Annotated in this window: 44 protein-coding genes, 1 pseudogene and 1 riboswitch; of the genes and pseudogenes, 21 read left to right on the forward strand and 24 right to left on the reverse strand. The window is 70.5% G+C overall.

Annotated elements, in window-relative coordinates:
- Window positions 1-21 precede the first annotated feature (21 nt).
- The 3 genes from A5704_RS23350 to A5704_RS23360 all read right to left on the reverse strand — a co-directional run bounded on the left by A5704_RS23350 (window position 22) and on the right by A5704_RS23360 (window position 3,304).
- On the reverse strand, window positions 22-753 hold the full coding sequence (locus A5704_RS23350) for an SDR family oxidoreductase (protein ID WP_231969241.1): 732 nt from the start codon (window positions 751-753) through the stop codon (window positions 22-24).
- 139 nt (window positions 754-892) lie between these two features.
- Window positions 893-2,518: a chaperonin GroEL gene (gene groL / locus A5704_RS23355; protein ID WP_055400660.1), complete on the reverse strand. Its 1,626-nt coding sequence runs from the start codon at window positions 2,516-2,518 to the stop codon at window positions 893-895.
- Window positions 2,519-2,722: 204 nt separating this feature from the next.
- The gene (locus tag A5704_RS23360) at window positions 2,723-3,304 is read right to left on the reverse strand and encodes a TetR/AcrR family transcriptional regulator (protein WP_067756430.1); all 582 of its coding nucleotides are present in this window, start codon (window positions 3,302-3,304) and stop codon (window positions 2,723-2,725) included.
- 87 nt (window positions 3,305-3,391) lie between these two features.
- On the opposite strand from A5704_RS23360, the gene A5704_RS23365 reads away from it, so the two are divergent.
- Window positions 3,392-4,306, forward strand: coding sequence for an SDR family NAD(P)-dependent oxidoreductase (locus tag A5704_RS23365; protein WP_067756433.1), 915 nt, complete (start codon window positions 3,392-3,394; stop codon window positions 4,304-4,306).
- On the opposite strand, the gene A5704_RS23370 is transcribed toward A5704_RS23365, so the two are convergent.
- A complete protein-coding gene (locus A5704_RS23370; protein ID WP_067756436.1) occupies window positions 4,287-4,991 on the reverse strand; it encodes a M24 family metallopeptidase in 705 nt (234 codons plus the stop codon). The two genes, A5704_RS23365 and A5704_RS23370, sit on opposite strands and share 20 nt — an antisense overlap.
- A 31-nt stretch (window positions 4,992-5,022) precedes the next feature.
- Between A5704_RS23370 and A5704_RS23375 the strand changes: the two genes are divergently transcribed.
- Entirely contained in the window at window positions 5,023-5,517 is a 495-nt protein-coding gene (locus tag A5704_RS23375; protein WP_067756440.1) for a cupin domain-containing protein, read from the forward strand.
- A gap of 244 nt (window positions 5,518-5,761) precedes the next feature.
- Here the strand turns inward: A5704_RS23375 and A5704_RS23380 are convergent, their stop codons facing one another.
- Both A5704_RS23380 and A5704_RS23385 read right to left on the reverse strand, forming a co-directional pair.
- Window positions 5,762-7,204: an NAD(P)/FAD-dependent oxidoreductase gene (locus A5704_RS23380; RefSeq protein WP_067891308.1), complete on the reverse strand. Its 1,443-nt coding sequence runs from the start codon at window positions 7,202-7,204 to the stop codon at window positions 5,762-5,764.
- A complete protein-coding gene (locus tag A5704_RS23385) occupies window positions 7,195-7,674 on the reverse strand; it encodes a VOC family protein (RefSeq protein ID WP_067784173.1) in 480 nt (159 codons plus the stop codon). The genes A5704_RS23380 and A5704_RS23385 overlap by 10 nt, the downstream gene beginning before the upstream one ends.
- 73 nt (window positions 7,675-7,747) lie before the next feature.
- Here A5704_RS23385 and glp point away from each other — a divergent pair, with 73 nt between their 5' ends.
- Window positions 7,748-8,953, forward strand: a complete 1,206-nt coding sequence (gene glp, locus A5704_RS23390; protein ID WP_067784175.1) for a gephyrin-like molybdotransferase Glp — start codon at window positions 7,748-7,750, stop codon at window positions 8,951-8,953.
- On the opposite strand, the gene A5704_RS23395 is transcribed toward glp, so the two are convergent.
- Window positions 8,950-10,137 (reverse strand): MFS transporter, encoded by a 1,188-nt coding sequence (locus tag A5704_RS23395; protein ID WP_067784177.1) that lies wholly within the window; start codon window positions 10,135-10,137, stop codon window positions 8,950-8,952. The genes glp and A5704_RS23395 overlap by 4 nt on opposite strands.
- 65 nt (window positions 10,138-10,202) lie before the next feature.
- Between A5704_RS23395 and A5704_RS23400 the strand changes: the two genes are divergently transcribed.
- The 3 genes from A5704_RS23400 to A5704_RS23410 are packed head-to-tail and all read left to right on the forward strand — an operon-like array spanning window position 10,203 to window position 13,962.
- Entirely contained in the window at window positions 10,203-10,925 is a 723-nt protein-coding gene (locus A5704_RS23400; protein WP_067754958.1) for a phosphatidylserine decarboxylase, read from the forward strand.
- Window positions 10,922-11,785, forward strand: coding sequence for a CDP-diacylglycerol--serine O-phosphatidyltransferase (pssA, locus tag A5704_RS23405; protein WP_067754961.1), 864 nt, complete (start codon window positions 10,922-10,924; stop codon window positions 11,783-11,785). The genes A5704_RS23400 and pssA overlap by 4 nt, the downstream gene beginning before the upstream one ends.
- Complete coding sequence (locus tag A5704_RS23410) at window positions 11,782-13,962, forward strand: AAA family ATPase (RefSeq protein ID WP_067891311.1); 2,181 nt, start codon at window positions 11,782-11,784, stop codon at window positions 13,960-13,962. Before pssA ends, A5704_RS23410 begins: the two co-directional genes overlap by 4 nt.
- Here the strand turns inward: A5704_RS23410 and A5704_RS23415 are convergent.
- On the reverse strand, window positions 13,936-14,532 hold the full coding sequence (locus A5704_RS23415; RefSeq protein WP_067891314.1) for a TetR/AcrR family transcriptional regulator: 597 nt from the start codon (window positions 14,530-14,532) through the stop codon (window positions 13,936-13,938). The two genes, A5704_RS23410 and A5704_RS23415, sit on opposite strands and share 27 nt — an antisense overlap.
- Window positions 14,533-14,553: 21 nt before the next feature.
- Between A5704_RS23415 and A5704_RS23420 the strand changes: the two genes are divergently transcribed.
- The 3 genes from A5704_RS23420 (at window position 14,554) to A5704_RS23430 (ending at window position 17,912) form a co-directional block, all read left to right on the forward strand.
- Window positions 14,554-15,378, forward strand: a complete 825-nt coding sequence (locus A5704_RS23420) for a hypothetical protein (protein WP_067891317.1) — start codon at window positions 14,554-14,556, stop codon at window positions 15,376-15,378.
- Window positions 15,379-15,601: 223 nt separating this feature from the next.
- Window positions 15,602-16,963 (forward strand): MFS transporter, encoded by a 1,362-nt coding sequence (locus tag A5704_RS23425; protein ID WP_067755381.1) that lies wholly within the window; start codon window positions 15,602-15,604, stop codon window positions 16,961-16,963.
- A gap of 19 nt (window positions 16,964-16,982) precedes the next feature.
- Window positions 16,983-17,912 carry an SDR family NAD(P)-dependent oxidoreductase gene (locus A5704_RS23430; RefSeq protein WP_067755384.1) on the forward strand — a complete coding sequence of 310 codons (930 nt, stop codon included), beginning with the start codon at window positions 16,983-16,985 and terminating at the stop codon, window positions 17,910-17,912.
- 23 nt (window positions 17,913-17,935) lie between these two features.
- Here A5704_RS23430 and A5704_RS23435 read toward each other — a convergent pair whose 3' ends face one another.
- From A5704_RS23435 to A5704_RS23465, 7 genes are read right to left on the reverse strand one after another with little or no spacing between them, the layout of a single operon-like run.
- On the reverse strand, window positions 17,936-18,751 hold the full coding sequence (locus A5704_RS23435; RefSeq protein WP_067783609.1) for an enoyl-CoA hydratase/isomerase family protein: 816 nt from the start codon (window positions 18,749-18,751) through the stop codon (window positions 17,936-17,938).
- Window positions 18,748-19,770: a TIGR03617 family F420-dependent LLM class oxidoreductase gene (locus A5704_RS23440; protein ID WP_067783612.1), complete on the reverse strand. Its 1,023-nt coding sequence runs from the start codon at window positions 19,768-19,770 to the stop codon at window positions 18,748-18,750. Before A5704_RS23440 ends, A5704_RS23435 begins: the two co-directional genes overlap by 4 nt.
- A gap of 16 nt (window positions 19,771-19,786) precedes the next feature.
- Entirely contained in the window at window positions 19,787-20,413 is a 627-nt protein-coding gene (locus A5704_RS23445; protein ID WP_067783615.1) for an LON peptidase substrate-binding domain-containing protein, read from the reverse strand.
- A complete protein-coding gene (locus tag A5704_RS23450; RefSeq protein ID WP_067755396.1) occupies window positions 20,413-21,543 on the reverse strand; it encodes a glutamate--cysteine ligase in 1,131 nt (376 codons plus the stop codon). Before A5704_RS23450 ends, A5704_RS23445 begins: the two co-directional genes overlap by 1 nt.
- A complete protein-coding gene (locus tag A5704_RS23455; protein WP_067783618.1) occupies window positions 21,533-22,252 on the reverse strand; it encodes a superoxide dismutase family protein in 720 nt (239 codons plus the stop codon). Before A5704_RS23455 ends, A5704_RS23450 begins: the two co-directional genes overlap by 11 nt.
- Before the next feature lie 24 nt (window positions 22,253-22,276).
- Window positions 22,277-22,753 carry a LytR C-terminal domain-containing protein gene (locus A5704_RS23460; protein WP_067755403.1) on the reverse strand — a complete coding sequence of 159 codons (477 nt, stop codon included), beginning with the start codon at window positions 22,751-22,753 and terminating at the stop codon, window positions 22,277-22,279.
- 18 nt (window positions 22,754-22,771) lie between these two features.
- Window positions 22,772-23,080, reverse strand: a complete 309-nt coding sequence (locus tag A5704_RS23465) for a DUF3263 domain-containing protein (protein WP_007167558.1) — start codon at window positions 23,078-23,080, stop codon at window positions 22,772-22,774.
- 201 nt (window positions 23,081-23,281) lie between these two features.
- Here A5704_RS23465 and A5704_RS23470 point away from each other — a divergent pair, with 201 nt between their 5' ends.
- From A5704_RS23470 to A5704_RS23490, 5 genes are all read left to right on the forward strand, one after another.
- Window positions 23,282-23,875 (forward strand): peptide deformylase, encoded by a 594-nt coding sequence (locus A5704_RS23470; protein ID WP_067755406.1) that lies wholly within the window; start codon window positions 23,282-23,284, stop codon window positions 23,873-23,875.
- Window positions 23,875-24,585: a GCN5 family acetyltransferase gene (locus A5704_RS23475; RefSeq protein ID WP_067891320.1), complete on the forward strand. Its 711-nt coding sequence runs from the start codon at window positions 23,875-23,877 to the stop codon at window positions 24,583-24,585. The genes A5704_RS23470 and A5704_RS23475 overlap by 1 nt, the downstream gene beginning before the upstream one ends.
- 164 nt (window positions 24,586-24,749) lie before the next feature.
- Window positions 24,750-25,556: an exodeoxyribonuclease III gene (locus A5704_RS23480; RefSeq protein WP_067783627.1), complete on the forward strand. Its 807-nt coding sequence runs from the start codon at window positions 24,750-24,752 to the stop codon at window positions 25,554-25,556.
- Window positions 25,557-25,770: 214 nt separating this feature from the next.
- Window positions 25,771-26,232: a hypothetical protein gene (locus tag A5704_RS23485; protein ID WP_067891340.1), complete on the forward strand. Its 462-nt coding sequence runs from the start codon at window positions 25,771-25,773 to the stop codon at window positions 26,230-26,232.
- Between the two features lie 50 nt (window positions 26,233-26,282).
- Window positions 26,283-30,668, forward strand: coding sequence for a cation-translocating P-type ATPase (locus tag A5704_RS23490; RefSeq protein ID WP_156675731.1), 4,386 nt, complete (start codon window positions 26,283-26,285; stop codon window positions 30,666-30,668).
- On the opposite strand, the pseudogene A5704_RS29885 reads toward A5704_RS23490, so the two are convergent.
- Window positions 30,634-30,711 (reverse strand): annotated as a pseudogene (locus tag A5704_RS29885) (hypothetical protein); the annotation flags it as partial. The gene A5704_RS23490 and the pseudogene A5704_RS29885 overlap by 35 nt on opposite strands.
- Before the next feature lie 63 nt (window positions 30,712-30,774).
- On the opposite strand from A5704_RS29885, the gene A5704_RS23495 reads away from it, so the two are divergent.
- Window positions 30,775-31,050, forward strand: a complete 276-nt coding sequence (locus A5704_RS23495) for a hypothetical protein (protein WP_139273001.1) — start codon at window positions 30,775-30,777, stop codon at window positions 31,048-31,050.
- Between the two features lie 6 nt (window positions 31,051-31,056).
- On the opposite strand, the gene A5704_RS23500 is transcribed toward A5704_RS23495, so the two are convergent.
- The 3 genes from A5704_RS23500 to A5704_RS23510 all read right to left on the reverse strand — a co-directional run bounded on the left by A5704_RS23500 (window position 31,057) and on the right by A5704_RS23510 (window position 36,009).
- Window positions 31,057-34,905 carry a SpoIIE family protein phosphatase gene (locus A5704_RS23500; RefSeq protein ID WP_067891325.1) on the reverse strand — a complete coding sequence of 1,283 codons (3,849 nt, stop codon included), beginning with the start codon at window positions 34,903-34,905 and terminating at the stop codon, window positions 31,057-31,059.
- On the reverse strand, window positions 34,902-35,258 hold the full coding sequence (locus A5704_RS23505) for an STAS domain-containing protein (RefSeq protein WP_067780681.1): 357 nt from the start codon (window positions 35,256-35,258) through the stop codon (window positions 34,902-34,904). Before A5704_RS23505 ends, A5704_RS23500 begins: the two co-directional genes overlap by 4 nt.
- A gap of 100 nt (window positions 35,259-35,358) precedes the next feature.
- Window positions 35,359-36,009 carry a PAS and ANTAR domain-containing protein gene (locus A5704_RS23510; RefSeq protein WP_067755429.1) on the reverse strand — a complete coding sequence of 217 codons (651 nt, stop codon included), beginning with the start codon at window positions 36,007-36,009 and terminating at the stop codon, window positions 35,359-35,361.
- A gap of 160 nt (window positions 36,010-36,169) precedes the next feature.
- Window positions 36,170-36,280: riboswitch (TPP riboswitch) on the forward strand.
- Here A5704_RS23510 and thiC point away from each other — a divergent pair.
- The 5 genes from thiC to A5704_RS23535 all read left to right on the forward strand — a co-directional run bounded on the left by thiC (window position 36,273) and on the right by A5704_RS23535 (window position 40,728).
- The gene (thiC, locus tag A5704_RS23515; protein WP_067891328.1) at window positions 36,273-37,916 is read left to right on the forward strand and encodes a phosphomethylpyrimidine synthase ThiC; all 1,644 of its coding nucleotides are present in this window, start codon (window positions 36,273-36,275) and stop codon (window positions 37,914-37,916) included. (Overlaps the previous riboswitch by 8 nt.)
- Window positions 37,916-38,752: a bifunctional hydroxymethylpyrimidine kinase/phosphomethylpyrimidine kinase gene (gene thiD, locus A5704_RS23520; RefSeq protein ID WP_067891342.1), complete on the forward strand. Its 837-nt coding sequence runs from the start codon at window positions 37,916-37,918 to the stop codon at window positions 38,750-38,752. Before thiC ends, thiD begins: the two co-directional genes overlap by 1 nt.
- Entirely contained in the window at window positions 38,749-39,372 is a 624-nt protein-coding gene (locus A5704_RS23525; protein WP_067891331.1) for an alpha/beta family hydrolase, read from the forward strand. The genes thiD and A5704_RS23525 overlap by 4 nt, the downstream gene beginning before the upstream one ends.
- Before the next feature lie 32 nt (window positions 39,373-39,404).
- Window positions 39,405-39,839, forward strand: a complete 435-nt coding sequence (locus A5704_RS23530; protein ID WP_067747883.1) for a MarR family winged helix-turn-helix transcriptional regulator — start codon at window positions 39,405-39,407, stop codon at window positions 39,837-39,839.
- A gap of 19 nt (window positions 39,840-39,858) precedes the next feature.
- Window positions 39,859-40,728, forward strand: a complete 870-nt coding sequence (locus tag A5704_RS23535) for an LLM class F420-dependent oxidoreductase (RefSeq protein ID WP_067747881.1) — start codon at window positions 39,859-39,861, stop codon at window positions 40,726-40,728.
- Window positions 40,729-40,745: 17 nt separating this feature from the next.
- Here A5704_RS23535 and A5704_RS23540 read toward each other — a convergent pair whose 3' ends face one another.
- On the reverse strand, window positions 40,746-42,245 hold the full coding sequence (locus A5704_RS23540; RefSeq protein ID WP_156669866.1) for a peptidase: 1,500 nt from the start codon (window positions 42,243-42,245) through the stop codon (window positions 40,746-40,748).
- 219 nt (window positions 42,246-42,464) lie between these two features.
- On the reverse strand, window positions 42,465-42,839 hold the full coding sequence (locus tag A5704_RS23545) for a hypothetical protein (RefSeq protein ID WP_156669865.1): 375 nt from the start codon (window positions 42,837-42,839) through the stop codon (window positions 42,465-42,467).
- A gap of 123 nt (window positions 42,840-42,962) precedes the next feature.
- Between A5704_RS23545 and A5704_RS23550 the strand changes: the two genes are divergently transcribed.
- Complete coding sequence (locus tag A5704_RS23550) at window positions 42,963-43,535, forward strand: hypothetical protein (RefSeq protein ID WP_067747898.1); 573 nt, start codon at window positions 42,963-42,965, stop codon at window positions 43,533-43,535.
- A gap of 11 nt (window positions 43,536-43,546) precedes the next feature.
- Here the strand turns inward: A5704_RS23550 and A5704_RS23555 are convergent, their stop codons facing one another.
- From A5704_RS23555 to A5704_RS23565, 3 genes are read right to left on the reverse strand one after another with little or no spacing between them, the layout of a single operon-like run.
- Window positions 43,547-45,010 carry an HNH endonuclease signature motif containing protein gene (locus A5704_RS23555; RefSeq protein WP_067891334.1) on the reverse strand — a complete coding sequence of 488 codons (1,464 nt, stop codon included), beginning with the start codon at window positions 45,008-45,010 and terminating at the stop codon, window positions 43,547-43,549.
- Window positions 45,011-45,055: 45 nt separating this feature from the next.
- On the reverse strand, window positions 45,056-46,528 hold the full coding sequence (locus A5704_RS23560; protein ID WP_067781150.1) for a M28 family peptidase: 1,473 nt from the start codon (window positions 46,526-46,528) through the stop codon (window positions 45,056-45,058).
- Window positions 46,525-48,027: a M28 family metallopeptidase gene (locus A5704_RS23565; RefSeq protein WP_067891337.1), complete on the reverse strand. Its 1,503-nt coding sequence runs from the start codon at window positions 48,025-48,027 to the stop codon at window positions 46,525-46,527. The genes A5704_RS23560 and A5704_RS23565 overlap by 4 nt, the downstream gene beginning before the upstream one ends.
- Window positions 48,028-48,148 lie beyond the last annotated feature (121 nt).

Raw genomic sequence — 48,148 nt, forward strand, 5'->3', positions numbered from 1 at the left:
CCCGGCCTCAAACGCGACCTCTCAGCCGGCTGAAGGCCAGGGCCGCATCCAGCCCTCGACCGGGAGCGCGAGCGCGTCGACCCCGATGCGCGCGACGTCGCGCGACGGCATCCACATGAACTTCGGGAACGCGTCGGCGAATTTGCGCTCGTCCATGCCCGCGTTCTTCAGGAACTCGGTGCGCACCGGGCCCGGGCACAGCAGCGCGACGGTGACACCGGTGCCGGCGAGCTCGCCGCGCACCCCCTCGGTGTAGGTCTTCACGAACGCCTTGGTGGCCGCGTAACCGGCCTGCCCCGGGAAGGGGTGGTAGCCGGCGGTGGACCCGACGTTGAGGATCGCCCCGCGCCCGCGCGGCACCATCTGCTGGACCGCGCGCGTGGTCAGGTCGATGACCGCCTCGCAGTTGACCCGCACCTGGGCGATCTCGTCGTCGGCGCGCGCCGCGGTCACCGATCCGATGGTGCCGACGCCGGCGTTGTTGACCAGGATGTCGGCGGCCAGGCCGCGGCGGCCGACCTCGTCGAGCAGGCCGGCGCGGGCGGCCGCGTCGGCGACGTCGCAGGCGATCACCTCGACGCGCACGCTTTTCGAGAGTTCGTCGGCCAGCTCGCGCAGCCGGTCCTCCCGGCGGGCGACGAGCGTCACGCCGTGACCGCGGTCGGCCAGTTCCCGCGCGATGTCGGCGCCGATGCCCGACGATGCGCCGGTCACCACGGCGGTGCTGGTGGGTGAGGGAGTCGGAAGGGCCACGCGTCGAACCCTACAAGGGGCCGTCGAGCGTGAGCCCGATGCACGAGAAGGGCTGGGAAATCGTCCATATCCCGAGAAGCTCGGCGCACGAAAAAACCCGGCTCCCAAGGGGAGCCGGGTTTTCCCGTAGCTGTCGGACTTAGAAGTCCATACCGCCCATGCCGCCGGTCGGGTCGCCCGCGGGAGCGGCCGCCTTCTCCGGCTTGTCGGCGACGACGGCCTCGGTCGTCAGGAACAGCCCGGCAATGGACGCCGCGTTCTGCAGCGCCGAGCGGGTGACCTTGACCGGGTCGGCAACGCCGGCCTTGAGCAGGTCCTCGTACTCGCCGGTGGCCGCGTTCAGGCCGGTGCCGGCCTTCGCGTTGCGGACCTTCTCGGCGACAACGCCGGGCTCCAGCCCGGAGTTGAAGGCGATCTGCTTGAGCGGGGCCTCGAGCGCGACGCGCACGATGTTGGCGCCGGTGGCCTCGTCACCGGTGAGCTTGAGCTCCTCCAGGGACGGCGCCGACTGCAGCAGGGCCACGCCACCACCGGCGACGATGCCCTCCTCGACGGCGGCCTTGGCGTTGCGGACCGCGTCCTCGATGCGGTGCTTGCGCTCCTTGAGCTCCACCTCGGTGGCGGCGCCGGCCTTGATCACCGCAACACCGCCGGCCAGCTTGGCCAGGCGCTCCTGCAGCTTCTCGCGGTCGTAGTCGGAGTCGCTGTTCTCGATCTCCTGGCGGATCTGGGCCACGCGCCCGGCGATGGCGTCGGTGTCACCGGCACCCTCGACGATGGTGGTCTCGTCCTTGGTGACGACGACCTTGCGGGCCTTACCGAGCAGGGCGACGTCGGCGCTCTCCAGCGACAGGCCGACCTCTTCGCTGATCACCTGACCACCGGTGAGGATCGCCATGTCCTGCAGCATCGCCTTGCGGCGGTCGCCGAAGCCGGGGGCCTTGACGGCCACCGACTTGAAGGTGCCGCGGATCTTGTTGACCACCAGGGTGCTCAGGGCCTCGCCCTCGACGTCCTCGGCGATGATCAGCAGCGGCTTGCCGGCCTGGATGACCTTCTCCAGCAGCGGCAGCAGGTCCTTGACGGTGGACACCTTGGAGCTGACCAGCAGGATGAACGGGTCCTCGAGGACGGCTTCCTGACGCTCGGCGTCGGTGACGAAGTAGCCCGAGATGTAGCCCTTGTCGAACCGCATGCCCTCGGTGAGCTCGAGCTGCAGGCCGAAGGTGTTGGACTCCTCGACGGTGATGACGCCCTCGTTGCCGACCTTGTCCATCGCCTCGGCGATCAGGTCGCCGATGGACTGGTCGCCCGCGGAAATCGCCGCGGTGGCCGCGATCTGCTCCTTGGTCTCGACGTCCTTGGCGGACTTGAGCAGGACCTCGGTGACCTTCTCGACGGCCTTCTCGATGCCGCGCTTGAGGCCCAGCGGGTTGGCACCCGCGGCGACGTTGCGCAGGCCCTCCTTGACGAGCGCCTGGGCCAGCACCGTGGCCGTCGTAGTGCCGTCACCGGCGACGTCGTCGGTCTTCTTGGCGACTTCCTTGACCAGCTCGGCGCCGATCTTCTCGTACGGGTCCTCCAGCTCGATCTCCTTGGCGATGGACACACCATCGTTGGTGATCGTGGGGGCGCCCCACTTCTTCTCCAGGACGACGTTGCGGCCCTTGGGACCCAACGTCACCTTTACCGCGTCGGCGAGGGCGTTCAGCCCCCGCTCGAGGCCGCGACGGGCCTCTTCGTCGTACGCAATTGTCTTGGCCATTGCGAAGTGATTCCTCCGGATCGGGAATGACACCGGGTGGCCACGGGTGGCCACCCCATTACTTACGCTGGCCGGGTGCAGTGCCCGCGACGGACGACCCCAGGTGTCTGCTGGTCTCACCGTCCCGACCTAGCACTCACCTGTCGCGAGTGCCAAGGTCATTCTTAGCACTCGCCTATGCCGAGTGCAAGAACGGGTCAGGCCTTATCGCTGCACGCGTAAACCGTCGATGACGACGTCGGTCGCCCGCTCGGCCAGCGCCGAGTCGTAGGCCTGCATCGCCTGGCAGCCGACCAGGATCGCCTTCAGATCCCGCATGTCGACGTCGCGCCGCGCGGTGCCGGCCTCCTGGGCGGCACGAAGCAGCTCGCCCAGCATGGCCCTGAACGCTTCCTCGGCCTCGGGGGCGGCGCAGGCGATGTCGATTCCGTACCCCGCCAGCGCGTCGACCAGGCCGCGGTCCGCGGCACCCCACTGCAGGACCATCGAGCGCAGGAAGGCGAACAGCGCCTCCCCCGGGCCCTCCGACTTCAGCAGGGCGTGCCCGTCGTCGACGAGGCGGCGCATCCGGTCCTCGATCACGGCGGTGAACAGCGCTTCCTTCGTCGGGAAGTGCCGGTAGACGGTGCCGGCCCCCACCCCGGCGCGGCGGGCGACGTCGTCGATGGGCACCGACAGGCCTTCGGCGGCGAAGGTCTCGTAGGCGACGTCCAGCACGCGCGCGCGGTTGCGCGCCGCGTCGGCGCGCAACGGCCGTGCGGGTTCGGCCAACAATTCACCACCCATCGGTTGACAAAGCGGGGCGTGCGTTCCGTATAGTCGAGTCAACCGGAGCGCTCGCCCCGTTTACCTTACTACTTTGAGGAGCTTCCGATGGCCAAGTGGACCGCGCGAGACATTCCCGACCAGGCCGGACGGGTCGCCGTCATCACCGGGGCCAACACCGGCCTCGGCTACGAGACCGCCGCCGCGCTGGCCGACCACGGCGCACGCGTCGTGCTCGCGGTGCGCAACCTCGATAAGGGCAAGGACGCCGCCGCGCGCATCGCCGCCGCGAGCCCGCACGCCGACGTGGCGCTGCAGGAGCTCGACCTGACGTCGCTGGACTCCATCCGCGCGGCGGCCGAACAACTCAAGTCCGACTACGAGCAGATCGACCTGCTGATCAACAACGCCGGCGTCATGTACACACCGAAGGAAACCACCAAAGACGGCTTCGAGATGCAGTTCGGCACCAACCACCTGGGCCACTTCGCCCTCACCGGCCTGCTGCTGGAGCGGCTGCTGCCGGTGCCCGGATCGCGGGTCGTGACGGTGAGCAGCGTGGGCCACCGCATCCTGGCCGACATCCATTTCGACGACCTGCAGTGGGAACGCTCCTACAACCGGGTCGCGGCCTACGGGCAAGCCAAGCTGGCCAACCTGCTGTTCACTTACGAGCTGCAGCGGCGGCTGGCCCCCCGCGGGACGACGATCGCCACCGCCGCCCACCCCGGCGGCTCGAACACCGAACTGGGCCGCTACACGCCCACGGCGTTCCGGCCGCTCGTCAACGTGTTCTTCTCGGTGATCGCGCAGGACGCCGCCATGGGCGCGCTCCCGACGCTGCGCGCCGCCACCGACCCGGCCGTTCTCGGCGGCCAGTACTACGGCCCCGACGGGTTCGCCGAGACCCGCGGCTATCCGAAGTTGGTGTCGTCGAGCGCGAAATCCCACGACGCCGAGCGGCAGCGGCGGTTGTGGGCGGTGTCGGAGGAGCTGACCGGCGTCACGTATCCCCTGGATTGACATCGAGCAGCTGCTCGTAGAAACCGCCGAAGCCGCGGGCCCGGTCGGCCAGATGGATCTCCAGGATCCAATGGCACAGGCGGCCGGCCGGGTCTGTGCGCCGCATCGGCTTGTTCGATCCTGGCGCGATGTACCACTGGACGCCGGGGCCGGCGATCTTCTTGTGCGGGAACTCTCCGACCAGGTGACCGGCGATCGAACTGGCGAACTCGAAACCCTCGGCGTGGGCCAGGCCGACGACGAAGTCGAAGAGCTCGGCCCCGGTGACGTCCGGGCGCCGGTCGAAGTACTCGCGGCCTGCCCGCCACACCCGGGGTAGCGCGTCCCGGAGGGCCGCCTTGGCCGGGTCGTCGCCGAGCACGAAGGTGCGGCCGAAGTCGGCCTCCCACTCCGCGAAGATCGGCCCGAAATCGAGGAAGACGATGTCGCCGTCGGCGACCAGCCGGTCCGGCGGGCGCTCGCTGAAGGGTTGCAGCGTGTTCTCGCCGGCCCGCACGATGCGCCGATGCCAGTGCCGGGTCACGCCGAACAGGTCCGCGGCGAGGCGGTTGATCTCATCGGACAGCTGCCGCTCGGAAACGCCCGGCCGGATGATGCCGCGCCGCTCGACCTCGTCGAACAACTGCGACGCCTTCTCCTGGGCTTCGAGCAGCCGCTGCGCGCGCACGTCCTCCGGGGCCTCCACTCTCGCGATGCTAACTGGCAGGCTGGAAACCATGTCGCTCGTCGTGCCGCCCTATCCGCCGCCCCGGTACACCAAGGACGAGCCGGGGATCAGCGCCTGGCTCAAGCGTGCCGACGAGCCGCCCGACTACGAGACCGGTGGCGTCAAGTACCACTACCTGGCCAACGACCAGGCCACCGGCGGCGACTACGGGCTGTACCGGGTCGACATCCCCGCGGGCGGCGGCGGCCCCGGACCGCACTTCCACCGGGCGATGTCCGAGGCCTTCTTCGTGCTTTCCGGCACGATGAAGCTCTACGACGGCACGCAGTGGGCCGACGGCCGGCAGGGCGACTTCCTCTACGTGCCGCCGGGCGGCGTGCACGGCTTCCGCAACGGGGCCGACGAGCCGGCGTCGATCCTGATGCTGTTCGCGCCGGGTGCCCCACGCGAGACGTACTTCGAGGGCTTCGCGGCGCTGGCCGACATGACCGACGACGAACGCCGGGAGTGGTTCGTTCTGCACGACAACTATTGGGTGCAGTAACCGGTTAACGGTGAGCGAACTCTAGGTGCCGCGCACTGATACGCGGCGCGCGCGCGACGTAGGGTTTGGCCGTGCAGGTGAGGACGAAGCGCGCCGCGGCGTGGTTGCGGATGAAGGTCGAGACGGCGTACAGCGCCCCGGTGCGGACCGCCGAGCGGGTCAAACGGCCCAGGCGCCCGGGCCTGCGGCGCGTGCCGACCGCGTCCGCCCGGGTCCGCGGGCGCCGGTTCAGGCGTCCGACCGGTCACCGGCCGAAGCGGTAGTCGGCGTCGACCAGCTCGCGGGTGCGCTCGAAGAAAGTGCGTCCGCTGTAAGGCAATTGGGTGACCACCTTCCCGCTCGGATGCCGGAAGTAGTTGTCGCATGCGAGCCAGACCTTGCCCACCATGGCCGCCTGGATCTCGTCGTTGTAGCGGCGCTGCGCGTCGGGTGTCACTTGGACGGTGCGCGCCCCCCGGGCGTTCATCACGTCGAGGATGTGGCGGACGAACGTGGTCTGCGCCTCGTGGATGTAGATGATCGAATTGACGCCGTTGGTGTTGGGCCCGTAAAGCGTGAAGAAATTCGGATAGCCGGCCACCAGGGTGCCCAGGTACGCCTCGGCGCCGTCGCGCCAGTCGTCCGCGAGGCGGCGCCCGCCCGACCCGTGGACGTCGATGCTGGCCAGGTAGTCGGCGGCGGTGAACCCGGTGCCGTAGATGACGGTGTCGACGCGGTGTTCGACGCCGTCGACGGTGCGCACGCCCCGCTCGGTCAGCTCGGTGATGGCGGCCGTTTCCAGTGTGACGTTGGGCAACGCGAACGTCGGATACCACTCGCGCGACATCAGCGGCCGTTTGCAGCCGGCGGGATAGTCCGGCGTCAGCTTCGCGCGCAGCTCGGGGTCGGCCACCTTGCGCATCAGGTAGCTGCGGGCCAGCTCGGTCGCTTCCCGCGTCTGCGCGGCGTCGACGTCGAAGCTGGACGACTCGTAGGCGTCGAAGGCCTCGTCGCGCAGCTTGAGCGCCATCTCGGGGTGGCGTTCGAACAGCTCGTGCTGTTCGGGCGTGAACGGGAAGTCGAAGCGGGGCGCGATCCAGATCGGGGTCCGCTGAAACACGGTCAGGTGCGCGGTTTCTCGCGCGATCGCGGGCACGTACTGGATGGCGCTGGCGCCAGTGCCGATGGACGCCACCCGCTCGCCGGCCGTCGACTTGCTGTGATCCCAACGCGACGAATGGAATTGGCGGCCGCGGAACCGCCGCGCGCCGGGGATGTCCGGGACGTGGGGCACGTCGAGCATCCCGACGGCGCTGACGACCGCGTCGAACTCGTGCTCGCGACCGGCGTCGTCGGTCAGGGTCCAGCGGCCCCGGGTGTCCGACCAGCGCGCGGCGGCCACCGCGGTGTTCGCCCGCAGGCGCGCGCCCAGCCCGTGACCGTCGGCGACCCTTTCCAGGTACGCCAGGATCTCGGGCTGGTTGGCGTACGTCTTGCTCCAACGCGGGTTTGGCGCAAAGGAATACGAGTACAGGTGCGACGGGACGTCGCACGCCGCGCCCGGGAAGGTGTTGTGGCGCCAGGTCCCGCCGAATCCGTCCGCCCGGTCGTAGATGGTGAAGTCGTAGCCGCCCTCGGCCAGCTGGATGCCCATGGCGATGCCGCCGGCACCGGCGCCGATGATCGCGACTCGCGGCTTCAGTCCCATTGCGCGAAGTAGGGTCGCTGCGGCCGGGTCTTCTCCACCAGGATGAACACCACACCCCACGGGTCGACGAACCAGGTGGTGCGGACCCGCGCGACCTCCGCGATCCCGCTGACCAGAAAGCGCACGCCCCTGCTTTCCAGCTCCGCCCGGGTGGCGTCGAGGTCCTCGCAGATCAGCCCGACGTGGGACAGCCCCGGGTCGGTGAGGCCGGCGCGACCGGGCCGATCCGAGCCCGCCGCGCCGAGGTATTCGATCACCTCGAGCACGCGATCGCCGTCGCCGTCGAACCCGACGATGGCCGCCTTCATGCTGGGGTCCGCCACCAGCTCGCCCATGTCGTCGCGAATGGCGTTACCGGTCATGACATACGGCGGCGAGAGCACACGCAGGCCCAACACGTCGCGGTAGAAGGCGACGGCCGCCTCGCAATCCGGAACACACACCCCGGTGTGGGCCATCCCGGTAATCACGTTCTCGACTCTACGTCGGTCCCACGGCCTCACCGGGAGCGGTTGGGAAATCTGACCGGCCGATAATGGCGGGGTGCGGTCGGTCCAAGAACATCAGCGCGTCGTAGCCGAACTGATCCGTCCCCGCCCGGCTGCCACCGCCGCACTGGCCGAGGCGCAAGGGCTGGTGCTGGCCGAGGACGTGGTCGCGCGCCTGGCGCTGCCGGTCTTCGACAACTCCGCGATGGACGGATACGCGGTGCGAGCCGAGGACACGTCCGGCGCCACCCCCGAGCACCCGGTGGCCCTCGAGGTCGTCGAGGACATTCCCGCCGGGCGCACCGACGAGTTGACGCTGCAACCCCACACCGCGCACCGCATCATGACCGGCGCGCCGCTGCCCGCCGGCGCGACGGCCGTCGTGCCGGTCGAAGACACCGACGGCGGCGTGGACGTCGTGTCGATCCGCGCGCCCCGTGAGGCCGGCAAGCACATCCGGCGCGCGGGCGAGGACGTGGCCCCCGGCACGACGGTGTTGCGGCGCGGCCAGGTGGTGACGCCGGCCGTGCTCGGCCTGGCCGCGGCGCTGGGCATGGCCGAGTTGCCGGTGCTGCCGCGCCAGCGGGTGCTGGTGCTGTCGACCGGGTCGGAGCTGGTGGCGCCCGGCAATCCGCTGCGGCCGGGGCAGATCTACGAGTCGAATTCGATCATGCTGGCCGGGGCCGTCCGCGACGCCGGCGCCGACGTGATCGCGGTGGCTACGGCGGAAGACGATGTCGCGCAGTTCAGTTCGATCCTCGATCGCTACGCGGCCGACTGCGACCTGATCATCACCAGCGGCGGGGTCAGCGCCGGCGCCTACGAGGTCGTCAAGGACGCGTTCGGCCGCGAGGGCGACCAGGGCGTGGAGTTCGTCAAGGTGGCGATGCAGCCCGGCATGCCACAGGGCATCGGCCGGGTGGCCGGCGCGACGATCGTCACCCTGCCCGGCAACCCGGTGAGCGCACTGGTGTCCTTCGAGGTCTTCATCCGGCCCGCGCTGCGCAGGGCCATGGGCCTACCCGACCCGGAGCGCCCGCACCGGGCGGCCGTGCTGACCGAATCGCTGACCTCGCCGCGCGGCAAGCGGCAGTTCCGCCGCGCGGTGCTGGACCGCGACACCGCGACCGTCACCAGTTATGGCCCGCCGGCCTCGCATCACCTGCGGTGGCTGGCGTCGGCGAACGCGCTGCTGGACATTCCCGAGGACGTGGCGGAGGTGCCCGAGGGGACCGAGCTGCAGGTCTGGGACCTGACCTAACCCGCCGGGGTGGCGACCTGCCGATGGAAATCGTCGGCCCGGTCGAACGCGGCGACGCAGCGGATGGCGACCGCGACGACCGACATCAGCGCCGGGATCGTGACCAGGGCCGCCGCCAGCCCGACGCGGTCGGCCAGGTGACCGATCAGCGGCGGCCCCAGCAGGTAACCCAGCCAGCCCGTCGCGGCGACGATCGCGATGGCCGAGCCCGCGCCGCCCGCGCCGTAGGCGGCGCTGAACGCGGTCGGCACCAGCAGCGCCACCCCGACGCCCAGGGCGGCGAAACCGGCCACGGCGACAACGGGATTGGCGGCCGCCAGCGCCACGCCCAGGCCCGCAGCGCCGAACAGCGCGAGCGCCGGCAGCAACCGGCGGGCCGAGAGCCGCGAGTGCAGGCGTATCGCGCCGAGCCGGGTCAGGACCATCGTCAGCGTGTAGGCCGCATAGCTCAGCGCGGCGACCCCCGGCCCGGCGCCGACGACGTTGCGCAGGTAGTTGGCCGACCAGTCGGTGGCGGCGCCCTCGCACAGGAAGGACACGAAGGCCACCGCCGCCAGGATGGCCACCGTCGGTGTCAGCCAGCCCCGCCCGGACCGCTCCCGCGACGCCGCCGCCGCGGGGTCCGGGATCAGCCCGCGCGCCAGCGCACCGACGACGATCAGGGCGACGAGCCCGACGGCGGCCAGCTGGGGCGTCAGCCCGACGCCGGCGCCGACGCACGCCGCGCCGATCAGGGCGCCCAGCAGCGCGCCGAGGCTCCACATGCCGTGGAAGCGCGCCATGATCGGTGCGCGCGCCAGGCGCTCGACCGTGCCGGCCTGGGTGTTCATCGCGACGTCCAGCCCGCCCTGGAACATCCCCCACAGCGCCAGCGCCGCAAACAGCGCCGGCCCGGAGCGGGCCAGCCCGACGGTCGTCCCCGCGAGGGCGTAGCCGGCGGCGGTCACGGGGATCAGCCGGTGGCTGCCCCACCGCGGCAGCGCCCAGTGGCTGGCCACGGTGGCCAGCACGGACCCCAGCGGTGCACCGAACAGCGCCGTCCCCAGCGCCGCGTCGGACAGGCCGAGCCCGGCCTTGACCGCCGGGATGTGGGCGGCCCACGACGAGAACCCCACGGCGTGGGCGATGAACACGGCGGTGACGGCGATCTTCGCCCGGCGCAGCCGCGGGTCATTCGGATGCATGTCGAAGGTGGGCGTTCCCCCTGCGGGCCCGAACCAACCGGCCGCGGCTTTCGTAAGATGGCCGCGTGGCACGACGCCCCCGCCCTGTCGGCCCTACGGCCGAGGATCCAACGTTCAGCCCGCAGCACGCGTTGGAGTTGGTGCGCTCGACCGTTCCGCCGGTCCACCCGGCGGGCCGGCCGTTCATCGCCGGCGGCCTGGCGCTGGCGCTGGCCGGCCGCAGGCACCGGTGGATCCGACGGGCCGGCCTGCTGGCGGCGGGCGCCTGCGCCGGATTCTTCCGCCACCCACCCCGGGTACCGCCGACCCGGCCGGGTGCGATCGTCGCACCCGCCGATGGGTTGGTGTGCGTGATCGACGCCGCCGCCCCGCCGGCCGAACTCGGCATGGGCGACGCGCCGCTGCCCCGGGTCAGCATCTTCCTGTCGCTGCTGGACGCCCACGTGCAGCGGGCGCCGGTGAGCGGTGAGGTGATCGCCATGCAGCACCGGCCCGGCCGGTTCGGGTCGGCCGATCTGGCCGCGGCCAGCACCGAGAACGAGCGCACCAGCCTGCGGATCCGGACGCCGACCGGCGCGGAGGTGGTGGCCGTGCAGGTCGCCGGGCTGCTGGCGCGGCGCATCATCTGCGACGCGCGCGTCGGCGACAAGCTGACGATCGGCGACACCTACGGCCTGATCCGGTTCGGCTCCCGGCTCGACACCTATCTGCCGGCGGGCGCCGAACCACTGGTCCGCGAGGGTCAGCGCGCGATCGCCGGCGAAACCGTGCTGGCCGAGCTGCCATGATCAGCAAGCCGCGCGGCAGGCCGTCGGTCAACCTGCAGATCCTGCCCAGCGCGATGACGGTGCTGTCGATCTGCGCGGGCCTGACCTCGATCCGGTTCGCCCTCGAGCACCAGCCCAAGGCCGCGATGGCGCTGATCGCCGCGGCGGCCATCCTGGACGGGCTCGACGGCCGGGTGGCCCGCATCCTGGACGCCCAGTCGCGCATGGGCGAGGAGATCGACTCGCTGGCCGACGCGGTGAACTTCGGTGTGACGCCGGCGATCGTGCTCTACGTGACGATGCTGACGAAGTCGCCGGCCGGCTGGGTGGTGATCCTGCTCTACGCCGTGTGCGTCGTGCTGCGGCTGGCGCGGTACAACGCGCTGCAGAGCGACGGGAGCCAGCCCGCCTACACCCACGAGTTCTTCGTCGGCATGCCCGCGCCGGCGGGCGCGGTGTCGATGATAGGGCTGATCGGGCTCAAGCTGCAGTTCGGCGAGGGCTGGTGGACCTCGACGGCGTTCCTGTGCATCTGGATCACCGGGACGTCGATGCTGATGATCAGCAAGATCCCGATGCGCAAGATGCACGCCGCGGCGGTGCCCCCCAGCTGGGCGGCGCCGCTGCTGGCGCTGCTGGCCATCTGCGCGGCCGCGGCGGTGCTGGCCCCCTACGTGCTGATCTGGGTCATCATCATCGCCTACCTCTGCCACGTCCCGTTCGCGATCCGCAACCAGCGTTGGCTGGCCGCGCACCCCGAGGCGTGGGCCGACGAGCCCAAGCAGCGCCGCGCCGCGCGGCGCGCGATCCGCCGGGCGCAGCCGCATCGCCGGTCGATGGCGCGGCTCGGGCTGCGCAAGCCGGGTGGGCGCCTGCCATGAGCCGGCCGGGCGAGGATGCGGCCCGTCAGCTCACGCTCACCGCGCGGTTGAACACCTCCGCCGTCGACTCGCGCCGCGGTGTCGTCCGGCTGCACCCGAGCGTGGTTGCCGCGCTTGGCATTCGGGAATGGGACGCGGTGGCGCTGACGGGCTCGCGGACCACGGCGGCGGTGGCGGGCCTGGCCGGGCCGGACACCCCGGTCGGCACCGCGCTGCTCGACGACGTGACGCTGTCCAACGCCGGGCTGCGTGAGGGCACCGCCGTGATCGTCGGCGCGGTCACCGTCTACGGCGCCCGGTCGGTGACGCTGTCCGGCTCGTCGCTGGCCAGCCAGTCCATTTCGCCGGTGACCCTGCGGCAGGCCCTGCTCGGCAAGGTGCTGACCGTCGGCGACGCCGTGTCGCTGCTGCCCCGCGATCTGGGCCCGGGCTTCTCGACGGCGGCCGCCACCCGCGCGCTGGCGGCCTCGGTGGGCATCAGTTGGACCTCGGAGCTGCTGACCGTCACCGGCGTGGACCCGCTCGGCCCGGTCAGCGTGCAGCCCAACTCGCTGGTCACCTGGGGCGTGGGCGTGCCGGCCGGCGGCCCGGCCGTGTCCACCGAGCTGGTCGACGTGGCCAGCCCCGAAACGGTCCTCGAGGAACTCAAGGGCTCACAGCCGCAGGCCGCCAAGCTCATCGAATGGCTCAAGCTCGCGCTCGACGAGCCGCACCTGCTCAAGACCCTGGGCGCCGGCGCCAACCTGGGCGTGCTGGTGTCCGGCCCGGCCGGGGTGGGCAAGGTGACGCTGGTGCGCGCGGTGTGCGACGGCCGCAGGCTGGTCAAGCTGGACGGCCCCGAGGTGGGCGCGCTGACGCCGGAGGACCGGCTCAAGACCGTGAGCTCGGCGGTGCAGGCCGTCCGCGACGGCGGCGGCGTCCTGCTGATCACCGACGTCGACGCCCTGCTGCCGGCCACCCCCGAGCCGGTGGCCGCCCTGATCCTGGGCGAGCTGCGCACCGCCGTGGCGACCGAGGGTGTCGCGTTGATCGCCACCTCCGCGCGGCCCGACCAGCTCGACGCGCGGCTGCGGGCGCCGGACCTGTGCGACCGGGAGCTCAGCCTCCCGCTGCCCGACGCCGGCACCCGCAAGGCGCTGCTGGAGTCGCTGCTGAAATCCGTGCCCGCGGGCACCCTCGACCTCGACGAGATCGCCGCGCGCACGCCGGGTTTCGTGGTCGCCGACCTGGCCGCGCTGCTGCGGGAGGCGGCGCTGCGGGCGGCCGCACGCGCCAGCACCGACGGGCGCCCGCCCGAGCTGAACCAGGAGGACCTGGTCGGCGCGCTGACCGTCATCCGGCCGCTGTCCCGGTCGGCCAGCGAGGAAGTGACCGTCGGCAACATCACCCTCAACGACGTCGGCGACATGACCGAGGCCCGGCAGGCCCTGACCGAGGCCGTGCTGTGGCCACTGCAGCACCCCGACACCTTCGCCCGCCTGGGCGTCGAACCGCCCCGCGGCGTGCTGCTGTACGGGCCACCCGGCTGCGGCAAGACCTTCGTCGTGCGCGCGCTCGCCAGCACCGGGCAGCTGTCCGTGCATTCCGTCAAGGGCTCCGAACTGATGGACAAGTGGGTGGGCAGCTCGGAAAAGGCCGTCCGCGAACTGTTTCGGCGCGCCCGCGACTCCGCCCCGTCGCTGGTGTTCCTCGACGAGATCGACGCGCTCGCGCCCCGGCGCGGGCAGAGCTTCGACTCGGGCGTGACCGACCGGGTGGTGGCCGCGCTGCTGACCGAGCTCGACGGCGTCAACCCGCTGCGCGACGTCGTCGTGCTGGGCGCCACCAACCGGCCGGACCTGATCGACCCGGCGCTGCTGCGCCCGGGCCGGCTGGAGCGGCACGTCTTCATCGAGCCGCCCGACGCCGCCGCCCGCCGCGAAATCCTGCGCACCGCGGGCAAATCCGTCCCGCTGAGCGACGACGTCGACCTCGACGAGGTGGCCGGCGGGCTCGACGGTTACAGCGCCGCCGACTGCGTGGCGCTGCTGCGCGAGGCGGCGCTGACCGCGATGCGGCGCTCGATCGACGCCACCGACGTGACGGCCGCCGACATCGCGGCGGCGCGCCAAATCGTGCGCCCCTCACTGGATCCCGCGCAGGTGCAGGCGTTACGGGCGTTCGCCGAAGCTCCGTAGCACCGCCAACGCCGACACCGCGACATCGTCCTCGAGCCAGCGCGGCATCGGATCGTCGTAGGCGTGGCGGCGGACCACGGCATAGGGCAGGTCCGCGACCGCCCGCGCGACGGCGTCGACGGACCGGGGCCTGTTGTTCCCGTACAGCTGCCGGGCCAACACCGCGATCCGCTCGGTCAGCGGCGCGTTCATCGCGGCCAACGTCTGCTGGAACGCCGCGTCGGGCTCGTCGTCGAGCAGGTCGCCGGGCCGGATCGTCAGCAGCAGCCGGGCGTCGTCGGGCAGCTCGCGCGCGAAGCCGACGGCGGACACGGCCATCGCGACGGCGGTGTCCGCCGGCGTCTCACCGTCCGCGGCCAGGGCGCGCGCCTGGAAGCGTTCCAGCGCGCGCAGCCACGCCGCGGTCAGGATGCCGTCGCGGTTGCCGAACCGGTGATACAGGGTGCCCGCGGGCGCTCCGCTGGCCTTGGCGATCGCGGCGACGCTGGCCGCCCGCGGCCCGCCGTCGAGCACCAGCGCCCGGGCGGCGTCGAGGATCACATCGGTTTCATGCTTCCGCGGAGGTGCCACGATCTAGTATGGTCCTTCTATATGGAACGATTACCCTATATCGATGAGCATGCCATAACCGTGGACGCGGGGCGCGCAGACACGTGGTCCGCGCTGCTGCGGGTGATGTGCCGGGATCCCGGCGACCCGTCAACCGTGCCAATCGGTTTCGTCCTCGACGAGACACGGCCGCCGGAGCGGTTCGCGCTGAAGGGCCGGCACCCGTTCGCGGTGTATCGGTGGGTGTTCGAGTTGGAGCCGCTGGCCGGCGACCGCACCCGGCTGCGCGCCACCACGTGGGCGGCCTTCCCCGGCCTGCACGGACGGATGTATCGCGGCCTCGTCATCGGCACCGGCGGTCATGCGGCGGTGACCCGCGCGACGCTGAAACGCGTTGCGGCTGCGGTGCTTAACGAGCGGTCCAGCGCGACCGCGTCCGACTACACCGACGTCTTCGAGGCCGCGATCCAGCCCGGCGACACGCGCTCGGCCGAGCAGATGTTCCGCGACGCGCTGGGCCGGGAAGCGAACGGAGGCGCCGTGCGGTGGCTCCACCGCCACGTCCTGAGATTCAACCTCGCGACGCATCCGTCGCCCGATCACCCCATCGGCTGGTCGGTCGCCCGCTCGGATCACGACGAGTTCGTCCTTACGGCGAGCGGGCCGCTGATGCGGGGCGAACTGGCGCTGCGACGCCAGGACGGCCTGCGGGCCACACTCACCACTCGCGTGCACTACCACCGCAAGACCGCCGCCCGGACGGTCTGGGCCGTCGTTGGTCCCCTGCATAGGGCCATCGCACCGCAGCTGGTGCAACGGGCCGTCCGCGACGGTGGACGACGACGGGCACTCGCACACCACAGCTGATCCGCAGTCGGCTTGTAACCCCGTCGTATACATCTTCTCGAAGACGGTTGCCGGATCACGGGATTCGGCGGCCGTCGAGGAGGAATCAGATGAACGACGACGGCGGCCGCACCGTGAGACCGACATGATTGCATTGCAGCCATCTCCCGCGGTCGCTGTCGCCGCGCCCACGGCCCGGGGTGGGCTGCAACGATTGCGAAACGTCGCCCCAACCAGCCGGGTCATGGTCGTGGCAACCATGGTCTCGATGGTCGCCTTCCTCGACACGACGGTGGTGAACCTGGCGCTGCCGGCCACCGCGCGCGACCTCGGCGGCGGGCTCTGTTTGCAGCAGTGGATCGTCGACGGTTATCTGCTGGCGCAGGCGGCCACGATCCTGCCCGGCGGCTCCCTGTCCGACCTGTTCGGGCGGGTGCCGGTGATCCGCCTGGGACTGGTGGCCTTCGGGACGGGTTCGGTGCTCGCGGCCGGCGCCCCCACGCCGGTGATGCTGATCGCCGGGCGCATCGTCCAGGGTCTCGGCGCCGCGTTTCTGGTGCCCGGGTCGCTTGCGTTGATCAATTCGACGTTCGATCGCGGGGAGCGCGCGACGGCCATCGGCACCTGGACCGCGTGGACGGGCACGGCGTTCGCGCTCGGCCCGCTGCTGGGCGGCCTTGCGGTCGACTTGCTGAGTTGGCGATGGATCTACGTCCTGTCGGCCGTTCCGATGGTCATCGGTTTCGCGTTGACATTCTGGCTGCACCCGATGCCGCGGCCGGCCCAGCGCGTCCGCGTCGACGTCACCGGTGCGGTCCTGTCGGCCGTGGGGCTGGCCGCCACGGTGTATGCCCTGATCGAATCGCGCGAGCACGGCTGGTCCGATCCCCGCGTCGCCGCCTCGCTGTGTGTGGGCGTCGCCGCGCTGGTCGCGTTTGCGGCGTGGCAGCGCCGCGCCCCGCACCCCCTGGTGCCGCTCGGGCTGTTCCGGATTCGCAATTTCGCGGGTGCCAATGTGACCACCGGCTTCGTCTACGGCGCCATCACGATGGGCGCGCTGGCGGTCGCTCTGTACACGCAGGAGGTCGCCGGTTATTGCGCGACCGTCGCGGGATTGGCCACGCTACCCACGCCGATCATCTCGTTCCTGTTCGCTAAGCGCGTCGGCAGGCTCGCCGCACGCATCGGGCCTCGGATCTGTTTGACGACGGGCCCGCTGCTGGCCGGGTTGGGGCTGCTGCTCATCCGTCCCGGTCACGGGTTCAACATCGTCACGCACCTGCTGCCCGGGACGATCGTGGTGGCCGTCGGTTCGGTGCTCACCCTGACGCCGCTGGCCGCGGTGAATCTGTCCTCGGTCGACGCGGCCCGCAGCGGGGTCGCGGCGGCGCTGCAAAACGCCGTGGGCAGGACGTCGGCGCTGGGTTCCGTTGCCTGCGTGGGCCTGATCGCGGCCGGCACGCTGACGGACGCCAGCTTCGCGCGGCTGCTGCACGTCGCCGCCGGCCTGTACTTCGTCGGCGCGCTGGTGGCCGGTCTCTTGGTCACCGGCCGCATCCATCCCGTCGAAGAGGTCCCCCGCAAAGTCGCCGTCGGCGTGGCCTGACCGCATACACTCTGGCCGCATGACCGAACGCCGCACCGCCGTCGATGTCGTCAAGGGAATCGACCTGTCCGGCAAGACATGTGTGATCACCGGTGCGTCGACCGGGCTGGGCCGCGAGTCGGCCCGAGCGTTGGCCGCCGCCGGCGCGCACGTCGTCCTGGCGGCGCGCAACCATGCCGCCCTGGCCGAAACGGTCGGATGGATAGCGCAGGACCTACCCGGCGCGCGTACCTCGACCGTGCATCTCGACCTGACCGCGCTGTCGAGCGTTCGCGCGGCGGCCGCGGCGATCACCGACATCGCGCCGGCGATCCACGTCTTGATGAACAACGCCGGGGTCATGTTCACCCCGTTCGGGCGGACGGCGGACGGGTTCGAAACCCAGATCGGGACAAACCATTTCGGCCATTTCGAGCTCACCCGGCTACTGACGCGTCCGTTGGCCGCCGCACAGGGCGCCCGGCTGGTCGTGCTGTCCTCCGGCGGGCACATCATGGGCGACGTCGACTTCGACGATCCCAACTGGGAGCGCCGCGACTACGACAAGTTCGTCGCCTACGGCGCGTCCAAGACGGCCAACATCCTGTACGCCAGGGAGGCCGACCGCCGCCTGCGCGACGCGGGCATTCGCGCCTTCGCCGTCCATCCCGGCACCGTGGCCACCTCGCTGGCGCGCTACATGTCCCACGAGGATTTCTCCAACCTCCGCAGGCTCGTCGCCGCCAACAGCGCGGCGCGCGGCGAACCGAGCGACGGCCGTCTCGACTTCCTCACACCGGATCGGGGTGCGGCCACGCAGGTCTGGGCCGCGGTCAGCCCGCAGCTCGCCGGCCGGGGCGGGCTGTACCTGGAAGACTGCCGGATCAGCGACGGGCTCGCCCCCCACGCGCGCGACGACCAACGCGCGGCTGACTGGTGGGCCCTCTCCGAGCGGTTGTGCGCGATCTAGTAGCACAGCCCGACGATGCGGGATTACCGGCTCGGCGGCAGCGGCTCCCACTCGCTCGCGAGCCGCGCGGTGAAGGACGGCGGCCGGCGCTCGAGGAAAGCGGCGACCCCTTCGCGCGCGTCGGCGGTGCCCATCACCCGTTGGTGCAGCCGGGTTTCCAGAGCCGCGACCTGGCGCGGGGTGTAGCCGTTGATCGCGGTGTCCCACAGCAGCCGCTTGCACAGCGCCGCCGACATCGGCGCCACGTTGACCGCGATGTCGCGGGCCACCGCCACCGCGTGGTCGAGCACTTGGTCGGCGGGCAGCGCCCGGTTTGCGATGCCGAGCGTCACCGCCTCGGCCCCGCCGAAGGTCCGCCCCGTCAGCAGGATGTCCGCGGCCACCCCCAACGTGGTCAGCTGCGCAAGCGTCCAGTGCGCCATGCAGTCGGGGAGCACTCCCCGACGGACCTGCACCACACCGTATTTCGCGTCGCCGGCGACGATGCGCAGGTCCGCCTGCAGGGCGATGGTCAGCCCGATGCCGATCGCGTGGCCGTTGACGGCGGCGATCACCGGCTTGCGCAACTCGAACGCGGCCGGGGTGATCGGTGACGCCGAGAATTCCTCGCCCGGGGCGTCGAAAGGGCTTGTCTCGCCGGAGAAATCCGCCCCGGCACAGAATGCGCGCCCGGCCCCGGTCACAACGATGGCCCGGACGTCGTCGTCACCGTCGCAGTCGGAGTAGGCCCGGCCCAGCAGCGCGCCCATCTCGGCGGTGTAGGCGTTGAGGCGCTCGGGCCGATTCAACGTGAGCACCGCCACGCCCGCGTCGACGTCGACGGTGAGGTCGGAACTCATCGCAGCGCCGGCGTGCGGTGCAGGGCGCCGATCAGGTCCGCGACGTCCGCGGCGGCCGGCGAGTAACCCGGGAAATAGCAGCACACCTCGGCGGCGCGCTCTCCGAATCGGGCGGCGATCTGCCGTGCGCACTCCTCGGGCGTGCCGACGATCCCGATCCGGGCCACCATCTCGTCGCTGACGAGCCGGCGCATTTCGGGGAAGCGGGCCTGTTTGGACAGGGCATTCAGCTCGGGCTGGACGTCGGCCCAGCCCTCGGCCTCCAGCACGGGCAGGTAGGCCGGCGTCGAGCCGTAGAAGGAGATTAGCGACGCCACACCGCCGATCGCGGCGGCCAGGCCCGCCTCGTCGCGGCCGACGGCGACCATGGCCTGCACGACGATCTCGAAGTCCTCGGCGGATCGCTTGGAGCGCCGCAGGCCCTCTTCCACGGCGGGGAGGGTGCGTTCGGCGAAGTGGCGGGCGCTGTTGAACGGCATCACCAGCAGCCCGTCGGCCACCTCGGCGGCGGTGCGCGTCATCACCGGGCCCAGCGCCCCCAGCAGCACCGGCGGCGGCCCGAACGGGTTGGGCCCGGGATTGAAGTTGGGCGCCATGATGGTGTGGGTGAAGAATTCGCCGCGAAAGTCCAAGCGGGCGCGGCCTTCCCAGGCCGCGAAGATCGCCTTGATCGCCGAGACGGTTTCGGCCATCCGGGCCGCGGGCCGCTCCCACCTACTGCCGTAACGCTTTTCGATGTGGGCCTTCACCTGCGAGCCGAGGCCGAGCCGGAACCGCCCGCCGCTGTAGAGCTGCAGGTCGTAGGCGGCGTGCGCCAGGTGCAGCGGGCTGCGGGGCGGCGCGATCGCCACGTTCGTCATCAGGTCCAGTCCGGTGGTGCCGGCGGCGAGGATCAGCGGGAAGAACACGTCGTGCTGGCCCTCGAAGGTGAACAGGCCGTCGGCTCCGGTCGCAGCGATCTCGGCGGCGCTCGCCGCCGCGTCCACCGGTGAGCCGTCGACCTGCAGATGTACCTTCATCTACTCCCCTGTCGCGTCATTCGGAAAGCTGGAACTCCACCACCTCGGCGAGCGCGTCGACCGCCTCGCGCAGCGCCGCCAATCGCTCGGAGGCCGACGGCGCCGACAGCACCGTGTAGAGGTCGGCCGTGCCGATGGGGATGCGAGAGGCCAACGCGTACAAGCGTTGTCCGGGGTCGCCGGCCGGGTCCTCGCCCAGCAGCGCCGCGCGGTCCGGCAGCGCCACGCCGCGCGCGTCGGCGATCCGCTCGAACAGCGCCATCACCCTGTCCTCGACCTCGACCAGCTGGGCGGCCGTGACCGGATCGCCCGGCTCGTCGGGCCACGCGGTCACGGTCGCCCGCGGGTAGGGGTCGTCGGGCAACCACTCGGAGACCCGGATCCGTTCGCCGGTCCGGCACTGCATGGAGTACCGCCCGCCACCGTGGTCGACGCATTCGGTGATCTCGGCCAACACCCCGACGTCGTAACGCACCTCGCCGCCGCCGACCTCGCGTCCCCGCGAGATCAGCACTACACCGAACGGGTCGCCGGTGTCCAGGCAGTGCCGGACCAGCGCGCCGTAGCGCGGCTCGAAGATCCGCAACGGCAGGTTTTGGTCGGGCAGCAGCGCCGACTCCAGCGGGAACATCGCCAACTCCATCAGATCTCCAGCTCGGCCACCAGCGCGTCGACCACCGCCCGCAGGTCGCCATCGTGTTCCTCGGCCACCCGGCGTTGCCGTTGATAAGAGGCGCCCACCCTGGGGATCTCGGCCACCGCCGCCAGCTCGTCGACGCAGTCCAACGATTTCGCCACGGGCTCAAGCCGATTCAGCACGTCGTCGAGGTCCTCGGTGACGAGCCGCTCGTTGCTGTCGGCGTCCTGGATGATGATGGCGTCCAGCCCGTAGCGGGCCGCGCGCCACTTGTTCTCCTGGTTGTGCCACGGCGGCATGGTCGGCAACGTCTCGTCGGCTTCCAGCCTGCGGTCCAGGTCCACCACCAGGCAGTGCGTCAGCGCCACCAACGCGCCCAGCTCCCGCAGGTTGGACACGCCGTCACAGATCCGTACCTCGAGGGTGCCCAGGTGCGGCGAAGGCCTGATGTCCCAACGGACTTCGTCGACGTGATCGATGATGCCGGTCTTCTTCTGGTCGTAGACGAACCCCTCGAACTCCGGCCAGGTCTGGAACTGGAACGGCAGGCCGGCGGTGGGCAACTGCTGGAACATCATCGCGCGGTTGCTGGCGTACCCGGTGTCCACCCCGGTCCACCACGGTGAGGACGCCGACAGCGCCAGCAGGTGCGGGTAGTACTTCAGCAGGGACGTCATGATCGGCATCACCTTGTGCGCCGAGGAGATTCCGACGTGCACGTGCACGCCCCAGATCAGCATCTGCCTGCCCCACCACTGCGTGCGCTTGATCAGTTCGGCGTAGCGGGGCGCGTCGGTGAGCTTCTGGGTGGACCACTGCGCGAACGGGTGGGCGCCGGCGCTGAAGAGTTCGATGCCCCGGTCGCGGACGATCCGCTGCGCGGGCCCGAGGGTTTCCCGCAGATCCTCCATGGCCTCGCCGGTGGACCTGCAGACGCCGCTGACGACCTCGACCGTGTTGCGCAGCAATTCCTTGTGTACGCGCGGGTTTTCGCCGATCTCGGCGATCACCGCGGTGGCCTCGTTGCTCAGGTCGCGGGTCTGCGCGTCGACGAGCGCGAACTCCCACTCCACGCCGAGGGTCGGCCTCGGTGACCGGGCGAAATCGATGCGCGCGTGGGCCCTGTTAGCCGGCACCGATCACACCGCACGCGACCCGCTTGCCGGCGTCACCGGTGCTCATCGTCATCTGGTCGGGGCCCGGGGTGCCGTTGGCCTGGTTGTACCGCTCCGGCGGGATGTTGGCGAAGTTGTCGGCGCCGGCGTGGATGATGATCGCCGTCTTCTGGCCGCTGAGCAGGTCGTCCATGGCGAAGGCGTCCGTCGTGGTCATCAGCATCCCGGACCCGTCCTTGCGCACCTGGAGCGAGGTGAGGTCACCGCTGGCGGGCTCGGCGGCGTGCCCGGGCGTCTGGAAGTGCCCGCCGGCGGACAGGAAATCGCCCGGCGCGCCACCGGTCGGGGCGACGGAGTTGGGCTCGCACTTGCCGACCTTGTGGATGTGCACCCCGTGGAAGCCGGGCGAGAGCACCCCGTTGGCGGTCGTCTCGATGGTGACCGTGGCGTAGCCGTTGTTGAACTGGAACGAGGCGGTCGCGACCTGGGTGCCGTCGGGCGCCTTCAGGTGGGTGACGATGCTCGGCCCCGACGGCGCGGCGACGGGCCCGCCCTCCGGCGTGCCGGTTCCCGACGGCGCCGGCGAACCGGTCCACACCGCCGGCGTGGTGCCCGGGGACGTCGAGGCGTGCTGGGGCGACGAGCACGCGCCGAGCAGCGCGACCGAAGTTGCTGCGGAGAGCGCGGAAACGGTGACGGCGGCAGTGCGGTAACCAGCGAGCTGAGGCATAGCGGAAGCCTAGCCGCTGACGGGTCAACCCGTAACGAGGACGATGACCCCGGGCGGTTGCCCGGTCAGCGCCGGGATGCGCGGTTCGACGGGCGCGCCCAGGATTTTGCCGACCGCGTCCGCGGTGGCGTGCTCGTCGTCGGCGTCGGTGTAATACACCGTGGTGGCCGAGACGTCGGGCACGGTCAGGTTGTCGACTTTGGTCACGTTGAAGCCGCCGGCCGTGAGCTGATCCTTGGTGCGCGACGCGACGCCCTCTTTTGTCGAGATGTTGTACACCTGCACCTCGGACCGGTTGGCCGCGGGCTTAGTGCTGGTCGGCGTGGCCGACGTGCTGGTGGCGGACGACGTGGACACCGCCGAGGCCGAGTCGTCCTCGGAGCTGCCGGACGACCCCAGCGCCTGCCAGCCGAGCAGCAGGAATACGACCCCCAGGAACAACAGCACCATCACCATCGCCCGCAGGGGCAGCCCCGTGGAGTCGGGGACTCGCTCTTTCATCGAGCCCACTGTAGCGAGTCAGGTCACCTCGAAGCCGAGGCGCCGCGCCGCCCGCGCCTTCTGCCGGCTGGCCCGCAGCCGCCGCAGCCGCTTCACCAGCATCGGGTCCGCGGCCAGCGCCTCGGGCCGGTCGACGAGCGCGTTGAGCACCTGGTAGTAGCGCGTCGCCGACATCGAGAACAGCTCTTTGATCGCTTCCTCTTTTACGCCCGCGAATTTCCACCACTGACGTTCGAAGGCGAGGATGTCGTGTTCGCGGCGGGTGAGGCCATCTGCGATCTCGGCATCGTCCCCCGATCGATTTGCCCGCGCCATGGCGCTGTCCATATAGCTTCCCCTGGACCCTTCCGGCGATTCTCGGCTGCTGTAGATGACTTGACTTACCTGAGGGCGTGTTTCGGCGAATATTGAATCACGGCGCAAACCCTCAAGCCGTCATCCAGACCCGCGAGTCGGCCGATTGGCTCAGATTGCCCGGAGAACACGGCCGGCTTCCGCCCGTGCGGGCGTGCGGTAGCTTAGCCGACCATGGCAGTCGTACCGATCCGGATCGTCGGGGATCCGGTCTTGCACACCCCGACGCAGCCGGTGCCGGTCGGCGCCGACGGATCGCTGCCGCCGGACCTGGCGGAGCTGATCGCCAACATGTACGACACCATGGATGCCGCACACGGAGTCGGCCTGGCCGCCAACCAGATCGGCGTCGGGTTGCGCGTCTTCGTCTACGACTGCGCCGACGACCGGGGCCGGACCGACCGGCGCCGCGGCGTGGTCGTCAACCCGGTGCTGGAAACCTCCGAGATCCCGGAGACGATGCCCGATCCGGACAACGACGACGAGGGCTGCCTCTCGGTCCCCGGCGAGTCGTTTCCCACCGGCCGCGCCAGCTGGGCGCGCGTCACCGGCCTCGACGCCGACGGCAAGGCCGTCGAGCTCGAGGGCACCGGCCTGTTCGCGCGCATGCTGCAGCACGAGACCGGGCATCTGGATGGCTTCCTGTACCTGGACCGGCTGATCGGTCGCCACGCCCGCAGCGCGAAGCGCGCCGTCAAGTCGCACGGCTGGGGCGTGCCGGGGCTGTCGTGGCTGCCGGGCGAGGGGCCGGACCCCTTCGGTCACTGATGTTCTCGTGGCCGGAGTTGGGCACGCGGGTGACGCTGCGCTACCGGCGCCCCCCCGGCTCGGTCCCGCCCCTGACCGACGCCGTGGGCCACCTGCTGGCGGTCGACCCGGTGGTGCGGGTGCGGACCAAGACGGGCGCGGTCACCGAGGTGTTGCCCGACGACGTGGTCGCGCTGCGGGTGCTGACCGACGCCCCGGTGCGCACCTCCGAAATCCGGGCGCTGGAGCGCGCGGCCGCCGACGCGTCGCCCGGCGTGGAACGCGCGTGGCTCGAGGGCTGGCTGCTACGCGCCGGGACCGGCGTGGATCTCGCTGTGCCGCTGGATGTTTCGGCCCGAGCAAGCGCCATTGCGGCGATCGCGGACTGGTATGAGCGCCGCGGCATGACGGCGCGCCTGGCGATACCCGATCGCTTGTTGCCGCTGCCGCCGGGGCTGAGCGCCGAACGCACAGAACGCGTCTTGGTGCGTGACGTCTCGGCGCCGGCGCGGGACGGCACGCGCTGGGTGGGCCTGCCGACGGCCGGCGACGACCCGGCCACCTACGAAGCGCAGTTGGCCCTGGCCGCGGCGCGCGGCGCGACCCGGGCCTATCTGGTCGTTGCGGACGATGACACCGGCATGCTGCGACTGGCCGACGCGCTGGGCTTCCGGGCGCACCACAGCCGCCGCTACTTTCCGGCCCGCTCCCCCGCCTGGGATACCGTCTAGCGATGCACGATGGCGGCGACCCGCAGCACCCGGCTCCGCCGCCCTTGCGATCGCCGCAGATTGATGGCGGCGACCCGCAGCGCCCGGCTTCGCCGCCCTTGCGATCGCCGCAGATTGATGGCGGCGACCCGCAGCGCCCGGCTTCGCCGCCCTTGCGATCGCCGCTGCGGCTGGCCACCTGGAACGTGAACTCGATTCGCAGTCGCCTGCCCCGCGTCCTCGACTGGCTGGCGCGCGCCGACGTCGACGTGCTGGCCATGCAGGAGACCAAATGTTCCGACAGCCAATTTCCCACGCTGCCGTTTTTCGAACTCGGCTACGAGGTGGCGCATGTCGGCTTCAATCAGTGGAACGGCGTGGCGATCGCCTCGCGGGTGGGCCTCGACGACGTGCAGATCGGATTCGACGGTCAGCCCACCTGGAGCAGCAAACCGGAGGTGGCAGCCACGGCCGAAGCCCGCGCGCTGGGCGCCACCTGCGATGGCGTCCGGGTCTGGAGCCTGTATGTGCCCAACGGCCGCGCGCTGGGCGACCCGCACTACACCTACAAGCTGGAATGGCTTGCCGCGCTGCGTGATACGGCGGCGGGGTGGTTGCGCGACGACCCCACCGCGCAGATCGCACTGGCCGGCGACTGGAACATCGCCCCGACCGACGACGACGTCTGGAGCACCGAATACTACGTCGGCGCCACCCACGTCTCCGAGCCGGAGCGCCGGGCGTTCGGCGCCATCGTCGAAGCCCAATTCACCGACGTGGTAAGGCCTTTCACGCCCGGTCCGGGGGTCTACACGTACTGGGACTACACCCAGCTCCGGTTTCCGAAACGGCAAGGCATGCGCATCGACTTCATCCTGGCCTCACCGGAATTGGCCACCCGCGTGACGGACGCCCAGATCGTGCGCGACGAGCGCAAGGGAAAGGCCGCCAGCGATCACGCACCGGTGCAAATCGACATAAGGCGAGGCTAAATCGCGTTGAACTCGTTCGCGCCGCGCCCATAACCAGGTTAAGCTCAGGCAAATTAAATGCGACTGCTCGTTGTCTGCGCGTTTGCAAGGTGGCAGGCTTTGATTTTGTTAGAACCGACGAACAGTGTTTTTTTGCCGTTAACGACGCGTTCAGCGGGTATAGCTCACCGGTGACGCGCGTTCGCGGCAAGGGCAGGAAAGCCAAGGAGTCATGATGAGTGTCATCGGCGGGGCAGTCCGAGGGGTGGGTCAAGCGGTGAATCGCGCGGCAAGCGCGACGCCCGCGGCCGCCGGCGCCGTGGGTGGCGCGGCGGTGAACGGAGTCATCGGCGGCGTCACGGGGGCCGCCGAGGGCATCAAAAAGGGAATGAGCAGCGGCAGCCACTCGACGCCCGCGGCGGCGGTGGCCATCGGCGCGCTCGGCGTCGCGGGGCTGGTCGAGTGGCCGGTGCTGTTGGCGGTGGGCGGCGGTGCCCTGTTGCTGCAACGGCTGAGCCACCGGAACGGATCGGGCAACCCGGCGCCCAAGGCCAGCCTCAAGGCCGTGCCCGCGGAACCGGCGGAGCAGAAATCGGCGCCGCAGAAGGCGGCGCCACAGAAGGCGGCCGGCAAGTCGACGGCCAAGAAGGCGGCCGGGCGCCGGGCGGGCGGCACCGCGCTGCGTAGCACCAACTAACGGGACCGTTCGAAGCCGCTTTGAGCATTGCGACAGCGATACAACGATCTATGCCGTTGCGCGCCGTCGCGACGGGCATCCAGGCCACCACCTCGCTCGTCGAGGCCGGCATCACCATCGCCGCGATTCCGCTGCGCGAGGGCGCAAGGGCGATCGCGGGCGATCTGCCCCAGGAGAGTCCGGCAACACTGAGCCGCCGCTGCTGGCGCGGCGCCGAACGCGCCTGGATCGAGGTGCGGGGGCTGGACGGCGCTTCAGGTGACGAGCTCGGACGCTCGGTGCTCGACGCGCTGCTGGCCCACCCCGGCGTCGCATCCGCCGTCCTGAACTATCCGCTGTCGCGCGTCGTGGTCACCGTCTGCGACGCGGACACCTCGCTGCGCGACCTGTGCCGCATCGTCGACATCGCCGAGAAGCGTTGCGGCGCAGCCGAACCGCTGGCGCCCCCGACGAGCCTGCCGGGTGACGGCGTGGTGCTGGCGACCCGGGCTGCCACCGCGGCCGCCAGCGCGGCCGGGCTGGGCCTGGCGCTGACCGGCCGCGCGCTGCGCTGGCCGCGGATGCCGATCGGCGTCCTGGCGGGCGTGGTCGCCGTCGACTACCAACCGTGGCTGCGCCGCCTGCTCGAAGACCGCATCGGCCGGCCCGCGACCGACACGGCGCTGACCCTGGCCCTGACGGCCGCGGAAACCGTCACCCAGTCCCCCGCCTCGTTGTCCGTGGGCCTGCTGATGCAGTCGCTCAAGGCCGCCGAATGCCGCGCGGAGGCGCGCGCCTGGGTACACCACGAACCTCAGCTGGCCGGCCACGCCGACCATCCGCGCACCGACCCGTCGGCGGCGGCCAAGCCGCCGCGCGGCAGGCCGGACGACCACCACGCCGGCCGGTTCGCGCTCGTCCAGGCGGTCAGCGCCGGGATCGTCGGCGCCACCACCCGCAACCTCAACCAGGCGGCCCTGGCGGTCCTCGTGACCACCCCGGCGGCCAACCGCACGACGCCGGAGGCCTTCGCCGCGGCGCTGGGCCGGGGGCTGGCCGACCGGCACGCGGTCCTGGCGCTGCGCCCGGAGGCGCTGCGCCGCCTGGACCGGGTCGACGCGATCGTCATCGATCCCCGGGTGTTATGCACCACGAGCTTGCGGGTGTCGCTGATTCGCGGCGCTTCCGAAGCCGAGCTGCCCGCCGCGTGGTCGCGCGCCCAGCTGATGCTGGAGAAGAACCGGTTGCGCCCGGGCTGGCATCCGGTGCCCGCGATATCGCCCAGCGCGCCGGACGCGGAAGTCGAGGCGCTGTTCTGCTTCACGCACGACCCGTTGGCGTCGGCCGTCGTCGGCGAGGCACACCGGACGGGATCGGAACTGGTTTCGGTCGAGGACGATTCGCTGGGCGAGCTGCGGCCCGCGTTCGACGAGATCCGGCCGCTGGGGCGGGGTTCCGTCGACGACGCGCTGGCCGGTGCCGTGGCGGACCTGCACGAGGCGGGCCGCACAGTCGCCGTGCTGTCATCGCCGGGGGCGCAAGCCATTTGGTCTGCCGACGTGGCGCTTGGCATGATGCCCGAGCCCGGCGACGGTCCCCCGCCGTGGTACGCCGACCTGTTGCTGCCCGACCTGGGGGCGGCCTGGCGGGTGCTGCACGCGCTCCCGGCCGCCCGGGCCGCCGCCCAGCGCGGCGTCGGGATCTCGGCGGGCGCAACGGCGATGGGCTCGCTGCTGATGATCCCCGGTGTCCGTGGCATCGGACGCGGGCCGGTGACCAGTGGCGCCGCGGCCGGCGCGCTGTCGGGATACCTGCTGGCGCGCGGCATCATCCGGGCGGACACGCCCCGCCCGGCCCCCGTTCAGGAATGGCATGCGATGGCCGTCGAGCAGGTCCGCCGGGCGTTGCCGCCACCCGAGTCGGAGCCCGACGGCGACCCGAGGCGCCTGGCGCTGGCCACCCTCGGGGCCCCACAGCCGGAAACGCGCGCGCATGCCTTCCTGCAGTTCGTGGCCGCGGTCCGCGCCGAGCTGACCGACCCGCTGACCCCCGTGCTGGCGCTCGGCTCGGCGGCCAGCGCGGTGCTCGGCTCGCCGGTCGACGCCGTACTGGTCTTCTCGGTGCTGGCCGGGAACTCCATGCTGGCGGCAAGCCAGCGGCTGCGCGCCGAAAACCGGTTGAATCACCTTCTTGCACAACAGATCCCACCGGCCCGCAAGGTAATCGCCGACGCTGACGGGGAGCGGACGTATGCCGACGTCATCGCGGCGCAGCTCCAGCCCGGCGACGTCATCGAGGTGCGCACCCACGAGGTGGTGCCCGCCGACGCCCGGATCATCGAGGAGGTCGACGTCGAGGTCGACGAGTCGACGCTGACCGGTGAGTCGCTGTCGGTGGAGAAGCAGGTGGAGCCGACACCGGGCGCCGCGCTCGCCGAACGCCGCTGCATGCTGTACGCGGGGACGACCGTCGTCGCGGGAACCGCGGTGGCGGTGGTGACCGCGGTCGGGGCCGACACCCAGGAACGCCGCGCCGCAGAACTGGTCTCCGGTGACCTGTCGTCGGACATCGGCCTGCAGCATCAACTGAGCCAGCTCACCAACCGCGCCTTCCCGGTCAGCATGACCGGCGGCGCGCTGGTCAGCGCGCTGGCGCTGCTGCGGGGCTCGGTGCTGCGCCAGGCGGTCGCCAGCGGCATCGCCATCGCCGTGGCGGCGGTGCCCGAGGGCATGCCGTTGGTGGCGACGCTGGCGCAGGCGGCGTCGGCGCGGCGGCTCACCAAATTCGGCGCGCTGGTGCGCGTCCCGCGCTCGGTGGAGGCGCTCGGCCGCATCGACGTGGTCTGCTTCGACAAGACCGGAACGCTCAGCCAGAACCGGTTGCGGGTGGCCGAAGTGGTTGCGGCGCCGAGCGCTTCGCGCGAGGAGGTGTTGCGCTGCGCCGCGCACGCCGCCCCGCCGTCCAACGGCGGCCCGCACGCGCACGCCACCGATGTCGCGATCCTCGAGGCCGCCGCGTCCGTCAACGGCCACAGCTCAAGCGCACCCGTCGCGCACCTGCCGTTCCGCTCCGGCCGGTCCTTCTCGGCCTCCGTGACGGACACCGAACTGGCCGTCAAGGGCGCCCCCGAAGTCGTGTTGGCCGCCTGCGGCGACGTGGGCCCCGCCCTGGAGGAGACGGTGGCCTCGATGGCCGGCCGGGGGCTGCGGGTGATCGCGGTGGCGCGGCGGCAGCTGAGTTCCGCCCAGGCCCAAGCCATTCGGCAGGATCCCGACGAGATCGCCGACTTCGCCCGCGACGGGCTGACGCTGACCGGGTTCCTCGGCCTGTCCGACACACCGCGCGCCGAGGCGGCGGGCCTGCTCGCGGATCTGCGCCGGCTGTCGGTGGGCGTCAAGCTGATCACGGGCGACCACCCGATCACCGCCCAGGCCATCGCCGAGGAGCTCGGGCTCAGCGTGACCGCCGAGCAGGTGATCAGCGGCGCCGAGTGGGATGCGTTGTCCCGCAAGGATCAAGAGCGCGTCGTGACCGAGCGGGTGATCTTCGCCCGGATGACACCGGAGAACAAGGTCCAGGTCGTTCAGACCCTCGAGAGCGCGGGGGTGCGCACGGCGATGGTCGGGGACGGGGCCAACGACGCCGCCGCCATTCGGGCGGCCACGGTCGGCATCGGCGTCGTCGCCGGCGGCAGCGACCCGGCGCACATGGCCGCCGACGTGGTACTGGTCGACGCCCGCATCGAGGGCCTGCTGCACGCCATCGAAGAGGGACGCCAACTCTGGCAACGGGTGCAGGCCGCGGTGTCCGTGCTGCTCGGCGGCAATGCCGGCGAGGTGTTGTTCGCCATCGTCGGCAGCGCGATAACCGGGACCTCACCGCTGAACACGCGGCAGCTGCTGTTGGTGAACATGATGACCGACGCGCTGCCGGCCGCGGCCCTCGCGGTGAGCAAGCCCAGCGGCCCGGTCGACCCGGGCATCCGGGGCCCGGATCAGCCCGCGTTGTGGCGCGCCGTCGCCATCCGCGGCGTCACCACGGCGGCCGCGACGACGGCGGCGTGGGCGATGGGCAGCGTCACCGGCCGCCCGCAGCGCGCGTCCACCGTGGCGCTGGTCGCGCTGGTGGGCGCCGAGCTGGGTCAAACGCTGCTGGATTCACACGCCCCGCTGGTGGTGTTCACCGCGGTGGGATCGCTGGCCGCGATGGGAACGCTGATCAGCATCCCCGTGGTCAGCCAACTGCTGGGATGCACACCGCTGGGTCCGGTCGGCTGGGCGCAGGGGCTGGGATCCGCCGCTGCGGCGACCGTCGCGATCGGGATTGCGAATCGTGCGCTGACGGGTCCGGACAAATCCGTCGCGGCCCCCGGTGAGGTGGGTGAACCTCTACGACCCCGGCCCGCCACAGCAGCGCATAGAGTTCCTGTAACGGCACCTTCAGCACCCGAGCAATAGAGGAAACTAGCGGATCGCCCCCGGCGTCGGTCATCGTCGACATAAGTCCGACGGTGGCCGCAGCACCCGGCGAGGCGGCAAACCCTTCGTTACTGAAAGGCAAATGATGGCGGAAAAGAAGTCACGCAGGGGAACGTCGCAGCGCGAGGCGGTGGAAAAGATCCGCGAAGGCGAGACGTTCGTCGTCAACCTTCCGGTCGTCGGCCAGATGGAGATTCCGCGGCCGGAGCAGCTGGCCTACTTCGGGGGCCTGGCCGCCCTGGCGGCGTTCGAACTCATCGACTGGCCGGTCGCCGTGGTCATCGCCGCTGGACACTTCCTGGCCGCCAACCACCACAACAAGCTCCTCGAAGAGCTCGGCGAGGCGATGGAAGAGGCCTGACCAGGCCTAACCGCTCCGGACGGCCCGGTCGAACCGCAACGTGACCCTGGTGCCCCCCGCGGTGCGCAGCGTGTCGACGTGATCGGCCAGCCCGCCGATCAAGGTCAGACCGCGGCCGCGCCGCCGGCTGCGCAGGCTGGCCGAGGAATCGCCCACCCACCGGCCGGTGTCGCTGATCGTGACGGCCAACGTGTGCTGGCGCAGGAAGGCCTCCACGGACACCGTCCGGCGCGGCTCGCCGTCGCTGCCGTGCTCAATCGCGTTGGTCACGGCTTCGCCGGTCGCCAGCAGGATGTCCAGCTCGCGCTTGGGGTCGACGGCCATGCCGGCCAGCCAGTTGCGTAGCCGGTCGCGCGCGACGGGAATCTGCCCCGGCGCAGCCGTGACCACGGTGGCGAAGCTGCGTGGGGTCTCGTGGCACGCCCGGAGCGCGAGCAGGACGACGTCGTCGCGGTAAGCGGTGGGCGGGGCCATCCGGGACAGCACCTCGGCGCAGACCGACTCGACGGGAAGGTCGACGCAGTCCGCGGCCGCGGCCCGCAGCCGGGCCAAGCCGTCGTCCAGCGTCTCGCCGACCCGCTCGATCAGGCCATCGGTGTACAGCAGGATCAGGCTCCCGGGTGGCAGGTTCGCCGTCGCGGTGGCGTCGGCCGGGTAGCTCTCGGCGTCGTGTTCCTTGATGGCGACCGGCAGGCGCCGGCCCGCGGTCAGGAACAGCGCGCGACGGTCGGGGTACACCACTAGCGGGTAGGGGTGGCCGGCGCAGCTGTAGCTGACGGTGGCGCAACCGGTGTCCGGCTCCGTCTCGACGAGGGCGTAGGCCACCGTCGCGCAACGCGCCCCCGCGACGCTGGCCCCGTACCGGTCCAGCGCACCCAGCACCGCGCCCGGTTCTCCCGCCGTCAGGGCCGAGGCCGCCACCGCGGCGCGCAGCCTGCTCATCACGATCGCGGCGGCCAACCCGTGGCCGACGACGTCGCCCACCGATATCGCGACCCGGTGGGTGCGATCCAGCGGCGTGACCGAATACCAGTCCCCGCCTACGCGCATCGCCTCGCCCGCGGGCTGATACACGGCGGCCACCACCGCGGCCGTCGAGCCGCGGTCCAGGTCCAGCAGCTGCTCCTGGAAGTCGACCGCGATGCGGTGCTCGCTCGCCAGGACGCGGACCCGGTCCACGGCCGAGGACGTCAGCTCGGCCATTCGGCCGAACGCATCGAGTTCGGCGGCGTCGAATTCGCGCGGCGTGGGCCACAGCAGGATAAGCACCCCGACGACGCGATCCGCGTGATCCCGCAACGGGTGGGCCACGCAGGCGCGAACGCTGCCGGCGGTGTCCTGCACCGCGTGCTGGTAGCGCGGCGGCAGGTCGAACGTGTCCGGGACCACCATCGACTCGCCGGTGCGCACGACGTCGGCGCCGACCACCGGGGAGTCGAGCGTGGTCACGTGGTAGCGGTCGCGCAGTTCGCCGGGCAGGTGGCCGGCGTATTCGAACCGGATGTGGCGTTCGCCGTCGAAGATGCCGATCGTGACGGTGGCGGCGTCGGCGGAGCCGAACGAGGATTCCAGCAAGGCGTCGAGGATCCCGGCGACCGTGTCGGCGGCCTGCAGCGCGGAGTCGAGCAGCACCAGGTCCGACGCCGCCGCGCGACGCTGGCGGTCGCGCTCGCGCGCCACCGCGGCCAGCCGCGACTTCACCCGGTCGATCAGCTCCTGGGAGCGGAACGGCTTGGGCAGGTAATCGTCGGCGCCACCGGCGTAGCCCTCGTCGATCGCCTCCGCCCCCGCCCGGGCCGACAGCATGAGGACCGGCGTGGCCGCCAGTTGCGGATCCGCGCGGATGGCCGCCACCAGTCCGAAGCCGTCGATGCCGGGCATCATGACGTCGGTGACGACCGCGTCCGGGCGCAGCTTCCGCGTCATCGCCAGCGCCGACTCTCCGTCGGCGGCGAGCACGGTCTCCCAATGGGCCGACAGCACCCGATCGAGATGGTGCCGCATGTCGGCGTTGTCGTCGGCGATGAGCACCAGCTGGCGCGACCTCTCGGGCGCGGGAGCCGGCCCGTCGCCCCCCGAGACGGGCGTGAGCCATTGCCGGGCCTCGGCCACATAGGGGTTGCTCTCGTCCAGCTGGCCGGCCGTCGCCTGATCCGCCTCGGTACCGATCGATCGCGGCAGCCGGACGGTCACCGTGGTCCCCCGGTCCAGTTCGCTGTCGATCTCCACGGTTCCGCTGTGCAGCTCGACGAGCCCGCGCACCAGCGAGAGCCCGATGCCGGTGCCCTCCACGCTCCGGCCGCGCAGGTTGTCCGCGCGGTAGAAGCGGTCGAACAGGCGGTCGAGGTCTTCGGCGGCGATCCCCACGCCGGTGTCGCGCATGGTGACGACGCAATACCCGGGCTCGGCACGCACCTGGACCGAAATCGAGCCGCGCAGTGTGTATTTCACCGCGTTGGACAGCAGGTTCAGGATGATCGTCTCCCACATGCCCGGGTCGACGTCGGCCAGCACCGGGGAACAGTCGACGACGAGCTCGAGCCCCGCCCGGCGGCAGAGCTCGGTGAACGACGACGCGATGTGGGCGGTCAGCGCACCGACATCGGTGCATGCCAGCTTCGCGTTCGCGCGGCCGGCCTCGATGCGGGAGAAGTCGAGCAGCGATTCGACCAGGCGCTGCAGCCGCCGCGCGTTGCGGCCCGCCGTGCTCAGCCGGTCCGCCAGCACGCTGTCCGGCGCCGCTTCGGACAGCGCGTCGTCGAGCGGCCCGAGCAGCAGCGTCAGCGGCGTGCGGAATTCGTGGCTGACGTTGGTCAGAAACGCCGTCTTCGCCCGGTCCAGCTCGGCCAGCGCGTCGGCCCGCTGCCGTTGCTGCTCGTAGGAGACGATCTGCGCGAACGTCGACGTGAGCTGGTCGGCGAGCAGCTGGCAGAAGCCGCGGTACTGCGTGTCCAGCGGGCGGCGGGGACTGAGGCCGACCACCAGCGCCCCCGCGGCCGCCGCCTCGCCGAGCGGCAACACCAGGCCCTGTCGGGGACATTCCTCGCCGAAAAGCTCCGCGATACCCGGGACTACGTCCTCGAGCCGGTCGATGACGCGCGCCGCTCGCGCACGTGGCGTCTTGTCCCAACCGGTGAGCTCGGCCAGCGAGCCCGGCAGCAGGCGGCGGACGGCGGGCGTCGCCCCGCGCAGCGTGCTGTTGCGCGCGCCCTCCCCGTCGCCTGCCACATAGACGGCGATGAACGGCAGGTCCAGCGGTTGTGCCCCACAAACCGCGACGGCGCTACTCACCGCGTCGTCGATGGTGCGCGCGTCCATGACGGCGGTCGCCACCGCGTTGAGCAGGTGCAGCCGCCGCCCGCTCAAGACCCGGCCGGTCGTTTCGATCACCGCGCAGAAAATCGCGGTGACCGGGCCCTCGCCGCCGATGATGGGGCTGTAGGTGAACGTGAAGTAGCGCTCCTGCGACTGACCGGCCGTCATCAGCGGCAACATCAGGTCGTCGGACCACGTGGCGACGCCGGTCTCCATTACGCTGGTGAGCATCGGCGAGATCTGCGGCCAGATCTCCGACCACACCTGCTCGGCGCGCGAACCCAGGGCGGCTGGGTGTTTGTCCCCCAGGATTTGCGCGTAGCCATCGTTGTACATCAGGAACAGGTCGCCAGGGCAGAGCCAGAGCACGATGGGAAACCTCGAAGTGAGCGCGACCGCCACGGCCACCCGTACCTCGGCCGGCCAGTCGGCGGGCGACCCCAACGGATGGGAGGCCCAGTCGAATTCGGCGAACCGGCGGCCCATCTCCCCGCCCAAACCGACCGCAGCCGCAAGATCGGCCGGCAGCGCCGGGGTCATTGCGGTCGCTTGTGTTGCAGCGCCTCGGACAGCGTGGGGTAGATGTCGAAGATGCGGTCCAGCTCGGTCACCTGGATAGGGCGAAGCACGGGGTCGTGGTCCGCGACCAGCCTGACTGGCGTGCCCGCTTCCTTGCCCGCGTCGTGGCACTCGAGCATGGCGTTCAGCGCGGCGCTGCCGAAGAAGTCGACCGCTTGCAGGTCGATGACGACGAGCCGGGCCGGGTGTGACTCGGCCAGCTTGAGCGCGGCGTTCAGCTGGGCGTTGACCTCATCGACGGTACTGGAGTCGACACCACCCTTGACGCGCACCACAACCGCGTCATCGAGAGATTCGTGTTCCACCGCCAACAACTTCTGTGCCTTTCGCAACCGTTCCGACGCGGTGCGCGCCGCTCGCAGTGCCTAGGAACACTAACGGTTTGCGGGCCGGCGCGTTCGCGTATTCCACTGGTTACCCAACGGACTCGTCGGATATCCGTTCATGCACCGTCAGCAGGACGTGATCAAACTGACTCTGCACCGCGGATGTGGCGCCGTCCAACGTGGTGACCTCGGCGAGCAGTTGCCGGGCCAGCGACCGCAGCTTCACATTGGTCTCCTGCGACCGCCACTGCAGCACCCGGAAGGCCTGCTCGGCGCTGACCCGATACACGTACATCAGCACCCCCTTCGCCTGCTCGATCGCCGCGCGGCTTTCGAACAGGTCGGGCAGTGCCTCGTCGAGCACCTCCTGGCGGGTCTCGTCCAAGGTGTTGGTGAGGTCGATGTAGTAGCCGGCGGTGCCCACCACGGCGCCCGACTCGTCGTGCATGCGGTCGGCCACCACGATCGCGTCGTGGACTCTGCCCGCCGTGTCGAGGAACCGGTGCCGGCTGGAGAACGACTCCGCGGACTCGAGCGCGTAGTCGAGCACCTCCTGGACGTGCCGACGGTCGTCGGGGTGCTTGTGCGACAACAACAGCTTCGTCGTCGGCTCGACGGTCCCCGGTTCGTATCCGTGCATCCTGGCGACCTCGTCGGACCACTCCCAGCGCTCGCCGATGAACCAGAACCGGAAGGCGCCGACGTTGAGATAGCGGGCGACCGCCTCGACGGGGCCCAGCTGTTGGCCGCGGGCACCGGCGGGTGTCGACCCGTCCGTCTCCCCTTGCTCTTGCACGTTTGCATTTTTCCATTCGGCGGATAAACCCGGCTACCGCCCCGGCGGATTGGCCGCCCACCTGCCGAGTGGCCTGGGGTGGGGGTAACGTCGCGGGCGGAACATCCAAATACGCGGGAGCGCACGTCGAATGCGCTGAGAGGACGGCTTGCGGCCGTCGACCGTACGAACCTGACCGGGTAATGCCGGCGTAGGGAGATGAAGAAATGACCGATGTACTTTCCAAAGCCGTCGAGGCGTCCGTCACCACGGGACCGATCGCGGGCAGCAGCAAGGTCTACCGCGAGCTGGACGGCGGTGCGCGCGTGCCGTTCCGGCGCGTGCACCTGTCCACCGGGGACCACTTCGACCTGTACGACACCTCTGGCCCGTACACCGACCCGGACGCGGTGATAGACGTGACGGCCGGGCTGCCGCCGCGGCCCGGGGTGGTCCGCGACCGCGGCACCCAGTTGCAGCGGGCCCGGGCCGGCGAGATCACCGCCGAGATGGCATACATCGCCGCCCGCGAGGACATGCCCGCCGAGCTGGTGCGCGACGAGGTCGCGCGCGGCCGCGCGGTGATCCCCGCCAACCACAACCACCCCGAGATCGAACCGATGATCATCGGCAAGGCCTTCGCGGTGAAGGTCAACGCCAACATCGGCAACTCCGCGGTGACGTCGTCGATCGCCGAGGAGGTCGACAAGATGGTGTGGGCCACCCGCTGGGGTGCGGACACCATCATGGACCTGTCCACCGGCAAGAACATCCACGAAACCCGCGAGTGGATCCTGCGCAACTCCCCCGTCCCGGTCGGCACCGTGCCGATCTACCAGGCGCTGGAAAAGGTCAAGGGCGACCCGACGGAACTGACGTGGGAGATCTACCGCGACACCGTGATCGAGCAGTGCGAGCAGGGCGTGGACTACATGACCGTGCACGCCGGCGTGCTGCTGCGGTATGTGCCGCTGACCGCCAAGCGGGTCACCGGGATCGTGTCGCGCGGCGGCTCGATCATGGCGGCCTGGTGCCTGGCACATCATCGGGAGTCGTTCCTCTACACCAACTTCGAGGAGCTCTGCGACATCTTCGCCCGCTACGACGTCACCTTCTCGCTCGGTGACGGGTTGCGGCCGGGCTCCATCGCCGACGCCAACGACGCCGCGCAGTTCGCCGAGCTGCGCACGCTGGGCGAACTGACCAAGATCGCGAAAGCCCATGGCGCACAGGTGATGATCGAGGGCCCCGGGCACGTCCCGATGCACAAGATCGTCGAGAACGTGCGGCTCGAAGAGGAGCTGTGCGAGGAGGCCCCGTTCTACACCCTGGGCCCGCTGGCCACCGACATCGCACCGGCCTACGACCACATCACGTCGGCGATCGGCGCGGCGATCATCGCCCAGGCCGGCACCGCGATGCTGTGCTACGTGACACCCAAGGAACACCTCGGGCTGCCGGACCGCAAGGACGTCAAGGACGGGGTGATCGCCTACAAGATCGCCGCCCACTCCGCAGACCTGGCCAAGGGCCATCCGCGGGCCCAGGAGCGCGACGATGCGTTGAGCACCGCACGCTTCGAGTTCCGCTGGAACGACCAGTTCGCGTTGTCGTTGGACCCCGACACCGCACGGGAATTCCACGACGAGACCCTGCCTGCCGAGCCCGCCAAGACGGCGCACTTCTGCTCGATGTGCGGGCCCAAGTTCTGCTCCATGCGGATCACCGCCGACGTTCGGGCCTACGCCGCCGAGCACGGGCTCGACAGCGAGGAGGCGATCGAGGGGGTCATGAACGAGGGCATGGCCGAGAAGTCGCGCGAGTTCGCCGAGCACGGCAACCGGGTGTACCTGCCGATCAGCCAGCAGTGATCCAACCGCTCCCGGTGCTGCCGCTGGCACCCCCGGGCGCCACGCCGCTGCGCGTGCTGTCCATCGCCGGGTCCGACTCGGGGGGCGGCGCCGGCATCCAGGCCGACATGCGCACCATGGCGCTACTCGGCGTGCACGCCTGCGTCGCGGTCTCCGCGGTCACCGTGCAGAACACGTTGGGCGTCAAGGGCTTTCACGAGGTGCCCGACGATGTCGTGGCCGCCCAGATCGAGGCGGTGGTGACCGACATCGGCGTGCAGGCCGCCAAGACCGGGATGCTGGCGTCGTCAACCATCATCGGCGCGGTGGCCGCCGCCTGGCGCCGGCTGGGTCTGACGGTCCCGCTCGTCGTCGATCCGGTGTGCGCGTCCATGCACGGCGACGCGTTGCTGGCTGCGTCGGCGCTGGATTCGCTTCGCGACCAATTGTTTCCGCTGGCCACGCTGGTGACGCCGAACCTCGACGAGGTGCGGCTGCTGGTGGGCGTCGACGTCGTGGATGTGGGGTCTCAGCGCGAGGCGGCCAAGGCCCTGCACGCGCTGGGGCCGCGGTGGGCACTGGTCAAGGGCGGCCACCTGCGGTCGTCGGATCGCAGCTGTGACCTGCTCTACGACGGTGCGTCCTGGTATGAGTTCGACGCCGAGCGGCTGCCCGGCGGCAACGACCACGGCGGCGGCGACACGCTGGCCACCGCGATCGCGTGCGCGCTGGCGCACGGCTACTCCGTGCCCGACGCGGTCGGGTTCGGGAAGCGGTGGGTCACCGAGTGCCTGCGCGCCTCCTATCCGTTGGGCCATGGACACGGGCCCGTCTCACCACTGTTTCGGTTGTCATGAACCTGGACCGGATCGCCGGTGTGGCGCACGAACCCGATCGGCCCGCCGCGGGTGTGGTGGTACTGACCCACGGCGCGGGTGGCAACCGGGATTCGCCGCTGCTGCAACAGGTTTGCGAGGAGTGGGCGCGGCGCGGCTGGCTCGCGGTCCGGTACAACCTGCCCTACCGGCGACGCCGCCCCAGCGGACCGCCGTCCGGCTCGGCGGCCGCCGACCGCGCCGGAATCGTCGAGGCGATCACGCTGTGCCGCGACCTCGCCGAGGGTCCGCTGATCGCAGGCGGACATTCCTATGGCGGCCGGCAGACGTCCATGGTGGTGGCCGACCGGGAGGCTTCCGTGGACCTGTTGACGCTGTTCTCGTACCCGGTGCATCCGCCGGGAAAGCCGGAGCGCGCGCGCACCGAGCACCTACCCGACATCAGGGTGCCGACCGTCTTCACGCACGGGACGTCGGACCCCTTCGGCACGCCCGAGGAGCTGCGCGCCGCCGCCGCACTGGTCACCGGCACCACGGCGGTCGTCGAGATCGCCGGCGCCCGGCACGATCTGCGGTCCAAGACGCTGAAGGTGGCGGCGCTGGCGGTCGAGGCCGCCCTCCAGTTGCTCGGGCGGAATTAGACAGTCTGGGCTGATCAGTCTAAACTGGCGTTGTGGACGGCATCGCTGAGTCCGCGGCCGCGGCGGCCCGCGACCTGCGGGTGGTGTTCAGCCGGCTGCGGCGTCAGTTGAGGGAACTCGCCACCGACGACGACCTGACTCCCTCGCAGACCGCGGTGCTGAACCGGCTCTGGAAAGAGGGGGCCTCATCGGCGAGTGTCCTGGCTGCGGCCGAACGGGTGCGTCCACAATCCATGGCCACGATAGTGGCCGCACTCGAGCAGCGGGGGCTCATCGAGCGCACGCCCGACCCGGAAGACGGCCGGCGGCAACTGATTTCGTTGACCGCAACGGGCCGGCGACGCGCGGAGAGCAACCGACAGGTCCGCGAGGAGTGGCTGGCGCGCGCCATCCACGAGCGGTATTCCGAACGCGAGCGTCGCGTCATCCTCGATGCGCTGACGCTGCTCGAGCGCTTGACCGAGTAACGAAAGGGCAAGGGCTGCCATGCAATTAGGTGTGCACTTCATCGATTTCCTGCCCGGCAACCCAGCGGCGCTGGGTCCGACGCTGGCCGATGCGGCCAAGGCCGCCGAACAGGGCGGCGCAACGCTGTTCACGCTGGCGGATCATTTCTTTCAGATGGAGGCGATGGGACGGGCGGAGGACCCGTTCCTCGAGGGCTACACGTCACTGGGCTTCCTGGCCGGACAGACGACCAAGATCGACCTGAGCCTGCTGGTCACCGGCGTCACGTATCGATACCCGGGAATGCTGGCCAAGGCGGTCACCACGCTTGACGTGCTGTCGCAGGGCCGCTCGGCGCTGGGGCTCGGCGCGGCCTGGTACGACCGCGAGCACCTCGCCCTCGGCTTCCCCTATCCGCCGGTGAGCCGGCGTTTCGAGATGCTCGAAGAGACGCTGCAGATCTGCCGTCAGATGTGGAGCGAGGACAACGGGCCCTACCGGGGCAAGCACTACCAGTTGGCCGAGACAATCTGTGAGCCGCAACCGATTCGGCGACCGCCGATCCTGATTGGCGGCGACGGCGAAAAGAAGACGCTACGGCTGGTCGCGCAGTACGCCGACATCTGGAACAGCACCGTGACCGATCCCGACGAGCTCAAGCACAAGATCGAGGTGCTGAACCGCCACTGCGAAACCGTCGGACGGGACCCGGGCGAGATCCGAAAGACGGTGGGCCTCTTCGTGAATCCGTTCGACGACCTCGACGGGTACTTCAGGACCGTCGAGCGCTTCGCCGAACTGGGCGTCGAGATGGTCAACGCCGGCCCATTCCCCGGCAACCCCGATCCCGTCGGCTTCATCCGGCGACTCGGCGACGACGTCATTCCCAGGCTCGACGAGATCGGTTGACTCCGACGGCCTTCCGGTCACCCCGGATAGCGGGAGTAGCAGGCGTCCATGTTGCCGGTCACGCCGCCGCGGAACGCCGCTATCCGGGTGAAACCGGCGGGCACGCTGGTGCCGTCGGCGTCGCTGGCGACGAGATGGTTGGTGAGCAACCCGGCCACCGCCTCGTCGAGATCACCGGCCGTCAGCAACAACTGCTTCTGCGACGACAGCTCGATGGGTTCGGCCATCTTGCGGTGCACCACGCCGGTCAGGCACGCCGTGCGCAGCGCGGTCCACGGGCTCTGCATGGCCAGCCCGCGTTCGTGCTGCACGGCGAGCGCGTACCGCGACATCACGACCGATAGGGCGGTGTCGTCGCCCTGCGGCAGGGTCTGCTCGTTCTCGTCGGCGACCTTGCCCATCGCCGCGAGCTTTGGCAGGTCGACCACGATCGTGTTGGTGGACGGGCAATAGGAAGCCGGCGGGCTGGATTTGGCGTCGGGGCAATCGGCAGCCTGGTAGGACAGCGCCGGCGGGCTCTTCGGGGAGAAGATCTTTCCCAGCAGTTCCATCAACGTCGACAGGGTGTCCTGGTCGATCGGGACCTCACCGGTCTCGGGGTTTCCGGTGCTGCTGTCGACGCGCAGAGCGTTGGGCAGATCGCCGCGGCGCTGCTCGATCTCCTTCTTGTCTATCCCCGCGCAGGCCGATGCCCCGTTGATGAAACCCATTTGGAAGGCGCTGATTCGGTCCAGGGCGGACCCGTGTTCGTCGTCGTTCTCGCTCTCGCTGTCGATCACGGGGTCGCGGGTCGTGATGATCCCGGCCAGCACATGGTCGAGCCCGTCGGCGGTGCTGAGCGTGAACCGCGGCGACTTGCCGTCGGCGACCCAGAACAGGTAGACGCCAGCGAAGCAGTCGGCCTGCTGCTCGTGCACGATCGTGGGGTCGCGTTTGGTCACCAGATGCGCCATGTTCTGCAGGGCATGGCCGAATTCGTGGGCCAGTACGCCGTTGACCGACATGTCGCCGAAGTACCGTTGCGCGACCGGCATGAACACCCCGCGGTCCCAGGCGATCAGGTTGCAGCGCGACGTGTAGAAGGCGTTGACGAGCTTGTAGGTGTCGTTGTGGCAAACGATCGGGCTGGACAGATCCTTCGAGTTGTAGGACACCATCTTTCCGACGGGAACGAAGCTTCCCTTCAGGGACTGCCCGTACACCGACTTCCAGTAGTCCTCGATATCGTTGACCGACAGCAACGACAACTTATCGATCGCGCCGTCGTCCGTGTTGACCACGGTGCCGGTTGCGGCGGGTGCGTTCGAGCGGATGCCGCTGGGGCCGTTGGTCGCGGGCAAGCCGCCCACCCGGAACGGATCGTTGAGCATCGAGAGCGCCCGCCCGTCGACGAAGGATGCACACCCCGCCACCACGATTGCCGCCGCCGCGCAGCTCAACGCCGCCCTCAGCAAGGCGGCCGCCCTGCGCGGACGGCCACCGGCCTGCTGACGTCGATTGCGCGCACGGCTCTTCATACCAACCTCATCCCGACCGGCTACAGGGCAGACCAAAGCGTCTCATTCTAGAGCGGTTGGCTAACCGTGACAGCCCGAATGAAAACACCGTCGAACGCCCGCGCCGGCCGCGTGGGCGCGCGATTGCGGGCGGCTTACCGGGGGTCGAACCAGGAGCGCCGGGTGGGTTGTCCGATGGCAATAGCGAACTCGGCGGCGCCGTTTCAGGCGCGTTGCCCGCTAGGGGCGCGGCGCCGTCGGTGCCGGCGTCTGCTGAGGCCCCACCGGGCCCCCGGGTCCCATCCCGCCGGGTCCCATCCCGCCGGGCCCCATCATGCCGCCGGGTCCGATCATGCCGGGCCCCATCATGCCGCCGGGCTGCATCATCGGGCAGGTGCCGGCACGGCCGCCGCCATAGCCGTGGCGCCAGCCGTAGTGGTCACCCGAGGACCAGCCCAAGAACAGCCCCGTGAAGAAGATGACCGCGACGACGAACACCACACCGGCGACGATGACCACCCATGCGGCCACGTGGCCCAGCCGACTGCGCGCGTACGGCCCGTCCCCGTGGTTGCCGGTCACGGGCCCAACGCTGGATTCAGGAGTTTCAGTCATGCCCAGGACGATGTCACACATATACCCACCGGGGGTAGGGACCATTGGCCCTAGTACGGGATTCGCGGGTCTGGTCAGATTGCCTAAATTGCGTGCAGGAGTCTGTCCCGAAGGAACGTGACGATGGCCAATTTGACACGGCGCGCGGCGCTTGCCGCGTTCGGTGCGCTGGGTGCGGGCGGCGTGCTGGGTCTGCGCTACGCGCGTCGCGGCATCTGGCCCGCAGGAGTCCGCCTCACCAACTGCGGCGGCTTCATGGGCGCCGGTCACATGGACATGAACCGCTACATGGACATGTTCATGCGGCACAGCGAAATCAGCCGGGTGGTCGAGGACATTCCCGGCGGCGTGCGCACCACCACCGAATCGACGTCCCCGGATCTGACCGCCCAACTCCAGGCGCACGTCTCGAGCATGTACGCCCACCTGGATCAGGGAACCGAAGTCAGCTGCATGAGCCAAACCCTGCCGACGCTATTCCGTCGTGCCGGCGGCTACCGGCGGCAGCTGACGTTCACCCCAGGGGGCGTGATCGCCGAGGAGACCGCCGACGACCCTGCCCTCACCGACGTCATCCGAGCGCACGCGCGCGAAGTCACCGGCTTCGTGGAGCAGGGCATGCCGGCCATGATGCAGCAGATGATGGGTCGCGGCGGGATGGGCTGCGGACGAATGATGAACCCGCACATGCCTTGACGGCGCAGGCCCTAGAAGGGCGGTGGATCCTCTGGGGGCGCGGGGCCGGCGGGTATCGAACTGGCCGGCGCCACGGGGTGGGCGGCCAGCCGGGCTTGGCGGTTGCGGTGCCGTTCGGTGGCGATGCGCTGGGCCCGGTTTTGGGCACGGGTGCGGGTGCGCAGCGGCATCATCGCGGTGCGCTCACCACACCGCTCGACGGGTGTGGGGGCCGGGGCGTCACCGGTGGGCACGCACAGGCCGGGGAACAGCAGCGCGCTGCCCGGGGTGGTGACGTAGGTGTGTCCGTCGGGCAGCCGCCAGATCAGGGTGCCGTCCTCCAGTTGTTCGTCGCGCCAGCCCCAAAAAGTTTTCAGCAAATGATGTTGGCGGCAAAGACATTTGAGGTTCGACGGGTGCGTCGCACCGCCCTCGGAGTACGGGATCGTGTGGTCGATGTCGCAGTCGACGGCCGGGCGGTCACAACCCGGGGCCCGGCACGTCAGGTCCCGGCACCGCACGAAGTCGGCGAGCCGGGTGGACGGGGTGTAGCGCGGCTCGGCCTCGGCCGGGGCGCCCAGGGGCACCAGCTTGGCCGAGCCGGCCAGCTCGGCCACGACCTCGGCGGTGATCAGTGCGTCCGCGCCCACCTCCGACGCCGGAGCCGACCCGGCGCCCTCGACGCTGGCCTGCTCGGCGATCACGTGAATGACGACCGGCGTTGCGCCAGGCCGCTTTCCGGCCGTGCAGTCGGGGCGCCCGCAGCGGCAGCCCAGCCGATCCGCGCCGGCGGCAAGCACCCCAAGCGCGTCGGCGCGCCGCTGATCCGCGCTGCGCGGGTCGTGCTCACACACCGTGGCCGCCAACGCATCCAGCCGCCGATCCAGCGCGTGGGCGTCGGGACTGAACAAGCTGCCGTGGATTTCGGACATGCCGCCCTCGAGATCCTCGACCCCGACCCAGCGCTCGGCCTGCGACTGGTCGCGGCGGCGCACCGCATCGACGTCGGCCTTCGCCACGATCTTGTCCACCTGGCCGGCCAACCGGCCCCGGGTCATGGAGGGCCACCTCGCCGCACGCATCGCCAGCTCGGCATCCACGGCGGCCAACACGGCGGCGTCTGTGATCAGATCGGTGCGGTACACGATCGTCTGGAACAACCGATAGCTGATGTCGCCCGCGCGGAACACCTCGGCCACCTGCGGCAGCCGCTCACGCATCGCGAGCGCATACCGCATGAAGCTGCCGGCCATCGCCAGGCTCACCCGAAACGCCGCGGCCACCTCGGCCCCCACCGCCGCCCAGGTGTCCACCGCCCAATCCGACTCCTCACCGCGCTGGGCGCGGCGCAGCTCGAACAACTCCCCGATGGCGTCCAGCCGGTCCGCGACCATCCGCGCCTCCAGCCGCCACGAGGAGCACATCCGTTCCACCAGCGCGCGGGATCGCTCACACCGGGGAGGCTCCCAGTACTCGTGTAGCCGTTTATCGAACATGTGTTCGAGTGTAGCGCGGCCCCCCGACAAGGCGCCGAGCAGCGGTTATGGCACCCGGGTCCGATGCCGCTTGTCGTGCGGTGGCACGCCGTTGACGCCGCCGATGGATTCCGCATAGCTGCCTACGGCGTATCCGACGCCAGACCCCATGATGGCCAGGGCGTCCCGGTTGACGGTGTCGACGGTTTCGCGGGGGCCTTGGTAGTTGGGGTCGAACGGGGCCCCGGCCTGCCCACCCCACAGCCGGGCCTGCACGGTGGTCTTCGGTTGCGACGCCCCGGCCGTCATGCCGCCGATCGGCACGCCCGCGACCATGAAGGGGTGGTAGTCGGCGAGCGTGTTCAGCGGCATGTCCGCGGGCCGCTTCCCGGCCAGGTTCAGGTAACCGGCCAGGGTGCGCTCGATGCCGGCCGACCCGTCGGGGACGTCCGCGTAAGTCACCCCGGGCGACGGCGGACCGGACTGATCGCCGTCTTCGGTGAAGAAGCCGGCGTTGGGAGAACCCAGCGTGGTGAAGTTGAGGTACATCGCGATGTCGTTGAGCTGATCGCTGTTCATGCCGAACACGTAGTCCATGACGCCGTTGAGCCCGTCCTCGTCGGCGCCCCAGAACGCGAACCGCACCGCGTTGTTCACGGGCGCCAGGGGGCCCAGCTGCAGCGCCGTCTCCAGCACCGCGGCCACCCCGGTTCCGTCGTCGTTGATGCCAGGGCCGCCGCGGGGGCTGTCGAGGTGCGCGCCCACCACGATCACGTCGTGCGGCGAGCCGGTCTTGGTCTGCGCCAGCACGTTCCGTGACGTGATCTTGACGTTTTGGGCGTCCAGCACCAGGCGGATTGGCGCGGTCGCGCCGGAGAGCGCGGTGGCGGTGGCCGGGTTGGCGACCGCGACGGGGACGGTCAGCTGCTTGAAGTAGCCGGGAGCGAACAGGGTGGGCGGGGCGCCCTGGCCGGCGGGCGCACTGAGCACGACGAGCGCCGCCGCACCCTTGGACACCGCGCTGTTCTGCTTGTCGACCACCGAACAACGTGTGTCGTCTACGACGGCGATCGACCCCTTGGGCAGCACGGCCGGATAATCGCCCGCCGCGCAGCCCGACGGCTGGGTGGGCCGGACCGGCTGCCCGGTGAGTCCGCCGGGCGGCGTCTGGACCAGCAGCGAGGCCTGGTCAACGGTGTAGCTGCGGCCGGCCACCGTCATCGACGGCCTGCCCGGGGAAACGGTGTAGAGCCGGTCGAACTGCGGCGTCAGCACCTCGAAACCTTTGTCACGCAACGCTTTAGCGATGTAGTCGACGCTGGCGTCGTAACCCGGCGTGCCGTCGGCCCGGTTGCCCTTGTTCGCATTGGCGATGTTCTGCAGCGCGCGCAGGTGGGTGAACATCGCCTCGGTGGTCACCTTGCCGGCCAGGCCGTGCGCCAGATCCGGTGCGGCAGTCGGGGATCCCGGCCGCGCCGATGTGCACGACGCCAGCAACAAGGTCACCAGCAGCATTGCCGCGCGCAGCCGACGGGTCATGGCTTGGTTAGCACGTGACGCGTGCGGTCCTCCATCGTGGGCACCCCGTTGTGGCCGCCGAGGTCCTGCGCGTACAGGCCCACCGCGTAGGCGACGCCACCGCCGTTGATGCCCAGAGCGGTCCTGTCGATGTGCTCGAGGGTATCCGTCTTCTGGTGATAGTTGGGGTCGAAGGGCTGGTCCGCGGTCCCGCCCCACAGCTTTGCCTGATCCGCGGACATCTTCACCTCGGCGCCGGAGAACAGGCCGCCGGCGGGGATGCCCGCCAGGGTGAATCCGTCGTAATCGGAACGGCCGTCGAACGAGGTGTCCTGCGCGGTCTTCCCGGCGGACTTCAGGTAGGCGACCAGGGTGCGTTCGATGCCGGCCGACCCCTCCGGCACCACCGGCTGGCCGCGAGCGTCCGCGGGCAGCGACTGGTCACCGTCATAGGTGAAGTAGCCGGGGTTCGGCGACGCGAGCATGTCGAAGTTCAGATACAGCGCAATGCTTTTGAGCCCGGTCAAGTCAAGCGACTCGACGTAGTTGCGCGAACCGATCAGCCCGAGTTCCTCCGCGCCCCAGAAGCCGAACCGCACCGCGTTACGTACCGGTGGCGAATTGCCCAGCCGCAGAGCGGTTTCCAATATCGCGGCCACGCCTGAACCGTTGTCGTTGATGCCCGGGCCTTCCGGCACGCTGTCCAAATGGGCGCCGGCCATCACGACATTGGTGGTCGAGCCGGTCTTGGTCTGGGCGATCACGTTGCGCGCCTTGAAACTCTGGACGCTCGCGTTCAGCTTGATGGTGACGCCCCCCGGCTGGGTGCGCAATTGCACGCCAACCGACTTGGTGACGCTTACCACCGGGATCTTGACGTTGGTGTCCGGGCCCAGCGTGCCACCCATCTGTTGCTCGTCGACGTTGTCGGCGACGATCATCGCGACCGCTCCGCGCTGCGCCGCGGCGTCTTCCTTCTGAGCGAAGGGGCAACCGCCCCGGTCCACCAGGACGACGGCTCCCTGAACCGGCAGGCTGCCGTAATCCGGAGGTGCGCAGCCGGGGCCGTTGCTGGCGGGCACGGCCACCAGCGGACCGCTCACTCCTCCCGGCGGGGTGCCGAGGCTGAAGTCCAGCGCGTGCGCCTCCACCGGCTTACCGCCGACGGTCACCTCCGGCTTGTCGCCGTGGAACACCCGCGCCGAGAACTCGGGGGTCTGCACGTCGAAACCGCTGCCGCGCAACGTGTTCACCACGTAGTCGACGCTGGCCTCGTAACCCGGGGTACCCACCGCCCGGGTACCGTTGTTGGCGTTGGCAATGTCCTGGAGCTTTGCCAGGTGCGCCATCATCGCGTCGCTCGTGACTTTGTCGTGCAGGGCGCTGGCGAATTGGGCCGCCGCGGCGGGGTCGCCCGTTGCCTGTTGCGAGTTTGCCGACTTGTGGAAGCAGCCGGTCGAGAATGCGGTCAGGGCGACCACGACGAGCGCCGCAGGTACCGTCGCGAATTTGTTCACCATCGCGCCCCAGGTTAGACCGCGGTGCCACCGGCCGGGATCAGGACACGGGCGGTATCAGACGTACAGGGCGCTGAACGGTGCAAAGGGGATGTTGCGCACCACAAACCACGCCCCGACCAAC

Source organism: Mycobacterium sp. E735, assembly GCF_001666955.1.
Lineage (GTDB): Bacteria > Actinomycetota > Actinomycetes > Mycobacteriales > Mycobacteriaceae > Mycobacterium.

What these genes read in the sequence shown, in the direction of transcription:
- groL (WP_055400660.1), bottom strand. Translation starts at nt 2,518, where the DNA reads ATGGCCAAGACAATTGCGTACGACGAAGAGGCCCGTCGCGGCCTCGAG.
- A5704_RS23360 (WP_067756430.1), bottom strand. Translation starts at nt 3,304, where the DNA reads ATGGGTGGTGAATTGTTGGCCGAACCCGCACGGCCGTTGCGCGCCGAC.
- A5704_RS23365 (WP_067756433.1), top strand. Translation starts at nt 3,392, where the DNA reads ATGGCCAAGTGGACCGCGCGAGACATTCCCGACCAGGCCGGACGGGTC.
- A5704_RS23375 (WP_067756440.1), top strand. Translation starts at nt 5,023, where the DNA reads ATGTCGCTCGTCGTGCCGCCCTATCCGCCGCCCCGGTACACCAAGGAC.
- A5704_RS23380 (WP_067891308.1), bottom strand. Translation starts at nt 7,204, where the DNA reads ATGGGACTGAAGCCGCGAGTCGCGATCATCGGCGCCGGTGCCGGCGGC.
- A5704_RS23395 (WP_067784177.1), bottom strand. Translation starts at nt 10,137, where the DNA reads ATGCATCCGAATGACCCGCGGCTGCGCCGGGCGAAGATCGCCGTCACC.
- pssA (WP_067754961.1), top strand. Translation starts at nt 10,922, where the DNA reads ATGATCAGCAAGCCGCGCGGCAGGCCGTCGGTCAACCTGCAGATCCTG.
- A5704_RS23410 (WP_067891311.1), top strand. Translation starts at nt 11,782, where the DNA reads ATGAGCCGGCCGGGCGAGGATGCGGCCCGTCAGCTCACGCTCACCGCG.
- A5704_RS23420 (WP_067891317.1), top strand. Translation starts at nt 14,554, where the DNA reads ATGGAACGATTACCCTATATCGATGAGCATGCCATAACCGTGGACGCG.
- A5704_RS23425 (WP_067755381.1), top strand. Translation starts at nt 15,602, where the DNA reads ATGGTCGTGGCAACCATGGTCTCGATGGTCGCCTTCCTCGACACGACG.
- A5704_RS23430 (WP_067755384.1), top strand. Translation starts at nt 16,983, where the DNA reads ATGACCGAACGCCGCACCGCCGTCGATGTCGTCAAGGGAATCGACCTG.
- A5704_RS23435 (WP_067783609.1), bottom strand. Translation starts at nt 18,751, where the DNA reads ATGAGTTCCGACCTCACCGTCGACGTCGACGCGGGCGTGGCGGTGCTC.
- A5704_RS23440 (WP_067783612.1), bottom strand. Translation starts at nt 19,770, where the DNA reads ATGAAGGTACATCTGCAGGTCGACGGCTCACCGGTGGACGCGGCGGCG.
- A5704_RS23445 (WP_067783615.1), bottom strand. Translation starts at nt 20,413, where the DNA reads ATGGAGTTGGCGATGTTCCCGCTGGAGTCGGCGCTGCTGCCCGACCAA.
- A5704_RS23455 (WP_067783618.1), bottom strand. Translation starts at nt 22,252, where the DNA reads ATGCCTCAGCTCGCTGGTTACCGCACTGCCGCCGTCACCGTTTCCGCG.
- A5704_RS23460 (WP_067755403.1), bottom strand. Translation starts at nt 22,753, where the DNA reads ATGAAAGAGCGAGTCCCCGACTCCACGGGGCTGCCCCTGCGGGCGATG.
- A5704_RS23465 (WP_007167558.1), bottom strand. Translation starts at nt 23,080, where the DNA reads ATGGACAGCGCCATGGCGCGGGCAAATCGATCGGGGGACGATGCCGAG.
- A5704_RS23470 (WP_067755406.1), top strand. Translation starts at nt 23,282, where the DNA reads ATGGCAGTCGTACCGATCCGGATCGTCGGGGATCCGGTCTTGCACACC.
- A5704_RS23475 (WP_067891320.1), top strand. Translation starts at nt 23,875, where the DNA reads ATGTTCTCGTGGCCGGAGTTGGGCACGCGGGTGACGCTGCGCTACCGG.
- A5704_RS23485 (WP_067891340.1), top strand. Translation starts at nt 25,771, where the DNA reads ATGAGTGTCATCGGCGGGGCAGTCCGAGGGGTGGGTCAAGCGGTGAAT.
- A5704_RS23490 (WP_156675731.1), top strand. Translation starts at nt 26,283, where the DNA reads ATGCCGTTGCGCGCCGTCGCGACGGGCATCCAGGCCACCACCTCGCTC.
- A5704_RS23495 (WP_139273001.1), top strand. Translation starts at nt 30,775, where the DNA reads ATGGCGGAAAAGAAGTCACGCAGGGGAACGTCGCAGCGCGAGGCGGTG.
- A5704_RS23500 (WP_067891325.1), bottom strand. Translation starts at nt 34,905, where the DNA reads ATGACCCCGGCGCTGCCGGCCGATCTTGCGGCTGCGGTCGGTTTGGGC.
- thiC (WP_067891328.1), top strand. Translation starts at nt 36,273, where the DNA reads ATGACCGATGTACTTTCCAAAGCCGTCGAGGCGTCCGTCACCACGGGA.
- A5704_RS23525 (WP_067891331.1), top strand. Translation starts at nt 38,749, where the DNA reads ATGAACCTGGACCGGATCGCCGGTGTGGCGCACGAACCCGATCGGCCC.
- A5704_RS23535 (WP_067747881.1), top strand. Translation starts at nt 39,859, where the DNA reads ATGCAATTAGGTGTGCACTTCATCGATTTCCTGCCCGGCAACCCAGCG.
- A5704_RS23540 (WP_156669866.1), bottom strand. Translation starts at nt 42,245, where the DNA reads ATGAAGAGCCGTGCGCGCAATCGACGTCAGCAGGCCGGTGGCCGTCCG.
- A5704_RS23545 (WP_156669865.1), bottom strand. Translation starts at nt 42,839, where the DNA reads ATGACTGAAACTCCTGAATCCAGCGTTGGGCCCGTGACCGGCAACCAC.
- A5704_RS23550 (WP_067747898.1), top strand. Translation starts at nt 42,963, where the DNA reads ATGGCCAATTTGACACGGCGCGCGGCGCTTGCCGCGTTCGGTGCGCTG.
- A5704_RS23555 (WP_067891334.1), bottom strand. Translation starts at nt 45,010, where the DNA reads ATGTTCGATAAACGGCTACACGAGTACTGGGAGCCTCCCCGGTGTGAG.
- A5704_RS23560 (WP_067781150.1), bottom strand. Translation starts at nt 46,528, where the DNA reads ATGACCCGTCGGCTGCGCGCGGCAATGCTGCTGGTGACCTTGTTGCTG.
- A5704_RS23565 (WP_067891337.1), bottom strand. Translation starts at nt 48,027, where the DNA reads ATGGTGAACAAATTCGCGACGGTACCTGCGGCGCTCGTCGTGGTCGCC.